We start from the raw sequence: 57,671 nt of genomic DNA, 5'->3' as shown, positions 1-57,671 counted from the left end.
TAATGCAGCCAACCGACGTATTTGATTATGAAGATATTCAGCTGATCCCCAACAAGTGTGTGGTCACTAGCCGCAAGGAGATTGACACCTCCGTTCAGTTCGGCCCCCGTAAGTTTAAAATACCGGTGGTGCCAGCCAACATGGAGACCATTATTGATGAATCGCTGGCCAAGTGGTTGGCGGCCAACGGCTATTTTTACATCATGCACCGGTTTAATCCGGAGTCCCGCCGCGACTTTGTCCAACAGATGCACGATGACGGTTTGTACGCCTCCATTTCGGTCGGTGTGAAGCACTCCGAGTTTGACTTCATTGACGAACTGGCGGCGGCCAACGCGGTGCCGGAGTATATTACCATCGACATTGCGCACGGGCACGCTCAAGTAGTTATGGATATGATTGGGCACATTAAGGATAAACTACCGGATAGTTTCGTGATTGCGGGTAATGTGGGTACGCCACAAGCCGTCCGCGACCTGGAAAACGCGGGGGCGGACGCCACCAAAGTGGGTATTGGTCCCGGTAAGGTGTGCATCACGAAGATCAAGACTGGTTTTGGGACCGGGGGCTGGCAACTCGCGGCCCTGCGGTGGTGCGCCAAGGCCGCTAGCAAGCCGGTGATTGCGGACGGTGGTATCCGTACGCATGGGGACATCGCCAAGTCGATTCGCTTTGGCGCGACGATGTGCATGATTGGCTCCCTCTTTGCCGGGCATGACGAGACGCCGGGCCAACAAGTGACGCGGGACGGGCAGGAATTTAAGGAGTATTACGGCTCCGCGTCCACGTACCAAAAGGGCAGCCACCACAACGTTGAGGGGAAGAAGATGCTGATCCCGGCGAAGGGGCCGATTGCCAATACACTGGTGGAGATGCAGGAGGACCTGCAGTCGGCCGTCTCCTACGCGGGTGGGCGCAACCTGATGGGTCTGCGGACGGTTGACTACGTGATTGTCAAAAACTCCATCTTTAATGGTGACCAGTATTAGTTCATCGTTAGCCCACTTAACGGTGGGGCGAGCTCAATCTAGCTGTTATAATTAGACCATAACAATCAGAATGGAGTGGTCCTGATGGCAAACCAAGTGCAAGCACGCCAGTATGTCTGTCCTAAGTGTGGTAACCAAAGCTACAATAGCGGGCAGTTCCAAGCAACCGGAGGCAACTTTGCTAAATTGTTCGACGTCCAGAACAAGAAGTTCACGACGATTTCCTGCAACCAGTGCGGGTACACCGAACTTTACCAGGCACAGAGCGCAGCCGGCATGAACGTCCTTGATTTTTTTGCTGGGTGGCGGCTAAAACCTAGTTCACTGACCGTCTGCCGTGAGGAAGACGGTTTTTGAATACCCGGAAGTTCGCGCATGGTAGCTAGGCGGTAGTGTGCTAAAGTAGCGGTATGCATTAAACACACGGAGGAATGTACATGACACCAGTAATATTTAGCACGGACCCCGGCATTGATGATGCGGTGGCCATCGCCATCGCTCTGGCCGACCCAACGTTGGATGTACGCTTGATTGTGCCGTTGAGTGGCAACGTCGACGTGCACCTCGCCACAAATAACGTCCGGAAATTGTTGACCTTTCTGGGGCAAAGTCACGTGCGCGTGGTGCCCGGTAGCGCCACGCCATTGTTGCGCCCGTTAATTAACGCGGCGGATATTCATGGTGAAAGCGGTATGGACGGCTTTGATTTTCCGGCGCCCACTGTGCAGGCTGATACCACAACGACAGGGGTTGAAGCCATGCACGCCGAAATAAAGGCTAGCGCTGAGCCCGTCACCATTATTGCCATTGGTCCACTGACCGACGTGGCTGTGCTTCTGCAGCAGCACCCCGAGGATAAGGAACGGATTGACCGCATCATGATTATGGGCGGTAGCTTGGGTCGGGGGAACATTGGCGTGCTGTCCGAATTCAACTTTGCCGTGGATCCCGAAGCCGCCAGTATGGTGTTCAAAAGTGGCGTGGAGCTACACGTCGCGCCACTAGACGTGGGGAATGCCGCCACCATCATGCCCGAGATGTCGGAACGGATTCGCGATTTGGGCCCAGTGGGCGACATGTTCTACCACCTGTTCCGTGCGTTCCGGAGCGGTAGCTTTGAAACGGGCCTGCAGATTTACGATCCGCTGGCGGTGGGGATGCTGTTGGTGCCCGATTTGTTCACAGAGGAGTACACGCACGTTGCCATTGATACGGCCAGTGAGTTAACCGCGGGTGCGTCGCTAATCGACCTGCAGGATTACCTGCACCGGCCGGCTAACGCGCACGTTGCGGTTGATGTGGACGTGGACGGCTTTCGCGAGTGGTTTGTTCAGGCGATTAAGTTAAGCGATTAGAAGCAAAGAGGGCTTTGACAAAAGGCGGTCAGCTCTCGGTATACAATGATGGACCAGTGGAAATCCCGCACTGAGGATTTCTGCTGGTCCATCATTGTATGTTAGGGAGTTGCCTTTTGGCGCGCGACCAGGAGGCAATATTTATATACACCCCTTTGCGTTTAAGCATTACTGCCAAAGTGGCGGCCGAGGATATCCAGGTCACGACGCTGCCCGTCCATCAGGCAATGCGTGGTAGGTGGCCCCACTGTTCAAAGCCGTTGCGGGTAAACAGCCGTTGACTGGGAGTGTTGTGGTGGAAGACATCGGCAACGATTGTATCGAGACCGAGCGCGGGTAGTTGGTCGAATACAAAGTCGAGCGCGGTCTGTCCTAAGTGTTGATGTTGGTAGCTGCGGTCAAAGTAAATGCTAATCTCTGCGGTTTGATGATACGCGTACCGTTCGGAAAATTGTTGGAGGCTGACCCAACCCGCTATTTTGCCATCTGCGAGTAATAGCCAGATGGGGTGACTCGTATGGTCGAAGGCAGCAAACCAAGCCTCTTTGCTGGCTACCGTCACGGGTTCGAGGTCTGCGGTCGATTGGCGGGTGGGAATTGCCTGGTTGTAAATTGCCGTGATGGCGGGTAGGTCGTCATGGGTGGCGTACCGAAATTCGATATTCATTGCTGGTTGTGCTCCTCGCGTTCGTTGATAAGTCGATTGTAGGTGAACGCGGGCGGAACAACAATTGTTTTGGTGAGGTAATCTAACAAGAAACGTTAATCAGCGGACCATTCACGGTATAACTTGGAGTAAATGGCGGCGTCGTGCAGGATACCGTTTACGTTGAGATCCTCACGCAGTACGCCGTCGAGGTGATAATTGGCCCGTTCGGCTACGTGCCGACTGGGCAAGTTATCGGTTGCGGCCAAAATGTTAATCTTGTTCATTCCCAGTTGGTCGAAGCCCAGGTCCTCCATTTGGGCGAGGGCGTGGTGCATGACGCCTTTGCCCGACGCATTAACGCCCAGAAAATAACCGATTTCCGCGTGGCGGTGCTCGCGGGTAACGTTATGTAGGTCAATGGCACCGACAATTTCGCCGTCGAGTTGGATGGCGCGCATGTAGACGGAGCCGAGGGCCTCTTTGTCGGCCATCATACGCAGAAACTGGATTTCATCATCGACCGTGGTGGTTGTGTAGGCCCACGGAAGCCACTGCCCGATGTAGTCGCGGTTGGCGTCGACAACTTTGAATAGGTCCTGGGCGTAGCGTGGGGTGGCGGGGATGAGGGTGATGTTGGACATAGTGAGACCTCCGAAAATGTTTGTTGGGGCCTATTATACGCGTGTTCCTTGAACATACGCTATTTTATTGTTATGACGGCTAGAAAGTGAGATAAAGTACGAATTGGACAAAGGTGTATACTAAGCGACGTTGAAAACGCTATCGTTGGAGGCGACGTCCATGCATATATTTCTAATTAATTTGTACTTACTAGTCGCGGGAGTACTGGCGGGTTTGACCAGTTCAATGGCGGGCTTGGCATCGATTGTATCGTATCCGGTGTTGTTAAGCTTAGGGGTCCCGCCGGTCAATGCCAATGTCACCAACACGGCGGCGCTGGTATTTACCGGGGTTGGCTCGACGGTATCCTCATCGCGAGAGTTGCTCACGCACAGATCGGTAACCGTTAAAACAACGATTATCGCCTTAGTCGGGGGTGTGGTGGGGAGCTTTATTCTGGTACTGGCCCCGGCATCGTCGTTTGAACGGGTTGTACCCTTTTTAATTCTGTTTGCTGGCTGCCTTATGTTGTTTTCTGAGCGTAGCAGTGCAAAGACGGTCACTGTTCGCCAGGGACGTTCCTTAATCGCCAGGATTGTCTCGGCTGGCGCCATGTTTTTGGTGGGATTATATACGGGGTACTTTGGCGCTTCAGCGGGGGTCATCATGCTGGCCATTCTCATGGCGACGAACAACCTCACTTTCGCCGTTAACAATGCCATCAAGAACTTTGCGTCGTTTCTCGCTAATTTCGTGGCCTTTGTCGTCTATGCGTTCACCACTAAAATATACTGGGCCATGGTAGTACCCCTCGGTATCGGTCTCTTCATTGGCGGTTATGTCGGGCCAGTACTGGTGAGATACATACCAGCAGCGATTATGCGACGGGTCATTATTGTAATGGCCTTTGCTTTGGGTCTGTATTTGTTTGTTCAGGAATATTTTTAACGTGGTACTGATAAACGGGCGAATGAGGATTTCGTCCGTTTTTTTTATGTACGCGCAAAGTGGATACTGGGTGTTTTAATCAAGCTCGTCACTGAGAATGGACGTCAACTGATGGTAGCTGCTTGCTCGGTCTTCACGGGGTAGACATCCGTATTGTTCCTTGTATTTGTGGTAAAAGAAACTGGAATTGCTGATGCCGACTGCACGCATGATGTCATTAATTGGTAACTGTGTGGAGCTAACCAGCTCACGTGCATGGATTAAGCGTTCTGATGTTAGTGCCTGGCTAAAAGTTTTGCCCGTTTCCTTGTGGAATTGATTGCCTAAATAATTGGCGTTGTAGGAGTATTTTTTTGGCTATGTCCGCTAAGCTGATATCCTGATAATTACTGTGGATTTCTTGCAGCGTCTTGATGGCAAGTTTTTGTGCAGGCGTGGTTGGCGCTGACGGAATACGATAATTACGCACGAGCTTGGCAATGAGGATGTTGAGATAAGCCTGAATAATAGTGTCAGCAAAGGAACGGTGACTGTAATACTCTTCAATCAGTCGATCGACCGTTAACTTAACGTCGTCGTTGCCACGCTCCTTAGGAAAAAGCAGGTACTGACCAGACGCTTGCTGGGGTTTAAGCACGCTGTTGATTAGGAAGTTGTACAGTTCGCTCTGCTTGCTTTGAATCTGGTTTAGCAAATTGATTGAGATGTTCTTGTCCCGGAAAAGAATGTTCATCATGATGTCATCCTTACCGGGAGCAGCAATTGAATGTGAACTACCAACATCCAGTAGGAGTAAGTCATCTTTCTTGAGTGTAACCGGGTCGCCATTAACAATTTCATGAATTTCACCAGATAGCACGTAGTTGATTTCGAGGAAATGATGACTGTGTAGTGGGTATGGCGCAAAACGGTTGTGTTTGCTGACGAAAACGTCACGGTTGTTAAAAAAAATAGTCGTTGAAGACGGGGCGGTTTAAGCGATACATGCCGGCCAAATCAAGAGCAGCAGGAGGAATGTCGTCATTTAACGACTGACTTTTCAGCTGCTTTTTTTTCTACTGATGAAAGTTGTTGTAAGCGCATTAATAATCCGGGATTCATAATTACACCACCTGTGAATTTGTCCTTAATGTAGTGAACATGTGTCGTTGTTAGTATATCTTGTAAGCGCTTTAATATCAACTGTAAGCAAGTAGTAACAACAAAAACGATTGATTAGGAGGTTTGTGATATGGCCGCAGAAGGGTCTTTTAAATCCACAGTCCGGGTGTCAATTACCAATTTTCTGGACTCAGGAAGTATTGTTGCCGGTTCCGCCGGGTTAACGCTTTGGACCAGCCATTTTGGCTTTAACAGCTTTGCCGTTGGATTATTAGGTGCACTATCAGCCAACGCTTTTGGTGCAGCCTTTGGCGCATTGATTGGTGGCCCACTGTCAGATAAGTTTGGCCGGAAGGTTATTTATACCTATGACATGTTGGTTTACATGGTCGGTACTATTCTCGTTATGTTTGCTATAAATTTTCCCATGTTACTGGTTGGATTTCTCGTCACTGGTCTAGCAGTTGGCGCCGGTGTTCCAGCAAGTTGGACGTACATTTCCGAAACATCTAACGATGATGCTCGTGCAAAAAAACATCGGTGTTTCCCAGTTTGCTTGGTCATTGGGTCCAGCAGTAATTTACACGCTAGCCGTTTTACTTTCACCACTAGGACTGATGGGCAACCGGATTCTCTTTGGTTTTCTAACTGTTGTGGCTTTCATCGCTGGAATTTACAGCGTGGGTTGGGTGAATCCAAGGCGTGGGAAGAAGAGAAAGCGCGCGCGAAGGCTAGCGGAATCAAGCAACACCCATACCGGACGCTATTTTCTAACCATACCTCTGTTAAGTGGTTGATGTTTCTCATTGGGGTGTACATGTTCTGGAATTTGGTTGCCGGAGCGATGGGCTTCTTCATGCCGTATGTTTACGAAACGGCCGGTGGAATCTCTAACAAGTCAGCCGACATTCTGCAGGCAGTGCTCTGGATTCTAACGGCACTAGCAACGTACTACGGCTTTGCTAAGTTTGGTGACAAGGTTAACCACCGTATTTTCTTCTTCACCGGCGCGGCAATGGCTGCTGCTTCATGGGTGGTTCTGACTTTTGTTGGCATGCAGCAGTCCTGGAGCCTCTGGGCCTTCGTTATTCTGTGGGGCCTAAGCGCAGGGATTGGTGCTCAGGCTTGGTACGCATTGTGGGCGACCGAACTATTCCCGACCCAGTTCCGTGCAGGCTCTCAGGGCGTCATGTTCTTCGTTGTTCGGGCCTCGGCAGGTATCTGGTCGATTATATTCCCGACTGTTCTAAATTCGCTAGGGTTCACAGTCGCTGGCATTTGCATGATTGGTTTACTGCTAGTGTCGTTAGTTATCGGCACAATTTGGACGCCGCAAACCAAGGACAAGAGTCTGGAAGAAATTACTTTAGAGCAATACGGTCCTGACTTTGTCGAAGGCGAAACTGCCAATAGTGCTCACCACGACAATCAGCGACTAGATAGTGAACCTAACGGTAATGTGGTTTTGCCCAAGACAGGTTCAACTAAATAATTCTTTATTTAACGGAAGGTGAGCATATGAAAGCGTACGTTGCTGTCGATATTGGAGCTTCATCAGGCCGGTTGATGTTGGCAAAAAGAGTTGATGATCAGCTTGAATTGAAAGAAGTACACCGCTTTAAGAATGGATTCAAAGAGGTTGATGGGCATGACTACTGGCAGATTGATCACATTATTGACGAAATATTTGCTGGGCTCGAAAAGGTTAAACGCTTGGGTTTTAACCAAGTAGACCTTGGCATTGATACCTGGGCGGTAGATTACGTCTTGGTCGGCAATGATGGTCAGAAACTGCACGATCCCATTAGCTATCGTGACAAGCGGACTGAGGGGGCTATCAATGCATTGACGACCAAATTGTCTAAGCAGTATATCTATGAAAAAAACCGGGATTCAGTTTCAGGCGTTCAATACCCTCTATCAGCTATATACAGAGGATAAAGAAAACTTGGCCCGGACGGATAAAATCCTGATGATTCCGGACTACATTGGCTACGTGTTGACGGGCAATGCAGTTACAGAGGAAACAAATGCCTCCACAACGCAGATGTTGAATTTGCGGCAGGGACTGTTCGATAAGGATCTGGCTAAGTCTGTCAATGTTAATGAGAACCAATTTCCACACCTAGTTGACGCTGGTACCGTCTTGGGCAGCGTGAGCCATAAGTGGCACGTAAAGTATGATTTGCCCGAAACGGAAGTTATCACGGTTGCCACTCATGATACGGCCAGCGCGGTTGTAGGAGCACCCGGTAAGGGCGACAATTGGGCGTTTCTCAGCTCGGGAACTTGGTCATTACTGGGTGCAGAGTTGAACGTCCCGGAGAACGGCTTAGACGCCTTTGCCGAAAACTACACTAACGAGTGGGGCGCATATGGTACCTACCGTTTCCTCAAAAACATCATGGGGTTATGGATTTTACAATGCGTTCGCCATGAGCTTAACGATCAGTACAGTTTTAACGAATTGGCCAGTCAGGCTGAGCAGGTTGAGCCGTTCAAAACATTTATTGACGTTAATGATGATCGCTTTACCAATCCTAAAAGCATGATTGGCGCTATTCAGGATTACGCTCGTGAAACTAATCAGTTTGTGCCCACCTCGCCGGGTGAGTTAACCCGCGCTATCTATGACAATTTGTCTTTGTTCTACGCTAACGAGATTCGTAAGCTGAGCGGAATTTTAAATAAGCCTATCAACACGTTAAACATCGTAGGCGGCGGGTCCAACGTAGAGCTTATGAACCAGCTAACTAGTACTCTTGCTGGAGTTGAAGTGGTTGCGGGTCCTAGCGAGGCCACAGCGATTGGTAACATCATTGTACAGATGATTACTAGTGGTGAACTTGAAAACGTGGTTGCTGGACGCAAATTAATTGAGAGTTCCTTTGGGCTGAAGCATTATGTTCCGGAACAAGGAAAGTACGAAGGTGTTTTAACCAAGTATCGTGATTTTTTTTGAACAGTGTACAGAAAACGGCAAAGGAGGCTGTTTAAAATGAAGCGCATTGCGCAAATTATGTTTTTACATGCCGACTCATATGATGAATATCAAAAGCGTCACAGTGAGTTATGGCCTGAGATGAAAGCCGCACTAAAAAAAATACGGCGCAACTAACTACTCCATTTTTCTCAACCGGGATAACGGCGAGCTGTTCGCGTATTTGGAAGTGCCGGATGTCGATAAGTACAACGAGATTGCTAACACGGACGTTTGCAAGAAGTGGTGGGCGTACATGGAACCGTTGATGTCCACCAATCCTGATAATAGTCCCGTAACGGTTGACTTGGATGAAGTGTTTCACTTGGGTTAGAAGACAAAAATTAGAAGGGAAGCAATTAAAATGGTTAAAGCAGAATCAGTTGATAAGGCATATGAGGTCGCAAAGGAACGTTATGCAGAACTCGGCGTTGATACAGAAAAGGCAATGCAGCGTCTCTCTAAAATCCCTATTTCAATCCATGCCTGGCAGGGGGACGACGTTAAGGGGTTCTTGTTCCCAGAGCATGATTTAACTGGTGGCATTGGGGTTTCCGGTAACTATCCGGGTGTGGCTAAGACTCCTGATGAGCTGACCGGCGATCTTCACGAAGCGTTGTCCCTGATTCCTGGTAAGCAGCGTGTCCAGATTCACGGTTTCCACGCGGTTACCAGTAAGAAGAAGGATTTGGACGAACTTGAACCAGAGGACTTTAAGTACTGGGTTGATTGGGCCAAGCAGGAAGGCATCGGAATGGACTTCAACGGTACGTTCTTCTCACACCCCAAGGTGGTCAACAACTTTACCCTAGCCTCACCGGACAAAAAGATTCGCGATTTCTGGATTGAGAACGGCAAACGGTCGCGGGTGATTTCAAACTATATTGGTGAACAACTAGGCTCGCAATGTATCAATGATTTCTGGATTCCGGATGGCTTTAAGGACAACCCTATTGATAAGCGCAGCCCACGCGAACGCCTGCTGAAGTCATTGGATGAAATTGAAAAGGACAGCTTTGACGAAAAGAACACGACCGAATCGTTCGAAGGCAAGCTGTTCGGAACGGGGATCGAATCGTACACTACTGGTTCACACCTATTCTACGAGAACTACGCGCTGACACGCGGCAAGTATTGGACCATTGATGCCGGACACTTCCACCCAACCGAGGATGTTTCGGACAAGTTCTCTTCGTTCTTCCCGTTTGGTGGTAAGGGTATGTTCATGCACGTTTCCCGTCCGGTTCGTTGGGACTCTGATCATGTAGTTATTATGGATGATGCATTGATTCGCATTGCTCGGAGCATTATCCGTGACGGTTACGAGGATAAGATTCACCTGGGAACTGACTACTTTGACGCCACGATTAACCGTGTGGCGGCCTGGGTTGTCGGCACACGTGCAACACAGAAAGCATTGCTGATGGCCTTGCTAGAACCAACTGCACAGTTGAAGCAGGCCGAACTTGACTTTGACTTTACTACACGTCTGGCTGAAACCGAGGAGCTGAAGTCCATGCCGTTCGGAGCCGTTTGGGACAAGTATTGTGAAAAACAGGGTGTACCTGTAGGGATGGACTGGACGAACAATGTTCACCAGTACGAAAAGGACGTCCTTTTCAAGCGGAACTAGTTTCTGGTCATTGATTAATTGATGGAAGAAGGACACTAAATATGGCTGATGAAAAGCAAGAGTTTTTGAACCCAGAATATACACAGGCGTTTGTTGATTCTCCGTACGTTGCGCAAATGAAGCGGGTGACCTGGTTATCGTATGACCATGGCTGGGATGAGCGTAACGGTGGTAATGTCAGTTGTCGGCTGACGGAAGATGAACTCCGCGGTTATGGGGATGTTCACGAAGTAAAGCGGGTCATTCCAATTAAGTTTGACGCCAGCGAACTGGCCGGGGATTACTTCCTGGTTACGGGTACGGGTCGTTACTTTAAGAACGTGCGCGACTTTCCTGAACGCGATACCGGGCTGGTTCGAATCCGTGAAGATGGGCGCAGCGTTGATCTGATGTGGGGATTCTCTGACGGCGGTCAACCTACTAGTGAATTTCCTGCCCACTTGATGACGCACATTAGTCGGTTGAAGCAAGATCCCAAGCAGCGTGTGGTTATGCACTGCCACCCCACTAATCTAGTGGCAATGAGTTTCACGGTGCCGTTAGACGAGAAGGGCCTGAGCCGCATTCTGTGGAAGATGCAGGCGGAGTCGATTGTGGTTTTCCCTGAGGGTATCGGTGTATTACCGTATATGACGCCAGGTACGAATGAAATTGGGGCTGCAACGGCTGAAAAGATGAACAGCTTCCGGTTGGTTCTTTGGCCACATCACGGAATCTTTGGTGCTGGAGAATCCATTGATGAAGCGTTTGGTTTGATTGAAACCGTTGAAAAGGCGGCTACTATCTACACCGCCATTCAGTCACAGGGCGGTTCAATCCTGAATGAAATTACCGATGAGAACCTGCAACAATTGGCTGACCGTTTCGACTTAGTACCTAACCAGGAATTTCTGCATGGGGAATCACTGGTTAGTCCGTTAGCCAAGGTCACTGCATGAAGTGATTTGATTGAGTACAAAGCAGGTCGCCCAATATGAGCGTCAGTACTCGCCCGGTGAGTAGCCGGTAACCTCGAAAAAAAAGCCCCGCGGTTCAACCGCGAGGCTTTTCGAGTGGTACCAATTAAATTGCTAATCCTTGGTCGTACAAATCCATCTTGCCACGCACAATGGAATCAACCAGTTCGGAATACTTGATGCCGGCTGCTTCCGCCTCCTGTGGTAGTAGCGATAGTGGCGTCATTCCCGGCAAGTTGTTGGCCTCAATGACGTAGACTTTGTCGTCGGGTGTGACGAAGAAGTCGATCCGCGCGTAGTTTTGCAGGTCTAGGGCGCGCATGGTGGCCTGGGCGACGTCCTTCATTTCCTGGTGGATGCTTTCGTCCAGGTCATCCGGTGGGGTGACGAAGTCGGTGTGCCCCGGTTGGAACTTGTGTTCAAAGTCGTACCAGCGTCGTGGACCTTGATTTCGATGGCGGGCATGGCCACACCGTTCACCACGCCCAGCGAAAATTCTCGGCCGGTAATGAACTCCTCCACGATGGCGCTCGGGTCAAAGCGGAAGGCCTCCGCGAGACCAGCCTCTAACTCCGAGGCGTCGTGGGCGATGGTCATCCCCACGCTTGAACCACCGCTAGTTGGCTTCACAATCATGGGGAAGTTGAACGGCATCTGCTGGTGCGTGCCGTCTTTGCGGAGGGCTTCCTTGAACTTGGCGGTTGGGATGCCGCTCTCCAGCATAATTTGCTTGCTGAAGACCTTGTTCATGGTCAACCCAGACGCGAGGGCTCCACTACCCGTGTAGCGAATGTTGTTCAGGTCCAAGTAGGCCTGCACCTTACCGTTTTCCCCGTCGCCACCGTGTAGGGCAAGGTAGACGATATCGGCTGCCTGGGCGATTTCGAGGACGCCGGGACCAAAGAGCTGCGTGCTCCCGTCCGTCCGTAGTGCGTTGATGTCGTCGTCGGTTAACACTGCATCGCTGATTGCCAAGCCGTCAATTAGGTTGGCATCACCGAAAACATCGTTAACGTCCTGGACACCGCTCATGTCGTAGCCCAAGAATAGGTCGACAAAGGTGGCCTGGTGGCCGGCTTCGCGCAGTGCTTGCGTGATGCGCGTACCACTAGAGATTGATACGTTGCGTTCGGTACTGCGACCGCCCGCTAAGACGCAAATTTTCATATCCATAAAACCTCCGATGTATTTAGAACCTTAAGTTTAACATATTCGGCCACCACGTAGAGTTGATAGCGATACCAAATTAGGTTAAATTTAATGGGCTTAATACTTGCCTGGATGTGTTCTGCGATTAACTGTATTAAGATGGTGGCGGACATGGCGCCGTAGAGATATGTCACATAAGGAGGGAACAACATGACTTTACGCAGTACGGAAATTAGCGGTCCCAACGGGCAGTGGTTACTGGTCGTGGATGATAACAAAGTCGCGTACATCGGCTTTCCAGGTGAGGACGTGCAGGATGTGAACAAGCTCCTCAGATTGCCAGTGGGAGTAACGATTGATGACCATGACGTACCGCGTAAGTTGGTTACGGCTGTGACCGCCATGGTTGTGGACGACGTGGCGTTGTCCCCCGACAACTTTGTGGAAAACGGTACGCCGTTTCAGCAGCGTGTTTGGCAGGCGTTACGGCAAATTCCTCGCGGTCAAACGCGAACGTATTCTGAGTTGGCCGCAGCTATCGGCCAACCCACGGCCGTCCGCGCTGTGGCCCACGCCGTAGCGACGAACCCCGTCCCGTTGGCCGTGCCGTGCCACCGGGTGCTGCCTAAGTCAGGCAGCGTCGGGCAATATCGTGGTGGCAGCAAATTAAAGGCTTTCTTACTATCCCGCGAGGGGGTTAATCCGGTAAAATAGAGGTATAAGGATTAATGGGTGTTTATCCCAGGCGTCACCTTATTAGTAAATGTTGCGAATTTTGGCGTACATAGCGCCGCAAAGATGAGAGGAGCACACATTCTAATGAAAATAGTTTCTTTTGGTACCCGTCCTGATGAGGCACCGTATTTAACCGAATGGTCTGAACGTACCGGCATTGAGCTGAAGCAGATTACCGCGACGCTGAATGAAGATAACGTGGACCAAGCAGCTGGTTATGATGGCATTACGTGCATGCAGACGGTACCGTACAGTGCCGCTTTGTTTCAAAAAAATGGCCGATTTAGGCATCAAGTTTCTGTCCATCCGCAATGTTGCTTGGACAATATTGATATGGCCGGCGCCAAAGCTGCTGGCGTGCGCATCAGCAACGTGCCGGCGTACTCGCCAGAAGCCATTGCTGAGTTTGCCGTGACGATGACCATGCACCTGATCCGTAATATGGGTCAGGTTGAGCAACACCTGCGCGAGAACGACTACAACGGCGCGATGCACTATATTGGGCGTAACGTCGGTGACTGTACGGTTGGGGTGATTGGTACTGGCCGGATTGGGCGGGCTGCCATCCAGATTTTTGAGGGCTTTGGCGCCAAAGTACTGGGTTACGACCCGTACCCAGCTAAGAATACGGACATTGACTACGTTGACCTGGACACTTTGCTGCGGGAATCCGACATCATTGACCTCCACGTGCCGGGTCTGCCATCGAACACGCACATGATCGACGCGGCGGCGTTTGACAAGATGAAGGACCGGGTCATCATCGTGAACACTGCGCGGGGGAACCTCATCGACACGCAGGCGTTACTGGATAACTTGCGTTCAGGCAAAGTCGCTGGCGCGGGTATCGACACCTTTGAATACGAGGAACAGGACCTGCTCAACCTCGAGCAGCACGGTAGCTTCAACGACCCCGTTTGGGACGAAATGATGCAGATGCCCAACGTGGTGCTGAGTCCCCACATTGCCTACTACACGGAAACTGCGGTGCGGAACATGGTTGAGTTCTCGCTAGCCAACCTGATGGGCTTCCTGGAGAAGGGCGCGGCGGAGAACGAAGTAACGAAATAGATAAACAAACGCGAAATCGCCCACAACTTTGCACTCGCATGTAAAGTCGTGGGCGATTTTTTGTTGGCGTTATTCCGCTACCGCTTGAGCCGCCACCGTACTGGTGACCCCGGCAGCGTCTGGCTGGACGGCACGGACCTGCCATTGCGGCCATTGCTGGCGGGCGACGGCGGCGATGGCGTACGCATCGGCGGCATCGTGGGCAATCGCGAGCATGGTGGATCCGGAACCAGAAATAAGTGCGACCGCGTTATGCGTCGTTGCCAATTGCCGCACCGCCGCAAACTCGGGAATTAGCCGTGCACGGTAGGGTTCCTGCATTTTGTCGGTGGCCGCGTGGCCCAACATGGCCGCATCCCCCCGGCTAAGCTGCCGTCATCAACGTGCACCGGCCCATCTGGTAACTGGCATCCGCGTAACTCAGGGTATGCGGCAAGATGGACCGCGCGGCGTTGGTGCTGACGGGGACGTTTGGAATGAGCACGACCATGCGCCAGTTCGGGTTTAGCGCGTACTGGGCAACGCACGAGGTGCCGTCCGCGTTCATGATGGTGGCACACAGCTGGCCAAAGATGGCGGGGGCAACGTTGTCGGGGTGTCCTTCCATCTCCGTGGCCATCGCGAGGAGGTCGTCGCGTGACCAGCGGGCCCGGTATAACTGGTTGGCCCCTTCCAGTCCGGCCACGATGCAGGCGGCCGAACTACCCAGACCGCGGGCGGCGGGCATATCCGCGTCAGTCGTGATAGTGAGGGGTGGCACCGTGGCGTGGAGCCGCCGAGCGCCGAAGCGGAAGGCTTGGTAAATGAGGTTGTCGGCGTTGTGAAAGCGCGCGTCACCACCGTGAATGTGGAGACGACCGTCGGGGCTAGTCGCAAAGCTGGCGTGTAGGTACATATTGACGGCTAGACCAAGCACATCGTAGCCGACGCCCAAGTTGGCACTGCTGGCTGGTACTTTAACGTTAATCATAGACCGACCTCCTGGGATTGGTGTTTGTTTTGCAGTGCCTGTTGTTCGACGAATGCTGCATCGCGTCGGGTGTTAGCCGCACCGGCACGCGGGCGGGTAGCCGGTCGAGGTGGCCGAGGTTGTTGGGGTTAGGTACGCCGGTTTTAGCGGCGAGTTGGCGCATCAGGTCAAAGTCGTCGCCGTGTAGCTCGGGAGCGACGGCGGCCGCTACTGCGCGGGGAAACTTGTACGGGCTCGCCGTGCTGAGCAACACCGTCACACCGGACAGGTTACCAGCGAGACTTTGCTGTGCGGCGTACCCCGCCGCCGTGTGTGGATCCATCAGGTAACCGTGCTGCTGGTAGGCGTCGCGAATGGCATCCTCGACGGCTTCATCGTCGGCGCTGGCAGCGACAAAGTCGTTCTGCAGGCTGGCCAGTAGCTCAGGGCTGACGGTGTAGGCGCCGTCGCGGTCTAGGTTGGCCATGAGCCGCGTGACCAGGTCGGTATCGCCGCCACTCTTGTAGTACAGGAGTCGCTCAAGGTTGCTTGAAACCTGGATATCCATGCTGGGCGCCACCGTTTTAAGGAATGGCCGGTTACGGTCGTACCGCCCAGTTTGTAGAAAGTCGGCGACGACGCTGTTAGCGTTAGTGGCGACCACGAATTTGGCGACCGGCAGCCCCATCATTTTGGCGTAGTAGCCGGCCAGGACGTCACCAAAGTTGCCGGTGGGCACCGTGAAGTTGATCAGCTCGCCGGCGCGGATAGCGTCCCGGTCCACCAGTTGCCGGTACGCGGCGAAGTAATAGACTACCTGCGGAATGAGTCGCCCGACGTTGATGGAGTTGGCGGCAGTGACGCTACTATCGCTTTGTCGGAGCGTGGCGGCCAGTTGACGATCGTTCAGAATTTGCTTCACGGCGGTTTGGGCATCATCAAAGTTGCTTGGATCGCCGCCACCGTAGTATTTAACCCGCCGGCAGTGAGCATCTGCCGTTCCTGGATGGGGCTGACGCCGCCGTCAGGGTAGAACGTGGTGATACGGGTATGGGGCACATCCTGAAAACCCGCCAACGCGGCTTTGCCCGTGTCACCACTGGTGGCCGCCAGTACCAGGACATCCTCCTGGGGATTCAGTGCTTGGGCCATGATGTGTGGTAGCAGCTGGAGCCCGATGTCCTTGAAGGCACTGGTTGGCCCGTGGAACAGCTCCAAGATGTGCAGGTCGTCAACGTCGCGCACGGGTGTGATGGCGGGATCGTCAAAGGTATTGCTGTACGCTGCACTAACGGCCGCACTCAATTCGTCCGCGGTATAGTCAGGCAGGAGTGCCGCCAGCACGATGCGGGCCATCGCTTGGTAGCTAGTGGCCGCCATCATGGGCGCGAATAGTTGGTGCTGGCTGATGTTGGGATCCACGTAGAGGCCGCCGTCCGGTGCGGTGCCGCGCTTGATTGCGGTCTTGGCGTTAACGGCGTTGTGGTCACCACGGGTGCTGATGTATGGCATAAATATCACTCATTTCATTACAGTTTGTTGGCGAACGTGACGGGCTAGGGGATGAATCTTGGTTGCCGTAGCCGTTCAGGATGTTGCCCTGAATTAATCGTTGCGTGCGCCCTTGCATTCGAATACCCATTATGATACTTTGTTCATTAAACAAATACAAGTGTTCACGAAGCAAAAACAAAGAATTGGGGTTGACGCTTATGCAAATTGCTATTTTAGGGTATGGAACGGTTGGTGGCGGCGTGGGACGTTTGGTTGCCCAGCAGCAGCATCAGGTACAGCAGCTACAGGTCACCCACATCTTTGTGCGGCCCACGCACCCGCGCACTCAACCCGAAATGAGCGACGACTTCGAAGCAATCATCAACGATTCCCATCTAGATGTGGTCGTGGAGACACTTGGCGGTGTTGAGCCGGCGCACCAGTACATTCTGGCCGCCCTGCGTCACGGCAAACATGTCGTCACGGCGAACAAAGCTGTGGTTGCTCGCTACCTGCAGGAATTCACTCAGGTGGCTGCGGCGCACCACGTGCATTTCTATTACGAGGCCAGTACGGGTGGCGGTATTCCCTGGCTACGCAACTTGGAGCAAGCCGCCCGGGTAGACAGCCTTGATCGCCTGGCCGGGATTCTAAACGGAACGAGCAACTACATTCTTGACCAGATGGCTAGCCAGGGTGTGGAGTTTGAGGTGGCGCTGCGGTCCGCCCAGCAGTTGGGTTACGCGGAGGCCGACCCTACGGCTGACGTGGCGGGGATAGACGTGCAAAACAAGTTACGTATTAGTACGGCGGTTGCGTTCAACGTTGACCCGCAGTTTGCACTACCCACGTGGGGGATCAACGGGGTGCGGCAAAGTGATATCCGGGACCTACAACGTCTAGGTTTAACCCTCAAGCTCATGGGGACGAGCGTGCGCCACGGTGATCACGTGGCGGCGGTGGTCGCCCCAACCGTGGTGGTGAATGACAGCCTCTTTGCCCACACCCCGGGTAACTTCAACCTCGTCGCGCTGCACGGCGAGTCGGTGGGTGATTTACAATTTTACGGCCAGGGTGCGGGGGCGGCACCGACGGCTACCGCGATTGTCCAGGACGTACTGGATATCGCGCACGGGGTTCCACACTTACACCGCGACTTTGCTCAACCCGCCATTAGTGACGACGATTTGTTAACCGGCGATTATCTGGTTCGCGGTGCGGTTGGCGCGTGTCCCGGCGTGACGGATTCAATGGTGGGAAGTTACTACTGGGCGGCTGATGTGCACCCGGCGGTGATGGCCCGGTGGGTGGCGTCACACCCAGATAGCTTGGCGCTACGCTTATCGCCAGCGGCCAGTGCCCAGGTGCGGCCGACCGTAGCCCAGTTAGCACAGGGTCGGCGCGCGTTTGCTTAAACTGGAAGTGTGGTGTGGCTGGTCGTGCGGGGTTGGCGGTGTCGTTCCCGGGGACGCGGTTGCTACAGTAGTGGTATCCGGCAGCGTAGGCCGGGTTGGTGAGTTACGGCTTAGTGGGTGCTCCGCGGTAATCCACTGCTAGGGCGAAACCTCCAACTCGCCAAGTGCATGCGAGTTTCCGCCGCGATTTCAAGCCTGCCCGGAAAAACACCGGTCAGTCTCGAAATTCGTCGCGTTCTAATGGCTAAAGCCAATGGAGCTCTCGGACTGGCTTCGCCATTCCTGCGAGTAGCACGCAGCAAGCGCTAAAGCGCAAACTGCCTGCGTTCCCTTGCAGTGGTTACCATTCCGACCCCACACGCCTCCGCATACCGGCCCGACCGACGCGGCCTCCCGCTACTATAGCAACTACGTCTCCGGGCACGACGCCTCCACCTCACCACCGCTTCACCGGCACCCTCTAGTTTGATAAGCGTCCATAACTATGGTATTTAGCGGACGGTTTTATACTTTAGTTTTTCGTGAATGCGATATGTGCCCGTGCTGGGTCGACGGCTGTAGCCACATGCCCGAAGTTACGTAGGAGTAAAACGACGTACAGAATTCAAAAATTGAAATCGTGGTGACCGCAACTGTCAATTCGGTTGCGGTATTTTTGTGCATTAATGGAAAAATAACTAAACATTTGGGCCGATGCTTGTTATCGAACCGGTTTGTGGCGCTAGTATAAAGATGTCAACATAACGTTATGTGAGGAGGTAGTTAACTGTACTTTAAATCATGGAACAAAGTGTAATAACGGGATATTATCAAGACGCAATAATTAAGTGGAAGACATCTTGATACCCAGATGTAGTAGTTTCGACTAAATGCAATCATTTGTTGCAATTTTTGAACAGCCATAACTTACTCTCCAAATTGCAAACCGCATGGGATAGGCAAAGCCTATTAGAAACTATCAAGTCACGCTTGTTGAGCACCTCAAAACCAGCGTAAAATTTAAGGTGTTGAATAGTTGCCGCGGTGTTCTATGTTTATGTTGGGGGAGTGAGCCAGGATGATTAAAACACACAGGATTAAGTTGTACCCCAATGCCACCATGCGCCGCGCGTTCCAACTACTGTTTGACTACCGACGCTACTGCTATAACCTGGCCCTCGAATCATGGAACGGCATGTACGATGAGTCATTGTTCATGGACGATAAGTCATTACGGCCCAACGAACGTAAAGTACGTAATGAGCTGGTCAACAACAAGCAGGATTGGCAGTACGAACTCTCAGCCCGGGTTTTGCAACTGGCAGTACACGATTTGGCTCAGGGGTGGCGGAATTTTTTTTAATCCGCAGATGCCCAACCATGGACGCCCACGGTTTAAGTCCAAGAAACGGTCACGCAATACATTCACAACTGATCGTGCGCGGGTGGTTAACAAAAAAAACTTCGCATAGATCGACCACGTGGTTGTACATCGTGGTATGACATCCGGATGGCGGAACCGGTGCGCTGGGCTGGTCAGCTAAAAACAGCGACCGTGGTCGAAGAGGCTGATGGCTATTACGTTGCGCTAGTTGTGGAGGTTGACGAGAGTGTCGCGGTTAAAGCTGGGCATACAGTCACGGGAGTAGATGCCAATATTGCCCGCTTTGACTATCGCGACGCTACGGGCTACCAATCGGTTTCGACCATGAGTGCCAAGTTACTGCGGTTGTACGACCGCATTACCCACTATCAGCGGTTGCTGGCACGTAAACGGGTGGCAAACCCTTCAAATTTCCGGTCCCAGAACTACCGCGCAACGAGAGCCAAGTTGCAGCGAGATTATCAAAAGGTGACCCGAATTCAAATGGATTTACTGCACAAGTTTACACACCAGTTAGTACAAACCAATGACGTGATTGTGATTGAAGACCTTGATAACTTGCATATGCACATGAACAAACGCTTAGCCAAAAACTTGCACCGTTCACTGTTCGGCAAGTTTAAGAAACTTATGCAATATAAGTGTGCATGGTCCGGCGTGAAGCTAGTCATGGTTGATCGGTTCTATCCGAGCACCCAGCGCTGTTCGCAGTGTAGCTTCGTCAAAACTGGCGCGGACAGGATTGCATTAGAGGGTAATCGCCGTCATCATACTGGACACGACCAGTATTTGTGTTATCAATGCGGTGCAAGTATGCGCCGCGACCAAAACGCGGTGGAGAATTTAATCCAGTATGCAATGGTCAATTAATCATTCTGGGTATGGCTAATACCTTATGGTTCAAGAGTCAGTCAATGTCGTGCGGATGTTTATCCAAGAGGGAATACTGATGATGACGGGACTAAGTGAGATGCAGAATGTCAATCAAGAAAGGAAATATATAAACCTTTATTGGTGTCGAAGAGACATTCTTCCACATTTTATATAGCAGGGTTATCATGCAATTTTTTTGATTTAAAACGTCCGGCCAAACTGGGGTTATCAATTCCGGAGCAAAAGCACCGTTGGCTCCGCGAATTTTTGAAGGCGTTTATGGTTGTCTTTATGGTTTATTTCTGTATGTATTTGGTGCGGAACAACCTGTCGGCAGCGCAACCGCTATTGGTGAAGCAGGGTTTAACCACCACCCAATTAGGTTGGATCGGGTACGGCTTTTCTTTAGCCTATGGGATTGGTAAGACACTGTTGGCTACGTGGTTGATGGGAAAAACACGAAACGGTTTATGTCGTTTCTGCTGGTTCTGGCAGCGGTAATGACGCTCTTGGTAGGGGTATTGTTGTTAATGAATCAGACCCCCGTGGGCTTGATCTTGGTTCTGTGGTCATTGAACGGACTGTTTCAGTCCCCGGGTGGATCTGCATCGTTATCCACGATTTCAAGGTGGACAACCACTACTACGCGTGGGCGCTACATAGGTATTTGGAATATTTCCCACGAGCTTGGTGGAGCCGTTGCAGGGATCATCGCACTTTGGGGTGCAAATCACCTGTTTGGCGGTAACGTCGGGGGTATGTTTATCTTTCCGGCTGCAATTGGTTTGATTGTTGGCTTCTGGGGCTTGTTTTTCGGTGCTGATGACCCGCAAGAATTAGGTTGGGATACCAGTGAGGTTATCTTTGACGAACCCGTTCCCGCGGCTGATCAGGAAGCGGCAAAGATGAGCAAGTGGGATATTCTGAAGACCTTCGTTATTAAGAGCCCGTGGGTGTGGCTACTCTGTATCGCGAACGTGTTTGTGTACGTGGTGCGGATTGGTATAGTTAACTGGGCGCCTTTGTATACGGTACAGCAGTTGCACTTTACCGTGGCGCAGGGCGCGAATACGTTGCTGCTTTTCCAGCTCGGCGGTATTATTGGCAGCGTGGTTTGGGGGCTGGTTTCTGACTGGCTCAAAGGACGGCGAGCAGTGGTTTCCATTCTGTGCCTGGTGTTAACCGCAGGAGTGGTGCTCGGGTACCGTTACGGGACGACGCCGACGATGATTAACATGTCGCTGTTCTTTCTGGGGATGCTGATATACGGGCCGCAATTACTGATTGGGGTGTCCGTGATCAGCTTTGTCCCCAAGAATGCGCTAAACGTATCGGACGGGCTCACCGGCACCTTTGCCTACATCTTTGGTGACCTGATGGCCCAGGTTGGTTTTGCGGCCATCGCCGATCCAAAGGCGCACGGGCTGCGCGTGATGGGGCAGCTGTTGCACGGTTGGAACGACACGTTTATTGTGTTCTACGCCGCCGTGGTGCTGAGTGTGATTACGCTCGCCGTGGTGGCAGTGGGGGAGGAGCGCCGAATTCGGGGCGCGGCAGTGGCAAAGTAACGGTGTGAACGATAACTAATTGTTTTGTATGGAGATGAGATGGCTCACCTCTATTTTTATGGGCGTAGGTATTGCCGGACGCGTTGGTCAGGATGCTGCGGTGCCGTTGTTCCCGGACATATGATGAATACAGTAGCGGGAGGCCGCGTCGGTCGGACCGGTGAACTGCGGCTTACGTGGGGTGCTCCATGGTAATCCACTGCTAGGGCGAAGGCTCCAACCGCCAAGTGCGGGCGTGTTTCCGCCGCGATTTCAAGCCTGCCCGGAAAACCACCGGTCAGTCTCGAAATTCGTCGCGTTCTAATGGCTAAAGCAAAATGGAACTCTCGGACTGGCTGCGCCATTCCTGCGAGAATCAGTCAGTAAGCGCTAAAGCGCAAACTGACTGCGTTCCCCGGCAGTGGTTACCATTCCGACCCCACACGCCTTCGCTCACCGGTCCGACCGACGCGGCCTCACGCTACTATAGTACTCACGTCTCCAGACACGACGCCTCCGCCCCACCACCACTTTTACGGCCTCGTTAGTTCGACGCATCCGTAACAGTGGTCTTTAGCGAACGATTTTATACTTTGCTATCGGTGATTACACCATATCTTTCGTTCCGGGTTGACTGATAACTAAAGTATCAGGTCGTTATCTGATAACACATGTCGCGGACGAGTCTCACAGCGATTAGTGCAGGCAAAGTGGTGTTGGGGTGGATGCGTCGTTACCGTAGACATGGTTATCGTAGTAGCGTGAGGCCGCGTCGGTTGGGTTGGTGAGTGGAGGTGTGAGGGTCGGAGCGGTAACCACTGCCAGGGGGTACCGCCGTAGGAACGCAGTGACGTACGGCGCGACGAGTTATGAAACTGACCGGCGGGCTTCCGGGCAGGTTCATAATCGCACCGGAAACTCACCCGGTCTTGGTGAGTTGGAGGTTTCGCCCTAACAGTGGATTACCGCGGAGCGCCCACTAAGCCGTAACTCGCCAACCCAACCAACGCTGCCGGCAAATACAGCGCAGGCACATAACCCACGCTACAACAAAACCACCACGGTCCCGCACCGTGGTGGTTTCGCATGTAACATTGTAATCTGGTGTAACGTAGCAAAGTTAGCTGAACATCTTCTTCGTAGCCCGCAGCAGCACCTGAGGATCCTTGTCGTAACGCGGATTCTTTACGAGGTGGCTCATTGGGATACCAGCAAAGTGGTAGGCGGCAATCTCGCCGGAACGAACGGCACTTTGCTCGGTGAAGATCATCTGGTATGGCTGCTCAACGAACTCACCGGTGAAGGCGAGGTTGGTTGAGTGGGCCGGGATGACCAGCGGCCGGTCGCTCTTGGCGCGGTTGTTGAACAGCGCGGAGGCGTACGGCATGTAGACGGGGATGTTGTTGATGATGGACTCCATGATCTCGTCATGCTTGTCACGAATGTTGCCGGGACCCGGGTCGACTTTGCTCAACTGGCCAATCAGCTCTTCGACCATTTCCTTACCGTTCATTTCGATGTACGGCTTGTCGACAAACTCACCGTGACGCCGTGGGTACAGGAAGTAGCCCCAGAGCACGGTCTCGTTCGGCTTTTGCGTGGTGAAGTGCGGCTGGTGGTGAACCACGATGGACATGTTGACGTCAACCTGACCCAAAGGTGAAATGGGGCTAGTGGACAGGAACGAGTTCAGCGCGTTACCTGGCACCTGCGTCGTGATACGGCTGATTTCGTTAAGCAGCAGGTGGTTCTTGGTCGTCAGGGTGAAGCTGACCCACTCACTGGCGTTGCGGTCGGCAAAGAACTTGTCGGGGTTACCGACGTTGTAGAACCGCTCCGCGACTTTCTTCCACAGCCCAGCGGCAGCGCCGTAGTCCATGTTTTCCGCGGCCGGGGTGTTGAAATCGCCCTGGGTGGCGGAGTCGGTGATGGAGCCGTTGGTGAAGATGACGGCGGTGTCGTCGTCAACCTCCACGTGCTGCTCCTCGCCACTGTTGACATCCGTCATGTGGATGCCAGTAACGGTAATCTCGTCTTGCATGGTGGACTCGGCAAAGTCGAAGTCGGTGACGCGCCGGTCAAGCACAATCCGCACGTTTTGGTCCTGCAGGTACTTAATCAGCGGCAGCATAATGCTTTCGTACTGGTTGTAACGCGTCCGGTTCACGCCGACCAGGTGTTCAATTTGCGTAAATTCGTAAATCATTTGGTGCATGTAACGCCGTAGCTCCTGCGCAGAACTTTGTGTGCGGAAAGCAAAGGTGGTTTCCCACATATACCAGAAGTTAGTCTGGAACATGTGTGGGTCGTCCTTGAAGTACTCGGCGATGGAGACGTTGTCGAGTTGTTCCTCGTCGCGGTCCGGCATCAAGACCAACTTGCTGAGCAGGATGCGGTCCTGGTTGTTCAGCCCCAGGTGACCACCGTTGATGATACCCTTACCCCCTTGCAGCAGGCGGGCCTTGTCAAAGGTGCGGTGCTTGCTATCAAAGTCGTGGGTGTCTTCTGCCGCGGTCATGCCGGGTTCAGTGACGGATTGAACGCGTTGTAGCAGGTCCATCAAGTCAACGTAGGTGCGGTAGTTTAACATCCGGCCACCACGCGCAACGTAACCCTTGGTGTTCTCCATCGGGTGCTCGCGGTTCCAGTATTCGTCGGTGGTGTCGTTGGTTGCCGCACCGTCGTTACTGCCGTGGTCATCGAGGGAGTAAAAGGTAATGTTTTGGCCCGGCCAGTGGGCCTCTTGAATTAGGTACACGGCGGCGGCCATGTTTGCCAGGCCGGCACCAATCATAATGGCTTTAGTTTTGGTCATATCTATTCCCCCCAATCTAGTCTTCCGGTTCAAACGGCCGGTAGTCAGCGGCCTCGTCATGGCAGAGGTCAAGCTTGTCAATTACTACGGCTGTAACCACCAGTGCGGCCACGCCGCAGGTCAATACGAATACTTTCTTCATTGCAAAACCAGCTCCAATCGCTTTATTCAGGTTCCATACGGGCTCCTACCCTACGTTTTACATTGTAAGCGCTATCCGGACAGATATGAATGGACAAACGGTTATGTTTGTTTAAAAGCCGACAAGGGGTGAAAATAACGTCAGTTTGGTGATGTTATCTTGTATGGCCGCGGGTGCTGTTTCGGTTCGCGTTACATTTAGTGAAGAGCGTTACACTTGCGGTTAACCATACAAGTCAGCGTTTGGACCAGACCAATTTGTCAGGCCACAGCTGAGGCATTACAATGGTACTAATAACACGGAGGCAAATCTTATGACCCAGCTAACAACTGAGGACGTACTCGCACGTACTTTGAAACAAATGATGGAAACAACGTCGCTCGATCACATTACGATTGGTAAATTGGCCAACGCGGCGCACATCAACCGCAATACCTTTTACTATCATTTTGACGATATCTACGAGTTGCTCCGTTGGACTTACAAACAGGATATCCTGATGCAATTACAGCAATACACCCAGATTGACCGCTGGGAGCATGCGTACCAATTGATGTTAGATTACATCGTTGACAACAAGCATTTCTGTCAGGAATCGTTAAGGTCCGTTGCGCGCGAGTTGCTGGAAAACTTTTTATACTCGGCGGCTACGGGCATGGTGGAACGGGTGGTAATTAGCGTCGACGCAAATACGCCGGCCAAAATCAGCCACGCCATTACCGACTTTTATGCGTGGGCAATCGTGATGCAGGTCGTCCAGTGGCTAGATAGTGATTTGGAAGAGAGCAAGGATGACATGATCAAAAAAAGCCGAGATTGTGCTTAATGGCACCATTGCCAATGCCATTAGTAATGGGCACGCGGTTTATGGGGTATAGATTTAATTACATATTTTTAGTGACGGTAGTTGCATATCTGGCCATTCTGTTGGTGACAACTTGGAGGGAGATATGCCCTTTTTTTTGGTCTAATAATTACGAATGTGATTTATTGAGGTTATAGCACCGTTTGTGTACGACAGCAGCCTAATTTCCGGCTAAGTTGAACGCTGTTATTAATCTTTTGATACCGGTAACAAGTAACCGGCCATTGTAACCGCTTCCTCCTGTGTTTAGCCTAGTATTTAGAAAAGGGAGGATGTATATGAACGATTGGTATAACCATGCAATAATTTATCAAATATATCCCAAGTCGTTTCAGGATAGTAATGGTGACGGTATCGGAGACTTAAATGGTATCCGGCAACGTATTCCATACTTAAAGAGACTGGGGATTACTGCGGTCTGGTTGAACCCAATTTTTGTTTCGCCGCAGGTTGATAATGGGTACGATGTGGCCAACTATTTTGCCATTGACGAGTCGATGGGCACTATGGCTGACATGGACGCTTTAATCAATGATTTCCATGCGGCCGGAATTAGAATAATTTTGGATTTTGTTCTTAACCATACCTCTGATCAACACCCGTGGTTTCAGGACGCGGTAACTAGTAAGGATAGCATTTATCGCGATTATTACTTGTTTGCTGGTAGTGGGAATCATCGCCCTAATAACTGGGGTAGCTTCTTTGGTGGATCGGTTTGGTCTCCTGATCCAGCGGGTAGTGGTCAGTCATACTTCCATTTATTTGACCAAAAAATGCCCGATTTAAACTGGGCGAATCCCGAAGTACGGAGATCCATGGGCGATGTTGCGGAGTTCTGGCTCAAAAAAAGGGATTGATGGCCTGCGGTTAGATGCGTTCATTCATATTGCCAAGCTGATTTGTACCAAAACTATCCCGTGCTGGGTGGAGATAATAAGCCAGTTGTTGCTGAACCGTTTTTCGCTAATCTACCGAAAGTACAAGAGTGGTTACGCCCCTTTTGTAGTCGTATAAGGACTGACTATCCAAATGTATTTCTATTGGGCGAAGCCGCCTCAGCAAACGTTAATCTGGCTGCTGATTACACTAATCAACAGAGCAAATTAATGGATGCGGTGATTACGTTCCGATACTTTACGGACGATGAAAGCAAGCTTAACTCTAATATCCCGGCGCAGTATCAACCTAAGGCTATGGACTGGTTCGAATTTAAACGAACACAGGTTGTATGGCAAGAGACGTTGAAATCTGTCTCCTTACCGGTACTTTACTGGGGTAATCATGATATGGCTCGTGTTGCCACACGAATTGCCGAAAATACCACACAGGCACGAAGCTTAGCTCTATTGATGTATCTACAGCGTGGCATCCCCATTATTTACTACGGTGATGAATTGGGTCTGCACAATCTGAAATTTCAAAATGTTGGTGATTTTAATGACGAAACGGTTGCGTCATTTGTTTCGAAATGTGTTGAAGCGGGCATGTCACAAGATGAGGCTTTAGCAATGGCTTCCTTAGTTCATAAATTGCCGGCTCGAGGGTTAATGCCCTGGGATGATTCGGATAACCACGGCTTTTCTAGGCATACTCCCTGGATCCATGGCCGGGAAGTTGATACGACTGATGTGTTTAGCCAGATACATGATAAGGACAGTATGTTCCACTTTTATCAGCAATTAATTGATCTTAAAAAAACAACCATTGTTTGAGGATGGTGACTATCGACTGATTGATACGAGCGGTCAGGTGTACGCATATAGCCGTAAATTAGGCTCAAAGGCCGCAATTGTGATGGTCTCGTTAAGTGGTGATCAGTGTACTGTTACCATGCCATATCATCAGTATCGGCGAATGATGAGTGTCGGCGATTATGAACTCCAAGGCCAAGAAATAACCTTGGGCGCATACGCGGCGTAGTTTTGGAACAAGTCAAAGGAGAGTAATAGTATGAATATTGCAGCACTTCGTCACAGACCGGAGAGCGAAGATTGTTTTCTTTATGATCAGGACTTGCTGGTACTTCGCCTGCACACCGCTAAAGGGGATGCGCGGCGAGTGAGCTTAATCTACGGTGATCCGTATATGACTGTCACCGACGCAGCGACGACTACGCTACGTGGAAGTATTCGGTCGCAGATATGGTTAAGGTCGGTGAAGGGCAAACGGACGATTACTGGTCGCTGAGGGTAAAAATGCCTTATCACCGGATACAGTACCAGTTCGCAGTTGAGGGTAGTGATGGACAACACGTTTTGCTCTCAGACCGAGGTATTCGTGCGGACACGGCAGAGAATCGTTTAAAAAAATAATTTTCGGGTACCATATTTTCAAGAAGTTGACCGTGTTAAAACCCCTGATTGGGCTAAAACTACGGTGTGGTATCAGATATTCCCGGAGCGGTTTGCAAATGGCGATCAAAGCAATGATCCCCAGGGTGTGAAACCCTGGAATCCTGAAGATCATCCTGGTAGAGAGGATTTCTATGGTGGTGATTTGCAGGGGGTACTAGACCATTTAGATGATTTGCAACGGTTAGGAATCAATGGCCTGTATTTTTGCCCCATTTTTAAGGCGTCATCCAACCATAAGTACGACACAATTGATTATTTTGATATAGATCCTGACTTTGGTGACAAAGATTTATTTGAACGGTTGGTTAATGAGGCTCATCGCCGCGGTATGAAGGTGATGTTGGACGCCGTGTTTAATCATATTGGTTATCAGAGTTTGCAGTGGCAGGATGTCCTCAAGAATGGCGATAGTTCGCGTTTTGCATCTTGGTTCCATATTAATTCATATCCGCTGACCCCATTCAACGACCCCAGCAATAATGGTGGAAATCCACAGTATGATACTTTCGCATTTGAACCACATATGCCAAAGCTGAATACCGCTAACCCTGATGTGCAGGACTACTTGTTGGAGATTGCCACCTACTGGATTAAGACGTTTGATATTGATGCTTGGCGTTTAGACGTTGCAAACGAGGTTGATCACCATTTTTGGCGGCGTTTTACCAAGCAACGCAGCAATGTAAAAAAAGATTTCCTAGTCATTGGTGAAGTGTGGCATTCTAGCCAGCCTTGGCTTAATGGTGATCAGTTTTCTGGCGTAATGAACTATGCATTTACGGAACAGGTGGAGGAGCATTTCCTAACTAGTCAGCAGACGGCACAGAACATGGTGGAATTACTGACTGATCAATTAATGATGTATCGTCAGCAAAATGCACAAGTCATGCTCAACACCCTTGATTCGCACGACACTGCACGAATATTAACGGTCGCTGGTGGTGATGAGAAACGGGCTCTGCAGGCATTGGCATTCATTTTTACCCAGACAGGCATGCCCTGCATATACTACGGGACAGAGATGGGGATGTCAGGGGATAACGATCCCGATTGCCGTAAGCCAATGGACTGGAGTCAGTTAGGCCAACCTATTTGGCAAAAGGTTCATGAGATCGTTCAATTTAGGCGTGATTATGCTCAACTTTTGGGTACGGGCAGTACGCGGCTTAGCGTAAATAGCACGGGCTTAATTAAGGTTGAGCGTGTTGGCTCGGCGCACCTGACCGCTTATTTCAATACCACCAACAATGCCGTTCCCTTGTCAATGGAGCCGAAGCTTGCCCAGGGTTACGACGGGGAGAATCTGGCCCCGAAAGGATTTGTCATCGAGGTGATTTGAGTTTTTGATAGCGGTAACAGAGTTTTTGGGGTATAAAAACTAAACTAGCCAATCCATAATTGCATTTGTAAGCGAATACAAGCGTTATCACTTGAAAGTGAAGGGTTGGATATGAAACGAATTTTTTTCAGTTGATCCATGGCTAATCCAAAGCATGAACTTAAGCCGGAGGACAAGCGGTTGCAGGAAAGTATCACTGCAATTGGAAATGGTTATATGGGTTTGCGTGGTAACTTTGAGGAAGGCTACTCCGGCGATAAATTACAAGGCACCTACCTAGGCGGGGTATGGTTTCCAGATAAAACGGTTGTCGGGTGGTGGAAGAATGGTTATCCCAAATACTTTGGCAAGGTAATCAATGCACCCAGTTTTATTGACATGAAGTTGGTTGTTAATGGTCACAAAGTGGATCTCGCGCAGGATTCTTACCAGAACTTTTCGTTAACACTCGATTTACATCAAGGATTGCTCTCGCGGAGTTTTATCTATGTGGGTAATGACACAAAAGTTCGATTTACGTTTCGCCGTTTTCTAAGCAATGTTATCAAAGAGGCGGCGTTAATTGAGGTTAAGGCGGATGTGCTTGCGGGACAGGCAACCATTAAGCTTGATGCCAGTTTGGATGGTAACGTCACTAACGAAGATAGCAATTATGGCGACCGTTTCTGGCAACCAATTAGTGAAGATGGCAATGAACATACCATTCAAATGGTGACCAAGCCTAATCCTTACGGTGTACCCCGGTTTACCGTTTTACTTAAGCAGCATTTGCGGTTGAACGGAGCTGCATATAATGGTGACGTTAAAACGGCCACGGGTATTATTAGCGAGAACTGGGAGGATACCCTGCAGGCTGGTCAATCCGTCCGCATCGAGAAGGATGTCATCGTGATTACCAGTCGTGATGTAGTACCCGACGAGCAGGTTGAACGTGCTGCTGAGCTTATGTATGAGCTACAAGCTAAATCGTTCACTGAAAACTTAACGGAGCACACGGCAGTGTGGGGAAGCCGCTGGTCTGCAAGTGATGTGGTTATTGATGGCGATGAGGCCGCGCAACAAGGTATTAGATTTAACATCGCACAATTATTTATGACTTATCACGGTGAGGATGAAAGACTAAATGTTGGTCCTAAGGGGTTTACGGGTGAAAAGTATGGCGGGGCTACATACTGGGATACTGAGGCATACGTTGTGCCGATGTACCTAGCAGTTGCCCAACCACAGGTAACGCGTGGATTACTGCAGTATCGCCATGATCAATTACCCGGAGCCTATCACAATGCCAGACAGCAGGGATTAAAGGGAGCCTTGTTCCCAATGGTTACCTTCAACGGGATTGAGTGTCATAACGAGTGGGAAATAACATTCGAAGAAATTCATCGTAACGCGGCAGTTGCCTTTGCGATTTATCAGTACACCGCATATACCGGAGATGAAAGCTACGTTAACCATGATGGTATTGAAGTTTTGGTGGCAATCAGCCGTTTTTGGGCGGATCGTGTCCACTATAGTCAACATCAACACAAGTACATGATTCACGGTGTTACCGGGCCAAACGAGTACGAGAATAATGTCAACAATAACTGGTATACCAACACAATGGCTGCTTGGGTTCTGCAATACACACTAGCCAGAATTCCCCATGCTGATCACGATGTAATGCAAGGGTTGGCCGTCACCGATGAAGAGCAGGCATATTGGCGAGACATTGTGGACAACATGTACTTTCCAGAGGACAAAAAGCTGGGTATTTTTTTTACAAAACGATACCTTTCTGGATAAAGAACTCCGACCGGCTAGTAGTATTCCCGAGGATGAACGGCCAATTAATCAGCACTGGTCCTGGGACCGTATCCTCCGCAGTCCGTTTATTAAGCAGGCTGACGTGTTACAGGGGATATACTTCCTGAATGACCGATTTACTTTGGATCAAAAGGAACGTAATTATGATTTCTACGAACCGTTAACGGTACATGAGAGTTCACTCAGCGCATCCGTTCACTCAATATTAGCGGCAGAGTTGGGGAAGCAGGACAAGGCGGTGGAATTATATGCCAGGACGGCCCGGTAGATCTTGATAATTATAATAATGACACTACGGATGGTTTACACATTACGTCAATGACCGGATCGTGGTTAGCTATTGTTCAAGGGTTCGCAGGTATGCGCTATGATCACAATCAATTGAGGTTCAAGCCGTTTATTCCACATGGGTGGACGCATTATTCCTTTAAACTGAATTACCGTGGTCGATTACTGGCGGTGGACGTTACAGCTGAGAAAACACAAGTAGAACTACTTAGCGGTGATGAACTGGATGTTGAACTCAACGGCCAGATTGTCCACTTGGAGAGGGGGGATGTCCATGCTTAAAGGCTTGTTATTTGATTTAGATGGTGTATTAACAGATTCGGCAAAGTATCACTTACAAGCATGGGGCGAGCTGGCCAAGAAGTTAAATATTACGTTGCCTGAGTCCGCTAATGATGAGTTACGGGGACGTTCCAGGTTAGACTCGCTTAACGTGATTCTAAAGTTTGGAAACCAGCAGTATTATTCTGAACAGCAAAAAAAAAGAGTTTATGGATACAAAAAAACAGAATTTACTTGCATTTAATCCGGGCGATGACACCGCAGGACATCCTTCCAGGAATTACAGACTTGTTGGCGGATGCCCAGGGCGCTGGCTTGAGGATGGCCATAGCTTCCGCGTCACGAAATGCGCCGATTATTCTCAATCAGTTGGGCATTGCAGATTTGTTTGCGGGTGTGGTAGACCCTGCAACTCTGATTCACGGTAAACCTGATCCTGAAATTTATGAGCGGGCCCAACAGCTACTACACTTGAGAGCTACCGAAGTAACTGCGTTTGAGGATGCAGTGGTTGGTGTACAGGCTATTAAGGGTGCGGGGCAATTTGCGGTTGGTATTGGCAACAAACATGTTTTACGACAGGCTGACTACGTGGTGCCAACGACTGGAGATTTAAGGCTTAGCGACATTATAGCTAACTTTGATAGTCGAAATAATGGCAAAGAAAGCAGGCAAATACATGGTTGAAATTGATTTGGACCACCTATACAAAAAAATACGACGATGCTGAGGATTATTCTGTGGAGGATTTTGACCTGCACATTAAAGACAAAGAATTTATCGTCTTTGTTGGGCCTTCTGGATGTGGTAAGTCAACAACTTTGCGGATGATTGCAGGCCTAGAGGACATTAGCAAGGGTGAGCTAAACATCGATAGTCAGGTGATGAATGACGTTGCACCCAAGGATCGTAATATCGCCATGGTTTTTCAAAGTTATGCACTTTACCCGCATATGAGCGTGTATGACAACATGGCGTTTGGCTTGAAGCTTCGTCACTACAAGAAGGCGGATATTGATCAACGTGTACAAAACGCGGCAAATATACTAGGCCTAACCGACTTTCTGCAACGCAAACCCTCTGCGTTATCTGGTGGGCAAAGGCAACGTGTAGCTTTAGGCCGGGCAATAGTCCGTGACGCACCAATCTTCCTTATGGATGAACCTTTGTCTAACCTTGATGCAAAATTACGGGTCTCTATGCGTGCTGAGATTGCCAAATTACATCAGCGACTCAACACGACGACTATCTACGTTACTCATGATCAAACCGAAGCGATGACGATGGCTGATCGGGTGGTGGTTATGTCGGTTGGGCACGTACAGCAAATTGGTACACCCGCCCAGGTTTACGAAAATCCCCGCAATCAGTTTGTTGCCGTTTATGGGTAGCCCCTCAATGAACTTCTTCAACATGCGGTATAGCATGGTATGGTGTCGGATGGTAAGACCATCCAGTTAAAGGTTCCAGCGGGCCGGGCGCGAATTCTGGATGATCAGGGTTACGACGGTAAGGAGATAATCTTTGGGATTCGTCCTGAAGACATTCATTCGGAGCAAGCCTTTCTAGAAACTTGGCCCGATGCAATTGTCAATTCTGTGGTCTCCGTTTCGGAATTATTAGGCGCGACAGAGCAACTTTACCTAAAGTCTGATGACACGGAATACATCGCAAACGTTAATGCGCGTGATTTCCATAATCCTGGTGACCAGGTTAAGGTCGGGTTTGATATTAATAAGGCGCACTTCTTTGACAAGGAAACAACAATGGCCATTACTAAGGACCGGTTCCACTGGAAGGGTAGGGTACTTGGAGACTGGAACTTGTTTCGATGGGAGGATGATGCGCATGCAGCCTTGGTGGCAATCGGCAGTTATTTATCAGATTTATCCGAAATCATTTCAAGATAGTAATGGCGATGGTGTTGGCGATATTCCAGGGATAATTAGTCGCCTGGATTATTTACAGCAACTAGGGATTGATGCTATCTGGTTGAGCCCCGTGTATCAATCGCCAGGCGAGGATAACGGTTATGATATTGCAAATTACGAGGCCATAGACCCGCAATTCGGTACCATGGCTGATATGGATCAATTTATTAGTGAAGCACGCAAACGACACATTCGTATCGTAATGGATTTAGTGGTCAACCATACTTCCGACCAGCACGAATGGTTTTTGAGTTCGCGTAGTTCACGAGACAGTCCTTACCGCGATTTTTACATTTGGCGGGACCCGGTGGATGGGCACGAGCCTAATCAATTAACATCAACATTTTCTGGATCTGCCTGGCAATTTGATAAAAAAAACTGGTCAATATTATCTACACTTTTTTTGGCCCAGGACAACCAGACCTTAATTGGTCAAATCCTCAAGTACGTAACGCTATTTATCAGATGATGAATTTTTGGATTGATAAGGGTATCGGTGGTTTTCGGATGGACGTTATTGACTTGATTGGTAAGGACCCTGATCTAGAGATTCGCGAAAACGGGCCCTCTTTACACCAGTATCTGAAGGAAATGCATGGTAAAACGTTTGGGCCTCATGACCTGATGACGGTCGGTGAGACTTGGGGGCTACGCCCAAAATTGCACAACAATACTCAGATCCAAGACGTGAAGAGTTATCGATGGTTTTTCAGTTTGAGGCCATGCAGATAGATCAGCAGCCCGGTAAGGAAAAATGGGATTTGAGAAAGTTTCGTCCCGTGGAGTTGAAGCAAGTCCTAACTAAGTGGCAGGAACAACTCGATTATGCGCATGGTTGGAATAGTCTATTTTGGAACAACCATGACTTACCACGAATTGTTTCACGATGGGGCGACGACCAAAAGTATCGTGTTCGTTCCGCAAAAATGTTTGCTATTTTGCTCCATCTACTGCGCGGAACGCCATACATCTATCAAGGCGAAGAAATTGGTATGACTAATTACCCGATTTCCTCGATAGATGAAGTTAATGACGTTGAAAGTGTCAATATGTATCGTGAACGGATAGCGAGCGGTTATAGTAAAGCAGAAATTATTCAATCAATTAATGTCAAGGGTCGCGACAACGCCCGCACCCCTATGCAGTGGAACGAGAGTGCATACGCGGGGTTTAGTGCCGGCAAGCCTTGGCTCCATGTTAATAACAACTTTCACGCAATTAATGTGGCAGCGGCTCGTGCGGATTCAAACTCCGTGTTTAGTACCTATCAACAGTTGATACGCTCCGCCACAATAATCCAATTGTAGTGAAAGGTAGTTTTGATTTAATTAATCATACTGTACCTGAAGTGATGGCATATCACCGTGTTTTGGGTGATGAGCGTTGGCTGGTAGTAGCCAATCTTTCTGGGCATAAGCAGTTCTTTAAAACTGAGGATCAGATTAAAAAAGTGTTGCTTAACAACATCGACACGATCCCCGATGATTTACAAAATGCAGAATTAGCGCCATATCAAGCATTTGCAGCTATTATTGTTTAAGTTATTTAATTCGGCAAATTATAAGATTCCGTTGGGAGGAATAATATCATGAAGTTATGGCAAAAGATTGCGTTAGGGAGCACAGCACTTATTGCGGCAACGGTACTCGCTGCTTGTGGGAAGTCGTCCAACTCGGACAGTAGCAGCAGTACAAAGACCACTGGGACTGTTAAACTTTGGGTCGACACCACCCAGGTTTCATACTTTAAGAGTATCGTCAAAAAAATTCAACAAGGAATATCCAGACGTTACCGTCAAGGTTACGCAGAGCCCGAACGGTTCAGCTAACGCCAAAACCGACGTAGCTAAGGATCCATCCAAGGCTGCAGATGTATTCGAAGTACCAAACGATCAGCTGGGATCCATGGCTAATCAAGGCTATATTAATCCATTATCACCAAGTGCATCTAGTTACGTTAAAAAGCATAATGTTGCCGATGCAGCTAAAGGTGTGACTTGGAAGGGTAAGATGTATGCCTATCCTGTTTATGAACAAGTTCAGACGCTGTTTTATAACAAATCTAAGCTATCCGCTGAAGATGTTAAGGATTGGGACACACTCACTTCTAAGGGCGTAGTCGCCACAGACTTTACGAATGCTTATAACTATTACCCGGTATTCTTCAGTGCAGGAACTTACCTATATGGTAAGAATGGCGAGACTCTGAATGGAACAAACGTTGCCAATTCTAAAGGTGTTGCGGCTATGACCTGGCTTGCTCAGCAAAAGAGCAATAAGAATGTTATGCAAACGTCTAATGCGCTAAACCAGTTGAAGTCCGGCAATGCCGCTGCCACACTCGATGGTCCTTGGGATGCTGCTAACATCAAGAAGATTCTGGGTAAGAACTACGCGGTAGCACCATATCCAACTATTACGATTAACGGTAAGAAAGTACAGATGCAAGCGTTCAAGGGTATCGAAACATTTGCCGTTAATGCGCACACGGCTACCAAGAACCAAAAGGCTGCCGCAGCTTTGGCACAGTACATCACCAACAAGCAGTCTCAGCTAACCGTTTACAAGCACTCTGGTCAAATTCCTGTCGACAAGACGGCACAAAAGAGCAGTCAGTTGAAGTCGGATCCTGAGGCCCAAGCAGTGATGACGATGTCCCAAACTGGATATTCAGTCCTTCAGCCAAAGATGAGTCAGATGGCAACATTCTGGAACCTCTCTGCCCCACTGATTAATGGTGCATACACTGGTTCAATTAAGGCAAGCCAATACAGCACTAAGCTGGAAACTTTCCAAAAGGCTATCTCGCAAAAGAACTAGTAGTTGAGGGTGTAAAAGCACCTTTAACGGTTGCTTGAGGCCTTAGTAAGGAGAAGTTATGTTTAGAAAGAAAAATACTTTACCTCCTGCGGCGACGTATAAAGAAGTGTGGCGTAATGGCGACCAGTACACAAAGCTATCCTTTGTGTTCATGGGCCTGGCGCAGATCAAGAATAAGCAATGGGCGAAGGGGTTCGCGTACCTAGGTACCGAAATAGTCTTTCTACTCTGGTTTGTGTTTAGCGGGATTAGCACACTGAGCATGTTGACAACGTTGGGTGTGAATAAGACCAAGCGGGTTGTCTACAATCAGTCTCAAGGTGTGTATATTACCAAATTACCGGATAATTCCGTTGTCATTCTACTATTTGGTGTCCTAGCGGTAATCCTGCTATTAGCAATGGTATTTCTGTATGTGACTAGCTTGAAATCATTACGCACACTGTATGTTCAGAATCGTGATGGGACACATGTTCCCACCAACAAGGAACAACTGAGCTCCTTGCTGGATAGCAAACTACACATCACTTTGATGAGCATTCCAATACTCGGAGTAATGGCATTCACCGTGTTACCAACGCTTTATATGATTTCAATGGCCTTCACGAACTATGATTCCAAACATCCAATTGGTTTCTCCTGGACGGGCTTTAAAGCTTTTGGCAACGTTCTAACCGGTGATTTGGCCGGCACGTTCTTCCCTGTGTTGGGTTGGACGCTGGTTTGGGCGGTTGCCGCAACGGCGACCACGTTCTTCTTCGGTGTCTTACTTGCGCTGTTAATTGAATCAAGGGGTATCAAGCGTAAGGGCTTGTGGCGGACAATCTTTGTAATTGTGTACGCCGTACCGCAATTTGTTTCGCTATTGATGATGGCACAATTTCTAGACTTACAAGGGCCGCTCAACACGGTACTGATGAATTGGGGCTGGATTGCGCACCCAATTAACTTTATTGGTGCCTCGGCCAATGCCACAGTGGCGCGTATTACAGTTATTGTTGTTAACATGTGGATTGGTATTCCGGTATCAATGTTAACCTCAACCGCGATTATCCAGAACTTGCCACAAGATCAGATTGAAGCCGCGCGAATGGATGGCGCCAATCCATTCCAGATTTTCCGTCGGATTACATTCCCGCAAATTTTGTTTGTGATGGCGCCGGCATTGATTCAGCAATTTATCGGCAACATCAACAACTTTAACGTAATATTCCTGCTCACTGGTGGGTATCCAATGAATAACAGCTACAACGGTGCTGGTGATACTGATTTACTGGTTACTTGGCTGTACAACCTGGTATTTGGACAAACACAAAGATATAACGCATCGGCGGTGTTAGGCATTCTAATTTTCATCATCAGTGCTACGGTGTCCCTGTTTGCTTACCGGCGTACAAACGCATTTAAGGAGGGGTGATTAAAATGTCATCATATCATGCAAAACGGCGGCTATCGCTCATCCTTCGGTACGTATTACTAGCTGTGCTGGCGATTGTTTGGATTTTCCCGATTGTTTGGATTGTGTTGGCCAGCTTTTCATACAACGACACAGGTTTCGTTTCGACGATTTGGCCTAAGCAGTTTACGCTTAGTAATTATATTGGCATTTTCACTAGTGACCAATTCCCGTTTGTTTATTGGATTCGCAACACTCTGTTTGTGTCGATTGTATCCATGATTCTGTCGACGTTTGTCACAATTTCTGTAGCATATGCGTTGTCCCGCCTACGTTTTCGTTTTCGGAAACCGTACCTGCAAATTGCGCTAATACTGGGGATGTTTCCAGGATTCATGTCCATGATTGCGCTCTACTACATCTTGAAGAGCTTCGATATGCTGAATCTGGTGGGCTTGATTCTGGTTTATGTTGGTGGTGCAGGTTTAGGATTCTACATTGCCAAGGGCTTTTTCGATACTATCCCGCGTTCAATCGATGAAGCTGCTGAAATTGATGGGGCATCACGGTGGCAAGTCTTTGTCCACATTGGGTTGCCGATGTCCAAACCAATCATTGTATATACTGCATTGACTGCGTTTATCGCACCATGGACGGACTTCATTTTCTCGGGAATCATTCTCTCCAGTTCTGGTAATTCAAAGACGTATACGATCGCATACGGCTTGTACAACATGGTCCATGCAACAAAGGGTACTTCAACCGCCTACTTCACTTGGTTTATTGCAGGCTGTGTAATTATCGCAATACCAATTACTATTCTGTTTGTAGTTATGCAGAAGTTCTATGTTAACGGCATAACCGCTGGTGCAGATAAAGGCTAATTATTTATGTTATGTTAGCGAGTAATGATAGGCACCAATGAGGATTCGATATGTTAATCGAATCCTTTTTGGGGTGTTAGGGTATTGCCCGAAGATATGGTGTTAGATTTTAAGCAAAGTATATTATGATGGATATATTACTGTTAGTGTGTGATTGAGGGGGCCCATATGGTTACGCTTTCTGATGTAGCAAAGCAAGCAAACGTTTCTAAGATGACAGTTTCTCGTGTTATTAATCATCCCGAACAAGTTACACCTGAACTTAAGCAGTTGGTTGAGGACGCCATCATTGCTTTAAATTACCAACCAAACTCAGTGGCTAAGGCGTTAGCGAATAACCGCACGAATGTAATTAAAGTTGCCATTCTGGAGGATATTGATACTACTGAGCCGTACTATATGAGTCTTCTTTTTGGGGTTGCTAAGGGGCTGGATCGCAAAGGATATGCCTTGCAACTGGTTACGGATCGGGCTCGTCTTAGCGTTGGCAATGTTGCCGATGGTTTCATTGTGACCGGCGCGCGGTCAGAAGACATCCCCTTAATTGACAGCCTGTCGCAGCCGACAGTTATTTTTGGCGAGAATCACAATGGATATGACTTCATTGATACTGACAACAAGGAAGGCACTGCTTTAGCGACTGCGTACGCCTTAGCTAAAAGTTATCAGTCCGTGATATTTATTGGTATTGACGTAAAAGAGTCGTTTGAATACTCTCGGGAAGCAGGATACATTAATACGCTCCAACAGCATAAAATAGTGCCCAAGATACATCGCATGGGGAACCACAGCCATCAATCACAAGCATTCGTCAACGATAATTGGCGTAAGTTTGCTCGTAATACGTGCTTTATTTGTGCATCCGACCGTTTAGCAATCGGTGTCGAGAGGGCTATCATCCAAAACGGCGGTAATATACCCAACGATTTTGCGGTTATCGGGTTTGATGGTGTTTTTCTGGATCAAGTGGCTAATCCTCAATTAACGACGGTTAAACAGCCAGTGCAGAAGCTCGGCGAATTGTTAGCACGCATGTTGATACAAAAAAATTGCTCAAAGTGGGGCGCAGCAAGGAGAGTTATTGGTAAGTCCGGAGTTAGTAAAACGTGGCACAACTAGAAACTAATTAAACAGGATTATTACTAAATCGCCCACCGGCTTTAAAACTGGTGGGTTTTTGCTTATGGTCGTTTAATAACGTTCGTGATTATCCGAACAAATGCAACGTAGCCATTGCAATTGTTCATGATTAATCGTAGAATGATGCCATCAAGAGGAAAAGGAGCACGTAATGGAACACTTTTTTTAAGCTAAAGACGTACAATACGTCCGTTGGTACCGAAATTTTGGCTGGATTCACTACATTCTTTGCCATGTCATACATTCTTTTTGTTAACCCCCAGTTGCTCTCCTTGACGGGGATGCCATCCCAGGCCGTCTTCCTGGCAACCATTATTGCCAGTGCTACGGGGACCCTGGTTATGGGGCTGTTTGCCAACGTACCCTACGCCCTGGCACCAGGATGGGGCTCAACGCCTTCTTTACTTACACCGTCGTCTTTGCGCTCGGCTACTCCTGGCAACAGGCGCTGGCCCTCGTGTTCATTTGTGGCCTGATCAACATTTTGATTACCGTCACCAGCATTCGGAAGACCATTATTGCGGCAATCCCACAGGTTATGCAGCATGCCATTAGTGGTGGTATCGGGGTATTTGTTGCCTACATAGGGTTGAAAAACGCTGGGTTCCTCCAATTCACTTCCGATTCATCCGACATTTTGTCCATTAACGACAAGGCGTACAATGCGCACGCAGCGGTGAAGGGTGTGACTAGCGTGGTCACTGGCGGCGGTATCGTACCCGCGTTGACTAGCTTTACGCAGTCTGGTGCTTTGCTCGCACTGATTGGGTTGATCATCATGACCATTCTCGTGGTGAAAAAGGTACCCGGGGCCGTCATGATTAGTATCATTGCAACCACAATTATTGGGATCCCCATGGGCGTGACTGACCTGAGCTTTGCTTCTAGCAACTCCCTGGGTTCGTCCATTCACCAGCTAGGTACCACGTTTGGCGCCGCATTTAGTCATGCCGGATTTGGCACGCTGTTTAGCAATAGTAGCCATATTCTCCTGACGTTGATGACCATCTTTGCCTTCTGCTTCTCCGATACGTTTGATACAATTGGGACGTTTATCGGTACTGGTCACCGCAGCGGTATTTTTACCGACGAGGAAATTCACGAACTGGAAACGACTAAGGGCTTTGCGACCCGGTTGGACAAAGCGTTGGTGGCAGACTCCGTGGCCACAAGTATTGGCGCCGTCTTTGGTACATCCAACACGACGACCTATATTGAAAGTGCTGCGGGGATTGGTGCTGGTGGCCGTACCGGGCTGACCAGTGTGACCGTTGCCATCCTGTTCGTTATTTCGGGCCTGTTTGCACCGATTATTTCCATCGTACCGACGGAAGCCGTAGCACCAGCTGATTCTGGTTGGGGTCATGATGGCTTCTAGTCTCAAGGAAATCAACTGGAGTGACCTCTCCGAAGCTATCCCGTCGTTCATGGCCTCCGTAGTCATGGGACTTATTTACAACATTTCTTACGGGATTGCGGCCGGCTTCATCTTCTACTGCCTGATTAAGATTATTGAAGGTAAAGTGCGTGAGATTCACCCAATGTTGGGTGTGGTGACGATTGGGTTTATACTTAACTTCATTGTATTGGCCATTCTCTAACTAATTAGTTAGGCTCGTTTACTTGAAATATGCGCATCATTATTGGGGGTCACCTGGCGAATGTCGGGTGACCCTTTTAGGTGCGTTGGGACTGGGGAAGGGATTTGCCTGACAATTTGGCTGGTGGTTGGCGGCCCTTGGTGGACCTACGTGTTAAAATACAATAGTAAAGTAAGTAGACAGGGGGTGGCGTTGTGGCCATCTTTGAGAAGTATCACCCAATTATGTCGGTGCACTACACGATGGACTGGCTGACCATGGCCAAACTCAAAGAAGTATTTGCACTGCGGCAGGATCCTGAAATTGCTCGTGGTCAGGAGCGGCCGGTTGACACCGTGATTGGCGACACCGCTCACTACGTTAACCGCGCCATGGCGCTGGTGATGCGCAACCAGGCGCTACTCTATGGCGTGCAGGATCGGGCCACTGGCCGACTGATGGGCACCTTTGGTTTGTTCAACGTGGACGAGCAACGCATGACGGCGTCGGTGCGTCTTGCTACGCTGGCGGACACCAATCCGGCAGTGATGGCGGAGGTGTTACCCCGAATGCTGGGGTTTGCGGTGCACGAATTGGAGCTCCAGTGGTTAACGGCTGAGCAAATTGTGCGGTCCACGGATGCGGCGCTGTTTCAGCAGCACCACTTTGCGCCTGAGGGCCAGCACCTGGTTTTGGACGCCAGCAAAATTATGCATGACGAACAGTATATGTTTTAGCTTAGATTGATGATGAACGGGGGTGTCCATCTATGCGGCAAGAATCCCTTTTTGGTGATGACGCGGGAGATACGCGGTCAGCACAAGCGGACCAGGGCTATCAGCCACTGGCTAGTCGCTTGCGGCCGCAGACCCTCGCTGAATTTGTGGGGCAGGAGAACCTGGTTGCTCCCGGCCAGGTTTTGTATAACCTGATTGAACGTGACGAAGTGAGTTCCATGATTTTTTGGGGTCCGCCCGGTGTGGGTAAAACCACGCTGGCCCAGCTGATTGCGCGACAAACCAAGGCTGCCTTCGTGACCTTCTCTGCGGTCACGAGTGGCATCAAGGAAATTCGCAAAGTAATGGAAGAGGCGGAGGGCAACCGCGAGCTGGGGCAAAAAAACCATCGTCTTCGTGGATGAAATTCACCGATTTAATAAGGCCCAACAGGACGCGTTTTTGCCGTACGTTGAACGCGGCAGCATCATTCTGATTGGGGCGACGACTGAAAACCCGTCGTTTGAGGTCAACGCCGCCCTCTTATCGCGGATGCGGGTCTTTGTGTTACACGCATTAACCGCCGATGAGCTGGTGCACCTACTGCATAATGCCATTGAGAGCCACCGCGGCTTTGCCGATTTCACCATCGATATTAGTGACGACTTACTCCACGCCATCGCGGATTACGCGAATGGGGATGCGCGGACGGCGCTGAATACACTTGAGATGGCGGTCACTAACGCCCGAATTGTCGATGGTGTGACGCAGGTGACCAAAGACGATTTGGCGCAGATTATGGGTACTAAAGCCTTGCTGTACGATAAGCACGGCGAGGAGCACTACAACATCATCTCGGCTTTGCACAAATCGATGCGTAATTCGGATGTGGATGCTGCCATCTACTGGTTGGCCCGGATGTTGGAGGCGGGGGAGGACCCGCTGTATGTGGCACGGCGGCTGGTCCGCTTTGCGAGTGAGGACGTCGGGATGGCGGACTCACGGGCGCTGGAGATTGCGATTGCGGCGTACCAGGCGTGCCAATTTCTGGGGATGCCTGAGTGTAACGTGCACCTGACGCACGCGGTGACGTACCTGGCGCTCGCACCGAAGAGTAACCAGATGGAAGTAGCGTACAACAGTGCGGCGGCGGACGCTAAGAACACGATGGCGGAGCCGGTGCCGTTGCAGATTCGTAATGGGGTCACGGGTTTGATGAAGGACTTAGGTTACGGCAAGGATTACCAGTATGCGCACGACACCAAGGATAAGCTCACCACGATGCAGACGATGCCGGATAATTTGGTGGGGAAGCGGTATTACCACCCTACTGATCAGGGTAGCGAAGCGCGGGTAAAGCAGCGCGTGGAGCAGATTCGAAAGTGGCATGAGGAACATGATGGGAGAGCGGAGCCCCGCGGTTAGAAGGCAGAGCATAAGTTACTATCGCCGAAAGGCCCGTACTTGGCCTTTTGGTGATAGTAGCTTATGCGTCGCTTTCTGCGGGGCGCAGCTCGTTTTAAAACGCACGAGTAGCGAGGGAGCGCAGTAGCATTTCACCTTTACTCGGCTACCGAGACCCGGACGCGTTGCAGTTAATCATTTTACATTCCATATGAAGGAGAAATACTATGTGGCAGGCACTAACCGGCATCTTTGCCGTTGTATTTATCGTTGCGTTGGTGCTGACCATCGTGATGATTGTGAAAAATCGGCGTAATTGGGCGTCAATCATGGTGACGTTAGCGACCATTAGCTTTATTGCGGCGTTGGTGTGCGCGTATCTATGGGGGCAAGCATAGAACATCTGCCGATTTTATAGCGAGATGCCACTGTTTCAGTCCAGACTAAATAAACTCAAAAACCGTGCTATCTATACACTCATCTAGTGTATGGATAGCACGGTTTTGTTAATGCTTATTCTTCGCTGTGTTCCCCGTCGCTCCCAATGAGGTACCCGATTGCGGGTATCATCAGTGCGACGCTGAGAACTGCAATGACTACGAGAATCACGATGCTGGTGATCACCGTGCCGGACGCGATGCCGTCGGTGAGTGCCTCGCGGTAGCCGTTGATTGCGTACGTCATCGGCAGGAATTTCTGCATGGATTCGTACAGCGGGCTGATGGTTTCAGCCGGGAACAGACCACCGGAACCGCTCAGTGTCAGTAGCGCCAGTGCGATGAAGATACCAACGCGGTTGAACGCCAGGTTCAGCAGCATGGTGAGGTACTGCGCTGCGAGGGCAAAGAGGATGGTGATGCCGTAGAACGCGGCCACGTGGTTCACGTCGAGGCCGAACGCCATAATCAGCGTGGCTTCGACCACAGCCATGGCTACGGCCACGCCGGTACCAACAGCGAGCTTAGTGCCCAGGAACTGGAATACCGATTCGTCTTTGCCATTGCGACGCCGCATTGGGTAGCCAAAGTTGAAGATGATGATCCAATGAAGAGGGCAAGGGCGAGTACGTATGGTGCCAGTGCCTGACCGTAGTTAACCACCTTCGTGTACTTGATTTCAGTATCCTTCGACGGTTGGGCAAACATCTTTGCGGTCTTGCCAGTCAAACTGGTCTTGGCGATGGTGTCGCTACCGCTCTTCAGGCCGGTGGTGAGCTTGTTGGAACCTTGTGCAACTTCTTCACGCCGCTCACTAGGGTTGGCACACTCGCGTTCAGCGTACCTAAGCCACCGCTAATCTGGCTGGAGCCGGACACGAGGGCGCTGGAGTTAGCGTTCAGCTGCTTGGTGCCGTCGTATAGTTGGGTCACACCAGAGGCCAGCGTTGGTACGCTGTTGTTCAAAGTAGCGAGGCCGGCGTACAGCTGGCCGGAACCGGTGTACAACTGGGAAACGCCACTCGATAGGGTAGGAATGTTGCCACTAAGAGTGGTGAGACCGCCAGAAAGTTGCTGGGCGCCGCTGTTCAGAGCAGCGGAGTTGCTATTAAGGGTGTTGGCACCGGCAGCTAACTGGTTAACGCCGGAAGCCAAGGTTGGTACCTGGCTGTTAAGGGAATTGAGGCCGGTAGATTCCTGGTTCGCCCCGTCTGCCAGTCTTTGAACGTTACTAGTTAACGTTGGTACTTGGGCTTCCAACTTTTGGAGGCCGTTGCTTTCCTGTTGCGCACCATCAGTCAGTTGCTGAATACCGGTAGCCAGTTGTGGTGCCTTACCATTCAGGGTATCGAGCCCGGTGTTAATTTGCGCCGAGCCAGATTTCAACTGGTCTAGCGCACTGTCGAACTGACTGATTGCTGATTGCAAACCGGTTGGATCGCCAGCAGAGTCTGTCGCCGTGCTGGTTAAATTAGTCTTCACGATGCTCAAGACGCTGCTTTGGGTGGAGTACGCGGTCAACGTGGAGCTTTGGGCCGTCTTGACCTTGGCCCAGGCCGCCGTTAACGCTGCTTTCTGGTCGACATCCGTTACGCCGTCGATGGCGGTCTGCATTTCGGTATTCGCTGAGTCCTGGTTAGCTTTCAAAGTAGCGTAGGACTTCAGGATACCGGACATCATATTCAGGGTGGATACTTGCGAATTGATTTTACCCTGTAGCTTGTCCATCTTATCCTTCATCTGGCTGATACCGTCAGCGAGTTGCTGGCTACCATCATCCAGTTTCTGGACGGAGCTGGTCAGGTCGGTGTCCTCGGTGTCGCCGTTAACCTGCCCGTTCAGCTGGTTGGCGCCACTGTAAATTGAGCCGGCACCCGTGTTGAGTTGGTTGATTGCTGATGCCAAAGAAGGGTTGTTATCGCTGCCAGTAGTAACGGCAGCGTTCAGTTGGTTCAGGCCGTCACTTAGTTGGGTGCCACCGTCGTTCAACTGCGATACACCTTTGGACAACGTCGGAACGTTACCTTGTAGCTGGGATAGTCCACTTTGCACCTGGCCAACCCCGCCAGTGTAGCTCTGCACGCCGGACGCCAGGGTTTTCCCGCCGGCATCTAGCTGGGTCACCCCGCTAGCCAGCGTTGGAACCTGAGCGTACAGTTGGCCGAGCCCCTTGTACAGCGAACCGCTACCGGTGTATAGCGCGCTCACACCGCTAGAAAGTGTGGGAATCTGGGCGTACAGCTGGGACATGCCGGAGTGCACCTGCGCCACGCCGTTCGTGTAGGTCACGACGCCGGCAGTGAGTTGGTTACTACCCGTTGCGAGTTGCGAGACGCCACTTGGCATTGCGGCCGTGCCGCTTTGGAGGGTACTGATACCGTCCGTAATCTGCTGGGAACCGTTAGCCGCGGTTTTGAGCTGCTTGCCAATGCTACCAATTTGCTGAATAAAGGTTTGTGCGTATGTTTGTGTGACCTTGGCCTTAATCTGGTCGTTGAGCTTATCACTCCCCACCTGGCTCATGACTTCCCCAATGTAGTTGAGGGAGCCGTTGGTCTTGTAAGTAAAGTGCATCTGTTGGGGAGTCTTGTCGAGCACCGTAGCCGCATCCCGGGAGAAATCCTTCGGGAATGTGATGACGGCGTAGTACTTGTTGTCCTTGAGTCCCTGCGCTGCGGCTTTGGCAGTCGTGACGTGCCAACCCAGCTGGTCGTCTTTGCGTAACTTGGCGACCGTCTGCGCACCCACGTTGACCCGCTGACCCTTGAGCGTGGTGGGCTGGTCCAGGTTGACTACCGCGATGGGTAGCTTGCTGGTACGGCCGTAAGGATCCCAGGCCGAGGTGAGAAAGCAGTAGGAGTAAAAGATGGGGATGAGGATGGTCGCAACCATTAGCCAGATCACCCATTTATGCCTCAGCATGTGGTGTAACTCTTCTTTGATCATCGTTATTTAACGCTCCTTCTTCGATATCTCCGGTAATCTGATACACGTGTAACTGATAACAAATTAGTACGGTAAAGTGTGGTATGGATGGACAAATAACACCGTGATATCAATTGTTTAGAACTCACGTGGTAATTAAAAAGCAACAAAAAAAATGGCGAATACCGCGCAGTTCATGGGAGCCAGTTTACAGAAATCTTTATAACTTTTGAATGATACGTTTGTAACCTATACATCAATAAAATTGTTTGTACCACGTAAAAACGCCCTCAAACGCGCTGAGGCGTTCGGGGGCGTTGGGGGTCAATTGACCTAGATATTATTCGGCGTTGCTATCGTTCGTGTCAGATTCTTCGTCTTTGCCGATGATGTAGCCAATTGCCGGGATCATGAGGGCGATGCTCAGGATAGCGACCACAATTAGAATGACGGTACTGGTGGTGACCGTGGTGCTACTAATACCGTCAGTAATCGCGTTGCGGTAACCGTTAATGGCGTGCGTCATGGGCAGGAATTGTTGAATGGACTCGAATAGTGGGTTGATGGTCTCGGCGGGGAAGAGGCCGCCAGATCCGCTCAGGGTCAACAGTCCTAGGGCGATGAAGATACCGACCCGGTTAAACGCCAGGTTGAGTAGCATGGTCATGTACTGTGCGGCGAGGGCGAACAGAATGGTGATGCCGTAGAATGCGCCGACGTGAGCCACGGGCAGGCCGAGCAGCATAATCAGCGTAGCCTCGATGATCGCCATGGCAACTGCGACTACCGTACCGACCGCTAATTTGGAGAAGAGGAACTGCATCACGGTTTCGTTACGATGATTCCGCCGCCGCATCGGGTAGCCAAAGTTGAAGATGATAATCGCGATGAATAGTGCGAGGGCCAATACGTATGGTGCCAAAGCGGCGCCGTAATTCGCGACCTTCGTAAACCGTATCTGCTTGTCGGTTGCAGGGTTAGCAAACATTTTGGCGGTTAGCGGCGTGAGGTGGGCCTGACTAATTTGCAGGGCACCATCCTTCAGCCGGTGGTGAGCTGACCTGAACCATCATTAAGGCGGTTAATACCGTCCATCAACGTTGGTAGGCTGGCGTTCAGTGTGCTCAGCCCACCAGCCAGCTGACTAGCACCACTCTTCAAAGCGGGAGAGTTGCTGTTCAGCAGTTGGCTACCGTCGTAAAGCTGTTGTACGCCTGACCGTAATGTTGGTACGGCTGCGTTCAGTTGGTCGGCACCATCGCGCAATTTGCCGGAGTTAGCTTTAAGCTGCTGGGTGCGTCGTACAGTTGCTTGACCCCGGAGGCCAATGTTGGCGCAGCGGCGTTCAACTGCCCGGCACCGTCGCGGAGCTTGGCGGAGTTAGCGTGGAGCTGTTGCGTGCCGTCGTACAACTGGGTGACGGCACTGGCGAGACTGGTGGTCTGGTGACCCTGCTCGTCAACACCCACGTTCACAGCATTGTTCAGCTTAACCAAACCGTCGCGGAGCTGGGTGACGCCGGCAGTCAGGCTGGTCGTCGTACTGCCATCAGCAGCAACGCCCACGTTGACGGCGTTGTTCAACTTGTTCAGGCCGTCCTTCAACTGGGACACGGCACTCGCGTACGTTGGGTGGCCGCTGACGTCAGCGTGGTTTAACTCGTTGTCCATGGTTTCCAGGTTATCAGCAAATTTCTGGATGGCGACCTTCAGCCCCTTGGGGTCGCTACAGCGTCGGTGTCCGTCCGCTGGATGCTGTTTTTGGCAAAGCTGAGGTAGCCTTAGTGGTGTTGTAGGCCGTATCCTTAGCGTCTTTGGCACCGGTGTAGCTGGCTTCAAACTTACTCAAAGCCGCCTGGGCGTCGGCGTCACCGGACTTAGCTACCGCCGCCTTGAGGCTAGCTAGGTCGTTATCAGCGTGGTGGTGGCAGTTTTTTGCAGCTTCTCAAAGTGAATTAGCGGGTAGACTTTGTCGGTGCCGGCCGGGAGACCGAGATCGCTGGTGGTGATGCCTTTTGGTGTCAGGATAGTCGCAACGGGTAGCCCGATATCAAAGGTCTGGAACGCGGAACTAATCAACGTGTTTTGGTCAGAGATGGCCTGTAGTAACTTGGTCATCTTGTTGTGTAACGTGGCGACGCCGTCGGGCAGGTTGACCTGGTCATCCCCCAATTTGGCCTGAATGGTGTAGTGGTCCAGGTCGTTAATACCGGTGAGTAGGGCCTTAGTACCCGAACTCAAAGTAGAGTTGTCACTCGATTCCGGCACGACACTGGTATACATTTGGTTGATGCCGTCAGTCAGTTGCTGGACGCCGCCGGTAAGTTGCGGGGCGTTGGCGTTAATCTGTTGGATACCGTCGGCCACCTGGTCCGTGCCGCCGGTGTACTGGTTAACCCCGTCGGCCAGTTGACCAATGCCACTTTGCAGGGCCGGGGTGTTGCCGTAGAGTAGACTGATACCATCGGCCACCTGATCCGTGCCGTTAGTATACTGGTTGATCCCGTCATCGAGTTGGCCGACTCCAGCAGCCAACTCGGGTGTTTTGGCGTGCAGTTGCCCGAGCCCGTCCGCTACCCGACCAACGCCATCCGTGTATTGGTTGATGCCGCTGGCGAGCTGGCCGGAGCCAGCGGTTAGTTGCTGAACCCCGCTCGGCATCGCCGCGGTTTTGGCCTTCATTTGCCCCAGCCATCGCTAATCTGGGTTGAACCGTCAGCGGCTTTGCCCAGTTGCTTGCCAATACCGTGCATTTGGTCGATAAACGACTGGGCGTAGGTTTGGGTGACCTTGGCCTGAATTTGGCTGTTCAGTTTGTCACTACCAACCTGACTCATTACTTCACTAATATAGTTGAGTGAGCCGTTGGTCTTATAGGTAAAGTGCATTTGTTGCGGCTGCTTATCCAGCACCGTCGCCGCGTCGCGCGAAAAGTTGCGCGGGAAGGTGATTACGGCGTAGTACTTATTGTTTTTCAGCCCGCGGGCCGCTTCCTGGGCGGAGGTGATGTGCCAGCCTAGCTGGTGGTCCTTCCGTAACTTGGCGACGGTTTGTTCACCAACGTTGACGGTTTGCCCCTGTAGCTTGGTCGGTTCATCGAGGTTGACGACCGCGATGGGCACCTTGCCCGTGTTACCGTACGGGTCCCAAGCAGAGGTGAGGAAGAAAAACGAGTAGGTGATTGGAATCAAAATGGTGGCGACCATCAGCCAGATGACGCCGCGATTGCGTATGATGTGCTGCAGCTCGGATTTAAGCAAAGTGGGGTACTCTCCTTCATGGTTGTTGTTGGGGTGACACATTTAAATAACGCGCATCGTTATTTAAAACACATGACGATTAATTGAGCCCAGAACGTTAATACGTGTGCCTGACCTGCAAATGCATGGTCGACCCAAACATTACAAATTGCGTATAGCCTATGAAGGTAGTTTACATGGGATTTGGGTGTCTTGACTACGGTACGAGTGTCACGGATAACCGAACTAATTCTACGCACGCAACCGCTTACTATAGTAGAATAGGTGTATTACCAATACGGGGGTACGCAACATGTCAGACCGGTTACCACAGCAGCTGCAAGAATTACTGTCCGCCGAGAGTGTGTTCCAGGCGGTTCAGGATGGCGCAACCAAGCGTCTACTGGCCAATTTAACCAAAGCCGAACGGGAAGCGTTACTGACCGCGATTCCCAAGATCCTGCTGGCGGCAGACAGCAAGCCAGACGCTGCCGGCAAAGTGGATGTGGAACAGATGATCCACGACTCGCATAACTTGCACCGTGACTACGACTTGCTTAGCGAGTTTGGCCGCATCTTTGAATCTCGCCGCAAAAAAAAGGTAGCCGCAAGCGGCTACCGTAAGTTGGTGTGCGGATGTGGCTGGCTGGCAACGTTACCCGCAATGACGCGGGTACGGTGCCGCTGTGCCGGGCGCGGGGTGCGTTGTGGTTCGGCGGCCGGCAATGGTCGCGGTTCCTGGGGCAAGTCCGCGGGGGCTTCGACAAACGTGATCTTGGCGTGCACCCGCTGAATGAGCATGACGGTGGCGGCGCCCGCGATGAAGGCTAGTGCTGTGGCGGTTTTAGACATGGCTTTTCCTCCCTCTGTGACAATTGTTACTATTATTTTAACATGGTGTGCACCCCGTGGTGTACGCGGTAAAATGGTGTACAGGATGGTCGAACAAATGGTCGTTCTGCGCTATACTAAAGTAAGGTGCTGTGAGCGGTTACCAATCACGGCCGGTCTATTGTTCGTGCGGCGTAATGCCGTGCACCTTTGACCCAAAAAAAATGGAGGTTGCTGTAATGACGGAATATTCTACACCCGAGTACTTTGCAAAGATGACTCGGTACTGGCAGGCTGCCAACTACTTGTCTGTCGGCCAGTTGTACCTGAAGGACAACCCATTGCTCAAACGGACCATCGTGGCTACGGACGTTAAGGTTCACCCAATCGGCCACTGGGGCACGATTGCGGGGCAGAACTTTATCTACACCCACTTAAATCGTGTCATTAACAAATACAATCTAAACATGTTCTACATTGAAGGCCCAGGTCATGGTGGCCAGGTCATGGTCTCCAATTCATACTTGGACGGCACTTACACTGAGGACTATCCTGAGGTAACCCAGGACCAGCAGGGGATGCAGAAACTGTTCAAGCAGTTTAGTTTTCCTGGTGGGGTGGCGAGTCATGCCAGTGCGCAGACACCGGGATCAATGCATGAAGGTGGCGAATTAGGCTACTCCCTCAGTCACGGCGTTGGTGCTATCCTGGATAACCCGGACGAGATTGCGGCCGTTGTTATTGGCGATGGCGAAAGTGAAACTGGCCCGCTCGCTGCTAGCTGGTTTAGCAACACGTTCATTAACCCGATTAATGATGGTGCGGTACTGCCAATTATTCACATGAACGGGTTTAAGATTAGTAACCCGACCATCTTGTCGCGTAAGTCCGATGAAGACGTACGGAAGTACCTGGAAGGCGCAGGCTGGGCACCCATCTTTGTTGAGGGTGACGACCCAGAAAAGCTCAATCCAGAAATGGCACGGGCCCTGGACGAGGCGGTGGAGAGTATTCGTGCCATCCAGCAGAATGCTCGCGAGACCGGCAATGCTGGTCAGCCACACTGGCCAGTGGTCGTCTTCCGTTCGCCAAAGGGCTGGACGGGCCCGAAGGAGTGATGATGACCCCATTGAGGCTCATTCCGCGCACACCAAATCCCGATTCCCGTCACCTCTGAGGACATGACTCACGTTGACGCGCTGACCTCATGGCTAAAATCGTACCATCCTGAAGAACAGTTTGATGCTGCAGGGCATTTGGTACCGGAACTGCAAGCGTTGTTGCCGGACCACGACCACTTGATGGCGGCCAACCCGATTACTAACGGGGGCCTGTCGCCACAGCCGTTGAAGTTGCCCGACTTTAAGAAGTACGCTTTGGACAACTCGAAGCCTGGCCGTTTAACCAAGCAAGACATGATTGTTTGGTCTGACTACCTGCGCGATTTGATTAAGCTGAACCCGACGAACTTCCGCGTCTTTGGTCCGGACGAAACGATGAGCAACCGGTTGTACGGCTTGTTTGAAGAGACCGCGCGGCAGTGGCTTGAACCAATTGACGAACACACGGACGAAAAGCTGGCGACCTCTGGCCGGATTATTGACTCGCAACTTTCTGAGCACCAGAGCGAAGGCTTCCTGGAAGGCTACACGCTGACCGGACGTCACGGCCTCTTTACTAGTTATGAAGCCTTTCTGCGGGTCGTGGACTCCATGCTGACGCAGTACTTCAAGTGGGTTCGTGAGGCCAGTGAGCAGCCATGGCGGCGTCACTACCCATCATTGAACGTGGTTGCAACTTCGACCAGCTTCCAGCAGGATCACAACGGGTACACGCACCAGGATCCAGGGATTCTGACGCACCTGGCAGAAAAGAAGCCTGAATTTATCCGGGAATACTTGCCAGCGGACGCGAACTCACTGCTTGCTTTGTCACCAAAGCTGTTTAGTAGTTCCGAAACGGTTAACTTGCTGGTGACCTCTAAGCAGCCACGGCCACAGTTCTACAGTATCGAAGAGGCCCAACGCCTCGCTGATGCCGGGATGGGCCGGATTGATTGGGCCAGCACCGACGATGATGGCGCACCAGAGGTAGTGATTGCTGCTGCTGGGACTGAACCGAACATGGAAAGTTTGGCTGCCATTGACCTGCTACGGGTTACGTTCCCGAACATGCGGATCCGGTTCATTAACGTCATCGACCTGCTTAAGCTCCGGCGGCCGGAGCAAGATCCTCGTGGCTTGACCGACGCTGCGTTTGACGACCTGTTCACGGTGGATAAGCCCGTCATCTTTGCCTTCCATGGCTATGAAGGACTCATTCGCGACATGTGGTTCGGCCGGCACAACCAGAACCTGCGTATCCACGGCTACCGTGAAGACGGTGATATTACTACGCCGTTCGACATGCGGGTACTGAACGAACTTGACCGTTACCACCTGGCCAAGGATGTGATTGAGGCCGTTGGCGGGTACGGCGACGAGGGCAAAGCCTTCATCGACCGGATGGACGCCACGCTGAAGTACCACAATGACTACATTCGCCGCGAAGGGGACGATATTCCCGAAGTACGCGAATGGCAGTGGACGCCAGTGAAATAGACTATGCTCAATTAACGTTGGCTATGCACATTGGGGCTGTGACATTGGTTACGGCTCCTTTGCGTATCCCGGGGGTTGATTAGCACCGAACGGGGCCATTGTTTAGAATTATTGCGGGTAGTTGACCTTTGATATTTGTCGTTCCTGTGCGATACTGATAACAAGAAAAGTGGCCGCCGCTGGTTAAGTGACCGCTGTTGAACGTGGTTCCCAATGAACGAATGGAGCACCAATTTATGAAAGTAGTTGTGATTGGTTGTACCCATGCAGGTACGGCCGCGGTCCAGGAAATACTCAACCGCGATCCCGAGACGGAGGTGGCGGTATATGAGCGCAACGCGGATATCTCCTTTTTGTCGTGCGGTATTTACCTCTACCTAGGTGGGGTTGTCCGCGACCTACACGACGTTTTTTTTATGCTACCGGGCCTGAGGTTGAGGCGATGGGACTGCACGTGGGCGTACATTTACGGCATGACGTCACGCTAGTTGATGCCAAGCGCAAAGTAGTGGAGGTTCAGGACCTCGAAACTGGCGAGAAGTTCAGCGATACCTACGACAAGCTGATTGTCACCACTGGTTCGTACCCAGTGGCTTCACCTATCCGCGGCGTGAACGTCGAGAACGTCTTTTTGTGCAAAAACTTCAAGGATGCCCAGGCAATCAAAGCTGCCTCTGACCAGGCTAAGCGGATTGCGGTTGTTGGCGGCGGGTACATCGGCGTCGAGATTGCCAGCTCCTTTGCCCAACAGGGCCGCCATGACGTGCTGCTGATTAATGGCCGCCACGGACTGCTGAGTCATTACGTTGACCGCGGGTTGGCGAGTCGAATCGGGGATGACCTGCGGAACCACGGGGTTGACCTACATGATGGCGAACACGTGCTGGAATTTGACGGGGATGGCGATGGCCGGGTGTTTATCCGTACCGATAAGGGCGAGATTGAAACCGACATTGTGATTCTATGCGTCGGGTTTCAACCCATGACGGAGTTGGTTGCCGGTATGGTGGACCTGGACCGCAGTCAGGCCATCATCGTGAACGACCAGATGCAAAGTAGCGACCCGGACATTTACGCGGCGGGCGACTCGACCGTGGTGCGGTTTAACCCCACGGGTCAGTATGCCTACGCCCCTTTGGCTACCAACGCCGTACGTCAGGGCAAGATTGCGGGAGCAAACATTATTAATCCCGGCAGCATCCACTACATGGGTACGCAATCCACTAGCGCGCTAAGCATTCTGGAGCACAACATGGCGACCAGCGGCCTGACCTACAGCCGGGCCCGTAAGTATTTTGACGACGTTGATTTTGTTGAATTTAGGGATAATTATCGTCCGGAATTTATGCCGACGACGACGCCGATTGAGGGTACGCTGGTATTTCGGCGGTCAACCCGGCAGATTCTCGGCGGGCAATTTTACAGCAAGCTGGATATCTCGATGTGCGCAAACGTCATTTCGGTAATGATCCAAAATAAGAATACCGTGGACGATTTGGGGTATGTGGATATGTTGTTCAACCCCAACTTTGACCGTCCGTGGAACTACATGAATTTGTTGGGTCAAGCCGCAATCAATAAGCTTGACCAACCGCAATAGACACGCACTCTGAGGAAGACTCATGAACGCATGGAACCTGATCGGTGTGGCGGCGTGGATTATTCTCGTCGCTTACCTCATCTTTATCGTGATTAACATTCGCCAGCGGCACCTCAAGATGATTGTGGTACACGGCAAGCACCGCTCCGGGCGGACCATACTGCTGGACCTTGTAGAGGTGATTGTTTTCTGCGCTGCGTTGTACGGCTTGGTTTATGCGCTGCTGCGGCCAACTAACTTTACGAATAAGGCAGAGGCCACGGTGACCTACCAGTACCAACCGTTGGTATTGCAGACGGATGATAAGCACTCGTATTACGCTGAGGTTCGTTCGGGTGCGGGGAAGAATTCGTTGATGCACTACACGTATTGGGTGGAGAACGCTAAGGTTGAGGTTAACAGCAATGACGCAACCGTTTCTAACGGCAGTAGTATTCTGAACATGCACTTCCCACTTCCCGTGGAACGCCAAGAAGCTAACCTCGATGGATCAGCAAACGGACAAGGCATTTGTGGCGACGATTAAGCCAAGTACAAAGGCAACTTTTTGAACGGCCTGGGTCTTCGTGCCGGTAAGGTGGGGGACACCTTCTCGTTGATTCGGGTGCCAAGTGATGACTTTACGACCATTGTACCGTTGAACGACGGCAAATAGATTTTGAAGTAGTGACTGTACGCTGCCGGCAAAATCAGTGGCTACGGAAAAACGATGAACATCGACGCCGGCCGGCTTCTGACCGGGCGGCGTTATGGTGAGAAGCCAGCCTACAGACGTGGACCACAATGCGGCTCCCTGTGCCGAACCCAATACGACCGATATTCCTAAATTAGGGAATATCGGTCGTATTACGTTAGTGCTCGGATCTACCGCATTGTGGTCCACTCTCTTGTTGTTCTTTGACTAATTCATAAATTTTGGCGGACGGAATGTCCGGTGGTGCGCTTTGTAGGATAATAAACGTAAAGAATATTAGTCGCAGGCTGGGCGCGACGTACAAAAGGAGAAATTAGTATGGCTTTGAGCATTATCATTGTAATCTGGCTCCTGCTGGCGATTATGTCCGGTTGGCGTCAGGGCCTGGCAATTACGGTTATTTCGATGGTGGGTAACGTTATTTTGTGGGTGATTGCCATTGCGGCGTACCAACCGCTGGCCGTCAAGTTTGGCGGGGCGGATGTTGGGTTCGTCGGCAAAATCGTCACGTTTATACTCATTATCGTGTTGGGTAAGCTGTTGATTCACTGGTTGGCTCGCATGTCACGGCACGTGACGTGGATTCCGGTCATTAAGCAGGCGAACAGCTTGGGCGGTGCGATCGTGGCGGTCATTTTCAATTACATTGCCATATTCATCGTGCTGTCGTTATTGTTATTGGTGCAAAATACGTGGATGACTTCGCAGTATGCGGAGTCGGCGCCGGCACAGTTTATTATCACGAACTCGCCGCTACTGAATAGTAATAAGTTTCAAAACTGGTTGGGGACGAGCAACAACCAGGATAACAATAGCGATACTAACGGTACGGACAATACGGATACGACGGATAGTTCAAGCAGTAGTTATTAGGACAAAGTAAAGGGACACAGTAATGTTACTGTGTCCCCCAGGGCGTCGGTTACTGGGCGCCCTTATTGAACCAAATACCTGTCGCAAAGATGGTGTGCACACCAGACGGGTCCACGCACCCGTCGTACGCTAGGTGGTCGGTTGATTCTGTGGCGGATCAACGGCGGGGAGGCGGTGTGACAGTTGTAATCCGGTGTTCATTTCCCCATATTGAACCAAAAGTCTGGATTCGTTGTAATCACTGAGCACGTCTGCGGCCATACGGGCTAACTCGGTGGTGATCCCGGCACTCACTGAGGCATCCCGTAGTAGCACGATTGCTCGTCTAATCATGTTGTATTCCCGCAGTTGGCGTAACGCGCGGTGGTAGTGATCAACGGTAATCCGTTTAACTTGTAATGTTGCGGCATCCATAGTCGCACCCCCTATCCCGGTATTGTTATCCTTAACCACGACCACAGTGTAAATGTAATTGGTGGGTAATGCATCAAAAAAACTGTTATTTTTCCGATATTTGACTATTTTTGTTTAGAGGGCAAAGCAAGGCGGTTAGAAAGCAGAGCATAAGTGGCTCTAACCGAAAGGCCCGGTTTTGGCCTTTTGGTTAGAGCTGCTTATGTGTCGCTGTCTGCCTTGCTTTGCCCGTTTCAATACCTGACACTAACGGCAGAGCGTAGTAGCTTTCCCGCCACGGGCGACGTTGAGAACTGCATCTCGTCCAACTAACAATCGTTCATCGAACTGACAGGTGTCGTCAAAATGGTGGTGTGTTGGAACATCGGGTCCGGAAACGTAGTTGTCACCATGTAGCGTGAGGCCGCGTCGGTCAGGTTGGTGAGCGGAGGCGTGTGGGGTCGGAATGGTAACCACTGCCGGGGTGTAACG

38 protein-coding genes and 19 pseudogenes are annotated in these 57,671 nt (G+C 50.8%); 37 read left to right on the top strand and 20 right to left on the bottom strand.

Translation table 11 applies throughout. The features are described from left to right. The first annotated feature begins 2 nt into the window (after positions 1-2). The 3 genes from JCM12539_RS00250 to JCM12539_RS00240 all read left to right on the top strand — a co-directional run bounded on the left by JCM12539_RS00250 (position 3) and on the right by JCM12539_RS00240 (position 2,344). Positions 3-989, top strand: a complete 987-nt coding sequence (locus tag JCM12539_RS00250) for a GMP reductase (RefSeq protein WP_054648335.1) — start codon at positions 3-5, stop codon at positions 987-989. An 84-nt stretch (positions 990-1,073) separates the two neighbouring features. After that, entirely contained in the window at positions 1,074-1,346 is a 273-nt protein-coding gene (locus JCM12539_RS00245; RefSeq protein WP_439645099.1) for a zinc ribbon domain-containing protein, read from the top strand. A gap of 74 nt (positions 1,347-1,420) precedes the next feature. After that, positions 1,421-2,344: a nucleoside hydrolase gene (locus JCM12539_RS00240; protein ID WP_054648333.1), complete on the top strand. Its 924-nt coding sequence runs from the start codon at positions 1,421-1,423 to the stop codon at positions 2,342-2,344. Between the two features lie 161 nt (positions 2,345-2,505). Here JCM12539_RS00240 and JCM12539_RS00235 read toward each other — a convergent pair. Both JCM12539_RS00235 and JCM12539_RS00230 read right to left on the bottom strand, forming a co-directional pair. Further along, positions 2,506-3,011 (bottom strand): annotated as a pseudogene (locus JCM12539_RS00235) (GNAT family N-acetyltransferase). A gap of 95 nt (positions 3,012-3,106) precedes the next feature. Beyond that, on the bottom strand, positions 3,107-3,634 hold the full coding sequence (locus JCM12539_RS00230; protein ID WP_054648331.1) for a GNAT family N-acetyltransferase: 528 nt from the start codon (positions 3,632-3,634) through the stop codon (positions 3,107-3,109). Positions 3,635-3,794: 160 nt separating this feature from the next. Here JCM12539_RS00230 and JCM12539_RS00225 point away from each other — a divergent pair, with 160 nt between their 5' ends. Further along, positions 3,795-4,562 carry a sulfite exporter TauE/SafE family protein gene (locus JCM12539_RS00225; protein WP_054648329.1) on the top strand — a complete coding sequence of 256 codons (768 nt, stop codon included), beginning with the start codon at positions 3,795-3,797 and terminating at the stop codon, positions 4,560-4,562. A 75-nt stretch (positions 4,563-4,637) separates the two neighbouring features. Here the strand turns inward: JCM12539_RS00225 and JCM12539_RS13620 are convergent. Both JCM12539_RS13620 and JCM12539_RS13615 read right to left on the bottom strand, forming a co-directional pair. Continuing rightward, positions 4,638-4,850, bottom strand: a pseudogene (locus JCM12539_RS13620) (helix-turn-helix domain-containing protein); the annotation flags it as partial. Further along, positions 4,849-5,421, bottom strand: a complete 573-nt coding sequence (locus JCM12539_RS13615) for a cupin domain-containing protein (protein WP_263849705.1) — start codon at positions 5,419-5,421, stop codon at positions 4,849-4,851. The gene JCM12539_RS13615 and the pseudogene JCM12539_RS13620, both read right to left, overlap by 2 nt. A 372-nt stretch (positions 5,422-5,793) precedes the next feature. Here JCM12539_RS13615 and JCM12539_RS00215 point away from each other — a divergent pair, with 372 nt between their 5' ends. The 5 genes and pseudogenes from JCM12539_RS00215 (at position 5,794) to rhaD (ending at position 11,214) form a co-directional block, all read left to right on the top strand. Then, positions 5,794-7,155, top strand: a complete 1,362-nt coding sequence (locus JCM12539_RS00215; protein ID WP_263849704.1) for an MFS transporter — start codon at positions 5,794-5,796, stop codon at positions 7,153-7,155. A gap of 26 nt (positions 7,156-7,181) precedes the next feature. Beyond that, positions 7,182-8,625, top strand: a pseudogene (gene rhaB, locus JCM12539_RS00210) (rhamnulokinase). A 36-nt stretch (positions 8,626-8,661) separates the two neighbouring features. Further along, positions 8,662-8,977: pseudogene (rhaM, locus tag JCM12539_RS00205) on the top strand (L-rhamnose mutarotase). Between the two features lie 30 nt (positions 8,978-9,007). After that, on the top strand, positions 9,008-10,276 hold the full coding sequence (locus tag JCM12539_RS00200; RefSeq protein WP_054648327.1) for an L-rhamnose isomerase: 1,269 nt from the start codon (positions 9,008-9,010) through the stop codon (positions 10,274-10,276). A 41-nt stretch (positions 10,277-10,317) separates the two neighbouring features. Continuing rightward, positions 10,318-11,214 (top strand): rhamnulose-1-phosphate aldolase, encoded by an 897-nt coding sequence (gene rhaD, locus JCM12539_RS00195; RefSeq protein WP_054648325.1) that lies wholly within the window; start codon positions 10,318-10,320, stop codon positions 11,212-11,214. Between the two features lie 124 nt (positions 11,215-11,338). Here rhaD and JCM12539_RS00190 read toward each other — a convergent pair. Further along, positions 11,339-12,399: pseudogene (locus JCM12539_RS00190) on the bottom strand (D-alanine--D-alanine ligase family protein). Between the two features lie 192 nt (positions 12,400-12,591). On the opposite strand from JCM12539_RS00190, the gene JCM12539_RS13490 reads away from it, so the two are divergent. After that, entirely contained in the window at positions 12,592-13,095 is a 504-nt protein-coding gene (locus JCM12539_RS13490) for a methylated-DNA--[protein]-cysteine S-methyltransferase (protein ID WP_054648321.1), read from the top strand. A 105-nt stretch (positions 13,096-13,200) separates the two neighbouring features. Beyond that, complete coding sequence (locus JCM12539_RS00175; RefSeq protein WP_225350139.1) at positions 13,201-14,187, top strand: D-2-hydroxyacid dehydrogenase; 987 nt, start codon at positions 13,201-13,203, stop codon at positions 14,185-14,187. A gap of 69 nt (positions 14,188-14,256) precedes the next feature. Here JCM12539_RS00175 and JCM12539_RS15655 read toward each other — a convergent pair whose 3' ends face one another. From JCM12539_RS15655 to JCM12539_RS00160, 4 genes are read right to left on the bottom strand one after another with little or no spacing between them, the layout of a single operon-like run. Then, the gene (locus tag JCM12539_RS15655) at positions 14,257-14,535 is read right to left on the bottom strand and encodes a homoserine kinase (protein ID WP_225350138.1); all 279 of its coding nucleotides are present in this window, start codon (positions 14,533-14,535) and stop codon (positions 14,257-14,259) included. Between the two features lie 16 nt (positions 14,536-14,551). Continuing rightward, positions 14,552-15,157 carry a homoserine kinase gene (thrB, locus tag JCM12539_RS00170; protein WP_225350137.1) on the bottom strand — a complete coding sequence of 202 codons (606 nt, stop codon included), beginning with the start codon at positions 15,155-15,157 and terminating at the stop codon, positions 14,552-14,554. Then, positions 15,150-16,058: a PALP domain-containing protein gene (locus JCM12539_RS00165; RefSeq protein ID WP_054648319.1), complete on the bottom strand. Its 909-nt coding sequence runs from the start codon at positions 16,056-16,058 to the stop codon at positions 15,150-15,152. Before JCM12539_RS00165 ends, thrB begins: the two co-directional genes overlap by 8 nt. Further along, entirely contained in the window at positions 16,055-16,648 is a 594-nt protein-coding gene (locus tag JCM12539_RS00160) for a PALP domain-containing protein (protein WP_054648317.1), read from the bottom strand. Before JCM12539_RS00160 ends, JCM12539_RS00165 begins: the two co-directional genes overlap by 4 nt. A 200-nt stretch (positions 16,649-16,848) precedes the next feature. Here JCM12539_RS00160 and JCM12539_RS00155 point away from each other — a divergent pair, with 200 nt between their 5' ends. The 3 genes and pseudogenes from JCM12539_RS00155 (at position 16,849) to uhpT (ending at position 21,849) form a co-directional block, all read left to right on the top strand. Next, positions 16,849-18,045: a homoserine dehydrogenase gene (locus tag JCM12539_RS00155; protein ID WP_054648315.1), complete on the top strand. Its 1,197-nt coding sequence runs from the start codon at positions 16,849-16,851 to the stop codon at positions 18,043-18,045. Between the two features lie 1,057 nt (positions 18,046-19,102). After that, positions 19,103-20,278, top strand: a pseudogene (locus JCM12539_RS00150) (RNA-guided endonuclease InsQ/TnpB family protein). Between the two features lie 473 nt (positions 20,279-20,751). Continuing rightward, positions 20,752-21,849, top strand: coding sequence for a hexose-6-phosphate:phosphate antiporter UhpT (gene uhpT, locus JCM12539_RS00145; protein WP_263849712.1), 1,098 nt, complete (start codon positions 20,752-20,754; stop codon positions 21,847-21,849). 1,099 nt (positions 21,850-22,948) lie between these two features. Here the strand turns inward: uhpT and JCM12539_RS00140 are convergent. Together JCM12539_RS00140 and JCM12539_RS14410 are read right to left on the bottom strand one after the other, a co-directional pair. After that, the gene (locus JCM12539_RS00140; protein ID WP_054648313.1) at positions 22,949-24,643 is read right to left on the bottom strand and encodes an oleate hydratase; all 1,695 of its coding nucleotides are present in this window, start codon (positions 24,641-24,643) and stop codon (positions 22,949-22,951) included. Positions 24,644-24,659: 16 nt separating this feature from the next. Continuing rightward, the gene (locus JCM12539_RS14410; RefSeq protein WP_263849703.1) at positions 24,660-24,785 is read right to left on the bottom strand and encodes a hypothetical protein; all 126 of its coding nucleotides are present in this window, start codon (positions 24,783-24,785) and stop codon (positions 24,660-24,662) included. Positions 24,786-25,098: 313 nt separating this feature from the next. Here JCM12539_RS14410 and JCM12539_RS00135 point away from each other — a divergent pair, with 313 nt between their 5' ends. From JCM12539_RS00135 to JCM12539_RS12955, 17 genes and pseudogenes are all read left to right on the top strand, one after another. Next, entirely contained in the window at positions 25,099-25,611 is a 513-nt protein-coding gene (locus JCM12539_RS00135) for a TetR/AcrR family transcriptional regulator (protein ID WP_225350135.1), read from the top strand. Between the two features lie 311 nt (positions 25,612-25,922). Next, positions 25,923-27,362: pseudogene (locus tag JCM12539_RS00130) on the top strand (alpha-amylase family glycosyl hydrolase). 238 nt (positions 27,363-27,600) lie between these two features. Continuing rightward, positions 27,601-29,343 (top strand): annotated as a pseudogene (locus JCM12539_RS00125) (glycoside hydrolase family 13 protein). Between the two features lie 111 nt (positions 29,344-29,454). Beyond that, a pseudogene (locus JCM12539_RS00120) lies at positions 29,455-31,739 on the top strand (glycoside hydrolase family 65 protein). Then, positions 31,712-32,406: pseudogene (pgmB, locus tag JCM12539_RS00115) on the top strand (beta-phosphoglucomutase). The pseudogenes JCM12539_RS00120 and pgmB overlap by 28 nt, the downstream one beginning before the upstream one ends. Next, a pseudogene (locus JCM12539_RS00110) lies at positions 32,399-33,494 on the top strand (ABC transporter ATP-binding protein); the annotation flags it as partial. The pseudogenes pgmB and JCM12539_RS00110, both read left to right, overlap by 8 nt. A gap of 73 nt (positions 33,495-33,567) precedes the next feature. Then, positions 33,568-34,119, top strand: a complete 552-nt coding sequence (locus JCM12539_RS14405; protein WP_263849702.1) for an alpha-amylase family glycosyl hydrolase — start codon at positions 33,568-33,570, stop codon at positions 34,117-34,119. Next, positions 34,029-34,957: pseudogene (locus JCM12539_RS14395) on the top strand (alpha-amylase family glycosyl hydrolase). Before JCM12539_RS14405 ends, JCM12539_RS14395 begins: the two are co-directional and overlap by 91 nt. Next, entirely contained in the window at positions 34,957-35,190 is a 234-nt protein-coding gene (locus JCM12539_RS14390) for an alpha-glucosidase C-terminal domain-containing protein (protein WP_263849700.1), read from the top strand. The pseudogene JCM12539_RS14395 and the gene JCM12539_RS14390 overlap by 1 nt, the downstream one beginning before the upstream one ends. A gap of 48 nt (positions 35,191-35,238) precedes the next feature. Beyond that, positions 35,239-36,469: pseudogene (locus JCM12539_RS00100) on the top strand (extracellular solute-binding protein). 58 nt (positions 36,470-36,527) lie between these two features. Next, the gene (locus JCM12539_RS00095) at positions 36,528-37,886 is read left to right on the top strand and encodes a carbohydrate ABC transporter permease (RefSeq protein WP_054648311.1); all 1,359 of its coding nucleotides are present in this window, start codon (positions 36,528-36,530) and stop codon (positions 37,884-37,886) included. A 5-nt stretch (positions 37,887-37,891) separates the two neighbouring features. Then, positions 37,892-38,749 (top strand): sugar ABC transporter permease, encoded by an 858-nt coding sequence (locus JCM12539_RS00090; protein WP_054648309.1) that lies wholly within the window; start codon positions 37,892-37,894, stop codon positions 38,747-38,749. 168 nt (positions 38,750-38,917) lie between these two features. Next, positions 38,918-39,875: pseudogene (locus JCM12539_RS00085) on the top strand (LacI family DNA-binding transcriptional regulator). Between the two features lie 217 nt (positions 39,876-40,092). Continuing rightward, positions 40,093-41,490: pseudogene (locus JCM12539_RS00080) on the top strand (NCS2 family permease). 194 nt (positions 41,491-41,684) lie between these two features. Next, the gene (locus JCM12539_RS00075; RefSeq protein WP_054648307.1) at positions 41,685-42,206 is read left to right on the top strand and encodes a GNAT family N-acetyltransferase; all 522 of its coding nucleotides are present in this window, start codon (positions 41,685-41,687) and stop codon (positions 42,204-42,206) included. Between the two features lie 32 nt (positions 42,207-42,238). Then, positions 42,239-43,610 (top strand): annotated as a pseudogene (locus tag JCM12539_RS00070) (replication-associated recombination protein A). A gap of 206 nt (positions 43,611-43,816) precedes the next feature. Continuing rightward, positions 43,817-43,987, top strand: a complete 171-nt coding sequence (locus JCM12539_RS12955) for a hypothetical protein (protein ID WP_156301945.1) — start codon at positions 43,817-43,819, stop codon at positions 43,985-43,987. Positions 43,988-44,102: 115 nt separating this feature from the next. Here the strand turns inward: JCM12539_RS12955 and JCM12539_RS00065 are convergent, their stop codons facing one another. The 8 genes from JCM12539_RS00065 to JCM12539_RS00035 all read right to left on the bottom strand — a co-directional run bounded on the left by JCM12539_RS00065 (position 44,103) and on the right by JCM12539_RS00035 (position 50,209). Beyond that, positions 44,103-44,624, bottom strand: a complete 522-nt coding sequence (locus tag JCM12539_RS00065) for a YhgE/Pip family protein (protein ID WP_225350151.1) — start codon at positions 44,622-44,624, stop codon at positions 44,103-44,105. Positions 44,625-44,787: 163 nt separating this feature from the next. Continuing rightward, positions 44,788-46,971 (bottom strand): YhgE/Pip domain-containing protein, encoded by a 2,184-nt coding sequence (locus JCM12539_RS00060; protein ID WP_054648303.1) that lies wholly within the window; start codon positions 46,969-46,971, stop codon positions 44,788-44,790. Between the two features lie 319 nt (positions 46,972-47,290). Next, positions 47,291-47,938, bottom strand: coding sequence for a YhgE/Pip family protein (locus JCM12539_RS00055; RefSeq protein WP_054648301.1), 648 nt, complete (start codon positions 47,936-47,938; stop codon positions 47,291-47,293). Positions 47,939-47,991: 53 nt separating this feature from the next. Beyond that, positions 47,992-48,216, bottom strand: a complete 225-nt coding sequence (locus JCM12539_RS00050) for a hypothetical protein (RefSeq protein ID WP_054648299.1) — start codon at positions 48,214-48,216, stop codon at positions 47,992-47,994. Beyond that, the gene (locus JCM12539_RS00045) at positions 48,192-48,620 is read right to left on the bottom strand and encodes a hypothetical protein (RefSeq protein ID WP_054648297.1); all 429 of its coding nucleotides are present in this window, start codon (positions 48,618-48,620) and stop codon (positions 48,192-48,194) included. Before JCM12539_RS00045 ends, JCM12539_RS00050 begins: the two co-directional genes overlap by 25 nt. A 55-nt stretch (positions 48,621-48,675) precedes the next feature. Beyond that, a complete protein-coding gene (locus tag JCM12539_RS14385) occupies positions 48,676-48,798 on the bottom strand; it encodes a hypothetical protein (RefSeq protein ID WP_263849698.1) in 123 nt (40 codons plus the stop codon). Between the two features lie 53 nt (positions 48,799-48,851). Continuing rightward, on the bottom strand, positions 48,852-49,631 hold the full coding sequence (locus JCM12539_RS00040) for a hypothetical protein (RefSeq protein WP_054648295.1): 780 nt from the start codon (positions 49,629-49,631) through the stop codon (positions 48,852-48,854). Beyond that, entirely contained in the window at positions 49,628-50,209 is a 582-nt protein-coding gene (locus JCM12539_RS00035) for a YhgE/Pip domain-containing protein (RefSeq protein WP_054648293.1), read from the bottom strand. The genes JCM12539_RS00040 and JCM12539_RS00035 overlap by 4 nt, the downstream gene beginning before the upstream one ends. A gap of 292 nt (positions 50,210-50,501) precedes the next feature. On the opposite strand from JCM12539_RS00035, the gene JCM12539_RS00030 reads away from it, so the two are divergent. The 6 genes and pseudogenes from JCM12539_RS00030 to JCM12539_RS00010 all read left to right on the top strand — a co-directional run bounded on the left by JCM12539_RS00030 (position 50,502) and on the right by JCM12539_RS00010 (position 56,786). Beyond that, on the top strand, positions 50,502-50,981 hold the full coding sequence (locus JCM12539_RS00030; protein WP_054648291.1) for a hypothetical protein: 480 nt from the start codon (positions 50,502-50,504) through the stop codon (positions 50,979-50,981). A 235-nt stretch (positions 50,982-51,216) separates the two neighbouring features. Then, positions 51,217-52,341 (top strand): annotated as a pseudogene (locus JCM12539_RS15415) (phosphoketolase family protein); the annotation flags it as partial. Continuing rightward, the gene (locus JCM12539_RS15410) at positions 52,321-53,619 is read left to right on the top strand and encodes a phosphoketolase family protein (protein WP_439645101.1); all 1,299 of its coding nucleotides are present in this window, start codon (positions 52,321-52,323) and stop codon (positions 53,617-53,619) included. The pseudogene JCM12539_RS15415 and the gene JCM12539_RS15410, both read left to right, overlap by 21 nt. A gap of 236 nt (positions 53,620-53,855) precedes the next feature. Further along, positions 53,856-55,219, top strand: a pseudogene (locus JCM12539_RS00020) (FAD-dependent oxidoreductase). A gap of 22 nt (positions 55,220-55,241) precedes the next feature. Then, positions 55,242-55,874: pseudogene (locus tag JCM12539_RS00015) on the top strand (LVIS_2131 family protein). A 357-nt stretch (positions 55,875-56,231) separates the two neighbouring features. Then, positions 56,232-56,786 (top strand): CvpA family protein, encoded by a 555-nt coding sequence (locus JCM12539_RS00010; protein ID WP_054648287.1) that lies wholly within the window; start codon positions 56,232-56,234, stop codon positions 56,784-56,786. Positions 56,787-56,915: 129 nt separating this feature from the next. Here JCM12539_RS00010 and JCM12539_RS00005 read toward each other — a convergent pair whose 3' ends face one another. Further along, positions 56,916-57,200 carry a hypothetical protein gene (locus JCM12539_RS00005; RefSeq protein ID WP_054648285.1) on the bottom strand — a complete coding sequence of 95 codons (285 nt, stop codon included), beginning with the start codon at positions 57,198-57,200 and terminating at the stop codon, positions 56,916-56,918. Positions 57,201-57,671: the final 471 nt, after the last annotated feature.

Origin of the sequence: Lacticaseibacillus pantheris DSM 15945 = JCM 12539 = NBRC 106106, from assembly GCF_001311175.1 — a bacterium.
GTDB lineage: Bacteria > Bacillota > Bacilli > Lactobacillales > Lactobacillaceae > Lacticaseibacillus > Lacticaseibacillus pantheris.
This window is presented reverse-complemented; position numbering and strand designations above follow the sequence as displayed.

Excerpts from the sequence above, each read along its gene's own strand:
- JCM12539_RS00135 (WP_225350135.1), top strand. The coding sequence starts at position 25,099 with ATGACCCAGCTAACAACTGAGGACGTACTCGCACGTACTTTGAAACAA.
- JCM12539_RS00200 (WP_054648327.1), top strand. The coding sequence starts at position 9,008 with ATGGTTAAAGCAGAATCAGTTGATAAGGCATATGAGGTCGCAAAGGAA.
- JCM12539_RS00240 (WP_054648333.1), top strand. The coding sequence starts at position 1,421 with ATGTACATGACACCAGTAATATTTAGCACGGACCCCGGCATTGATGAT.
- JCM12539_RS00155 (WP_054648315.1), top strand. The coding sequence starts at position 16,849 with ATGCAAATTGCTATTTTAGGGTATGGAACGGTTGGTGGCGGCGTGGGA.
- JCM12539_RS00225 (WP_054648329.1), top strand. The coding sequence starts at position 3,795 with ATGCATATATTTCTAATTAATTTGTACTTACTAGTCGCGGGAGTACTG.
- JCM12539_RS00250 (WP_054648335.1), top strand. The coding sequence starts at position 3 with ATGCAGCCAACCGACGTATTTGATTATGAAGATATTCAGCTGATCCCC.
- JCM12539_RS00175 (WP_225350139.1), top strand. The coding sequence starts at position 13,201 with ATGAAAATAGTTTCTTTTGGTACCCGTCCTGATGAGGCACCGTATTTA.
- JCM12539_RS00160 (WP_054648317.1), bottom strand. The coding sequence starts at position 16,648 with ATGCCATACATCAGCACCCGTGGTGACCACAACGCCGTTAACGCCAAG.
- JCM12539_RS00045 (WP_054648297.1), bottom strand. The coding sequence starts at position 48,620 with ATGGACAACGAGTTAAACCACGCTGACGTCAGCGGCCACCCAACGTAC.
- thrB (WP_225350137.1), bottom strand. The coding sequence starts at position 15,157 with ATGATTAACGTTAAAGTACCAGCCAGCAGTGCCAACTTGGGCGTCGGC.
- JCM12539_RS15410 (WP_439645101.1), top strand. The coding sequence starts at position 52,321 with ATGGCGGCCAACCCGATTACTAACGGGGGCCTGTCGCCACAGCCGTTG.
- JCM12539_RS00040 (WP_054648295.1), bottom strand. The coding sequence starts at position 49,631 with ATGAAGGCCAAAACCGCGGCGATGCCGAGCGGGGTTCAGCAACTAACC.
- JCM12539_RS00055 (WP_054648301.1), bottom strand. The coding sequence starts at position 47,938 with ATGTTTGCTAACCCTGCAACCGACAAGCAGATACGGTTTACGAAGGTC.
- JCM12539_RS00030 (WP_054648291.1), top strand. The coding sequence starts at position 50,502 with ATGTCAGACCGGTTACCACAGCAGCTGCAAGAATTACTGTCCGCCGAG.
- JCM12539_RS00005 (WP_054648285.1), bottom strand. The coding sequence starts at position 57,200 with ATGGATGCCGCAACATTACAAGTTAAACGGATTACCGTTGATCACTAC.
- JCM12539_RS14410 (WP_263849703.1), bottom strand. The coding sequence starts at position 24,785 with ATGAAGAAAGTATTCGTATTGACCTGCGGCGTGGCCGCACTGGTGGTT.
- JCM12539_RS00140 (WP_054648313.1), bottom strand. The coding sequence starts at position 24,643 with ATGACCAAAACTAAAGCCATTATGATTGGTGCCGGCCTGGCAAACATG.
- JCM12539_RS14405 (WP_263849702.1), top strand. The coding sequence starts at position 33,568 with ATGCAGCCTTGGTGGCAATCGGCAGTTATTTATCAGATTTATCCGAAA.
- JCM12539_RS00230 (WP_054648331.1), bottom strand. The coding sequence starts at position 3,634 with ATGTCCAACATCACCCTCATCCCCGCCACCCCACGCTACGCCCAGGAC.
- JCM12539_RS00090 (WP_054648309.1), top strand. The coding sequence starts at position 37,892 with ATGTCATCATATCATGCAAAACGGCGGCTATCGCTCATCCTTCGGTAC.
- JCM12539_RS00215 (WP_263849704.1), top strand. The coding sequence starts at position 5,794 with ATGGCCGCAGAAGGGTCTTTTAAATCCACAGTCCGGGTGTCAATTACC.
- JCM12539_RS12955 (WP_156301945.1), top strand. The coding sequence starts at position 43,817 with ATGTGGCAGGCACTAACCGGCATCTTTGCCGTTGTATTTATCGTTGCG.
- JCM12539_RS00010 (WP_054648287.1), top strand. The coding sequence starts at position 56,232 with ATGGCTTTGAGCATTATCATTGTAATCTGGCTCCTGCTGGCGATTATG.
- JCM12539_RS13490 (WP_054648321.1), top strand. The coding sequence starts at position 12,592 with ATGACTTTACGCAGTACGGAAATTAGCGGTCCCAACGGGCAGTGGTTA.
- rhaD (WP_054648325.1), top strand. The coding sequence starts at position 10,318 with ATGGCTGATGAAAAGCAAGAGTTTTTGAACCCAGAATATACACAGGCG.
- JCM12539_RS15655 (WP_225350138.1), bottom strand. The coding sequence starts at position 14,535 with ATGTTGGGCCACGCGGCCACCGACAAAATGCAGGAACCCTACCGTGCA.
- JCM12539_RS00095 (WP_054648311.1), top strand. The coding sequence starts at position 36,528 with ATGTTTAGAAAGAAAAATACTTTACCTCCTGCGGCGACGTATAAAGAA.
- JCM12539_RS00060 (WP_054648303.1), bottom strand. The coding sequence starts at position 46,971 with ATGATCAAAGAAGAGTTACACCACATGCTGAGGCATAAATGGGTGATC.
- uhpT (WP_263849712.1), top strand. The coding sequence starts at position 20,752 with ATGTCGTTTCTGCTGGTTCTGGCAGCGGTAATGACGCTCTTGGTAGGG.
- JCM12539_RS00245 (WP_439645099.1), top strand. The coding sequence starts at position 1,074 with ATGGCAAACCAAGTGCAAGCACGCCAGTATGTCTGTCCTAAGTGTGGT.